This is a genomic window from Nonomuraea basaltis (assembly GCF_005893125.1).
GTDB classification, from domain to species: Bacteria; Actinomycetota; Actinomycetes; order Streptosporangiales; family Streptosporangiaceae; genus Nonomuraea; species Nonomuraea basaltis.
Genome location: NZ_VCJS01000089.1, coordinates 1 through 49318 on the forward strand (window position 1 = coordinate 1; position 49318 = coordinate 49318).

Below are 49318 nucleotides of genomic sequence, written 5' to 3' on the forward strand. Positions count from 1 at the left end.
AATGCTTGGAAAATCAATCACCTGGCCAACACCCACCAACCGATGGATGTCAACCAAAGGAATCCGTCAAATCAATGACGGGGTTGTGCATCATGCACTGGCTTTTAACACACTGTTGAGTTCTCAAGAAACGGACGCGTACATCCCCACTAGAATCTCTTCCGAGACCCTCGCACGGAGGCGTTCATTTCGTTTTGTTTTCGCTCTGTTGTGTCTTAATTCTTTCAGCCGTTCAAGTTCCTGTCAAATTGACCGGACTTGCTCGACCTGCGGGAATTAAGCCACGCCCCGCTTCCGGGACAACCCCTCTAACTTACCAGCCGATCCGGACAGATGCGAACCGTCCTGGATGGACCTGAAGGAAGTGGGATTTTGCTGGGCATCTCCGGGGTTCTGCGAACCCCTCGGCCGCCCTGCGTGAAGCAACTCTAGCAGTCCGCCGCACCCACTTCGCGCCACTCAGGTAATCATGTGGTCCTTCCCTCCCCACCTGACCCTCAAACCTCCGCCACGCTCCCCATCCTCGACACCCCTGAGGCAAGCCGACCGCAAGTCATCCGCAATCGCCACCAGGTACGAAGTAGTCACGAGCCGACTGCGCTCTCGGAGGTGCCCGCTATGACCCGCTCGGAGTTCGACGACATCCGCGCCTTCCTCGCCGATGAGGCGACCCATGCCGGAGACCTGCTGAGAGTCGCCAGGACTCTGATCGACGACCTCGAGTACGCCCGTATGCGCGAGGCGGTGCTCCGTACCCACTACCTGCGCCTGCTCACGGCGGCGCGGGCGACGGTGGCGGCCGAGGCCGTCGACGCGCCCGACCCCTTGGCGTTCCTCCGGCACGAGCTGGCCGAGCGCGGGCAGTTGCCCGCGGACGGCGAGGCCGTGCAGCGCATCCTGGCCGACGCCCGCACGGCGGCCGCGCTCCTCGCCGGCCTGGAGAACGGCGTGCCGCAGCGTCCTCGCGGCATGCGCCTGCGCCGTTGCGTCGGCACGCACCGGCGCCTGCCCAGGTAGGCGGCTGCGGACAGCTCGGGCGGGCTCCTTGCTCCCCGGTGACCGGCGGACGACTCCGGACATACCCGCTCTTGGACGCCAGGCTGTCAGACTTCGCATATGTGGCAGCAGCTGCTGAATTGGGTGGCAATCATCATGGTCGGGATATTCGGCCTGATGTGGGTCGGCGTGGTGATTTATGCGGACGACTCTGCGCCTTGGATGCGAATCGCGCAGGTCGTCTTCGGGCTCCTGCTGCTCGGCTGGGCCGTGCGCAAAGCCGTCGTGATGATCACCGGCAGGGCGTGAGGGTCACGGCTGGCGCCCCAGGCCCTCTGTCAGGAGCCGGCGCTGGCTGATCAGGGCTTCGTCACGTAGTCGTCGGCCCCCGCGTCGAGCGCATCCACCTGGCAGCGGCGTCCCGAGCAACACCAGCCCCCAGCCGCACGCCCGCCGGGTGCGAGTCAGCGCCGCCCTCGATCGCGCCCCGTCACGGCCCTTCCTGGTCGCGTCGTGCGTGACCATGTGCACGTCGGTCGATCCGGACAGCGCCGTCGCCGTCACCCCCACGCCACGTGCGAGGACCTGCGGGAGCCGTCCCCTCCTCGACGTGCAGAGGACGAGCTGGGTGGCGTTCACGCCACGGGCGAACCCGAGCAGCGTGCGGGACGTGCACGGCCAGCAGGTCCGCGCCCTTGGTCCGGGCCGTGAGCGCGGCGTCGACCCGTTCCGGCTGGTCGACGTTGCCGTGGGCCAAGCGGCGGCGCAGCGCCTCCGGCGACATGTCGGCCCGCCGCACCACCTCATCGGGTACGGTCTCCCGCTGCGGCACGCCGGTGATCTGCTCGACCACGCCGTTCAGCGATTCGAGGTGCTGGATGTTGACGGTGGAGACGACGTCGATCCCGGCGTCGAGGATCTCGTCGACGTCCTGCCGGCGTTTGGCGGTGCGGGCACGGCCGTGGGTCTCGACGAAGCCCACGACCACGTCCTTGTCGTGTTCGCGGGCGCGGCGCGCCTCGCTCAGCATGGCGAACGTCTTGCCCACGCCGGGCGCCGCGCCCAGGTAGACACGCAGCCGCCCGCGGGCCCTGCCTCCCATTCCCCCAGGTTATGGCCGGTACGGCGGAGCGACCCCCCAGCCCCAGTGCGGCACCGGCGCCTGCGGCGGAGGCGTCGACCCAGGCTGCGAGTTGTGCTTGGCAAGCCGGGTGCCCCATTCGATGTAGCCGGCGAACGCGGCCCTGAACTCGGGGTCGTCGGGCAGCCCCACCTCGTCGGCCGCGTCCATGAGCAGGCTCACCCATCTGCGGCGCTGCGGCTCGGTGATCGCCTTGCCCAGGTGGTGGCGGAGCATGTTGGAATAGCCGCCGCGTTCCGTGGTGTACCTGTCCGGGCCGCCCAACACCTCGCTGAGCCACATGGCCACATGCTTGGGATGGTCCGGATCCATGTGCGCGAACAGCGGCCCGATCAGATCGTCCTTGACCACGCTGCGGTAGAACGTCTCGGTCAGCCGCTCGAACGCCTCGGTGCCACCCGCCCACTCGTACAGAGTCGGCACTGCCTCATCAGTCATGTAACGATGTAATCATTCTCTTGATCGCGCGGCAAGGCCGGCCGTCGCGCGGTCCATGATCGCGAACCCGGACGGGGTCGCGCGCGCGGGGCACGCGCCGGCCGCGCGCCTTCTCCTGCCGCCGTGGTGCCGTGGTGCGGGCGCTGACCATCATGGGCACCAAACCCGCCGGAAACGACGAAGTCCCTGGCCGGTGGCCAGGGACTTCGTTTTTGGTAGCGGGGGCAGGATTTGAACCTACGACCTCTGGGTTATGAGCCCAGCGAGCTACCGAACTGCTCCACCCCGCGTCGGTGTGTCATTCATAACTATACAGCCCCGGGAGAGTGCTTATGACCGTCAAGCAAAACCAGCCTCCCGCCACAACGAACAGAGGCCCGGTTTCCGTTTCCGGATCCCGGGCCTCCGCATTGGTAGCGGGGGCAGGATTTGAACCTGCGACCTCTGGGTTATGAGCCCAGCGAGCTACCGAACTGCTCCACCCCGCGTCGCGTTGTGTCTTAAGACTAGAGGCAACGAGGGGTGTGCGCAAACTGAGTGGCTAGGACGTGCCTCCCGCTGGGGATTCGGTGGGCGATGGAGCCGGCGACGCGGGCGGTGAGGTGGTGGCCGTCGGCGACGCCGTGGGTGAGGCCGTGGGCGCGGGCTGCTGGACGTTGGCGCTCTCGAGCGTCTTCAGCGCGTCCTCCAGCCGCTTCTGGGCCTCGCCATAGGCGTCCCAGTCCGGCGGGCTGGCCTGCAGCGCCTTCTGCGCGTCCTCGTACGCCTTCTTGGCGTTGGCGATCGCCGCGTTGAGCGCCGTGTTGGCCTGGTTGGGCGTGGTCTGCTCTTGCTGCTGGTTCTGTTGCTGTTGCTGCTCGGTGCCGAAGACCTTCTGCAGGGCCTCGTCCAGCGTGCGCCCCACGCCGATCGTGCTGCCGTACGACACCAGGACCCGCTGCAGGATCGGGTAGGGCTCCTGCCCGCCGCCCGCGGCCACCTGGATGTACACCGGCTCGATGTAGACCAGGCCGCCCGCGTACGGAAGCGTCAGGAGGTTGCCGTAGCGGACCGAGGAGGCACCGACGCCGAGCAGGTTGAGCTCACCGGCGAAACGGCTCTGGAAGGCGTTCTGCGCCTGTCCTGGGCCCGGGATGGGCGTGCTCGACGGCATCCGGAGGATGCGTATCCGGCCGTAGTCCCCCGACGCGGAGGACGAGTCGACCGACATGAACGCCGCCAGGTTGGGACCCTGACGCGGCACGAACGTCGTCGTCAGCGAGAACGTCGGCGTGCTGCCCGGCATCGTCGTGGTCAGGTAGTAGGGCGGCTGCTTGATGTTCTGGGCGCCCTGGGTGGGGTCGTTGGGGACGTTCCAGAAGTCCTGGCCGCTGTAGAAGGCGGCCGGGTTGGTGATGTGGTAGCGCGACAGGGTGTAGCGCTGCACCTTGAACAGGTCCTCGGGGTAGCGCACGTGGCCGCGCAGGTCGGCGCTCATCTCCGAGGCCGGGCGGATGATGCCCGGGAAGGCCGCGCTCCAGGTCTTCAGCACCGGGTCGTTGGTGTCCCAGCCGTAGAGCTTGACTGTGCCGTCGTAGGCGTCGACGGTGGCCTTGACCGAGTTGCGGATGTAGTTGATCTTGTCGGTCGGCTGCTGGGCGATCACACGGCGGTCGCTCGACGTGTCGCGCGTCATGTCGCCGAGGCTCTCGCTCTGCGAGTACGGGTAGTCATTCGACGTCGTGTAGCCGTCCACGATCCAGGTGATGCGTCCGTCGATGATCGCCGGGTAGGGGTTGCCGTCGAGCGTGAGGAACGGGGCCACCTTCTGGACCCGGTCACGCGGGTTGCGCTCGTACAGGATCTTGGAGTTGTCGTTGATGTCGCCCGAGAGGACGATGTTCGCCTCGCCGTACTTGGCGGCGTAGAGGAGCCTGTTGAAGAACGACCCGACGGGGACGCCGCCACCGGTGTAGGTGGTGTTCGCCTGTCCTGTGCCGCCCGTCTGCGGGTAGTCGAGCTCTTGCGGGTTCTTCGGGTTGCCGCCGGCGATGACGTATCGGGTGGAGGCCGGGTCCTCGCCGTAGTAGATCCGCGATTCCTTGAGCTTCGCGCTGTTCACCAGCGGGCCGACGACCGGCATGTCCTTGGCGTCGTAGTCGGGCAGGCCACTGGAGTCGACCTTGTTGCCCGGCGCGGCGACGAAGCCGTAGCCGTGGGTGTAGACCAGGGCCCGGTTGATCCAGTTGTTCTGCTGCTCCGGCGGGCCGGTCAGCTCGCGGACGCCGACGATGTGGTCGATCAGCTTGCCGGTGCTGTCGGGGTAGCGGTCGACGTCGAGCGGCTCGGCGAAGTTGTAGAAGCCGCGGATGCGCTGGGTCTGCTCGTACGTCGACGACACCAGCGCCGGGTCGAGCAGGCGCACGCCGGAGACCGAGGTGTCGCCGCCGGCCTGGACCTTGGTCGGGTCGGCCTGGGCGTTGTAGTTTTCGACCTCGGCCTGGTCGACGTTGAACGCCTCCCGGGTCGCCTCGATGTTGCGCTGGATGTAGGTGGCTTCCTTGCCCTGCTGGTTGGGCTTGACCTGGAACTGCTCGACCAGCGCCGGGTAGACGCCGCCGATCAGGACGGCCGAGAGCACGAGCAGGCCGAAGGAGACGCCGGGCAGCATGCCGCCCGGCCGCACCACGCCGGCGAAGAACAGGGCGGCGCAGATCAGCGCGATGATCGCCAGGATGGTCTTGGCGGGCAGGACCGCGTTGACGTCGGTGTAGGAGGCGCCGTGCACGAAGCCGCGGTCGGAGAAGACTAGGCCGTAGCGGTCGACCCAGTAGGCGACGGACTTGAGCAGCACGAAGACGCCCAGCAGCGCCGACAGGTGCACCCGCGCCGCTCTGGAGGCGTGCACCCCCGGCGACTGCAGGCGGAACCCGCCGTACAGGTAGTGCGTGATCGCCGCCAGGATGATCGAGATGATCACCGCGGTGAACAGGAAGTTCAGCACCATCCGGATGAACGGGTAGTCGAACATGAAGAACGAGATGTCCATGCCGAACAGCTGGTCCGGCTTGCCGAACTGTGCGCCGTTGACGAACTGCAGCCACGTCTGCCACTGCCCCGAGAACGAGGAGCCGGAGAAGAGCGCGAGCAGCCCCATGCCAACGATGAAGATCAGCTTGCGGTGGGGGTCGAGCGCCATGCGGTAGCGGTCGGCGCCGCTGCCCCCGCCGAACATCGCGGGCCCGAACATCGGCCGCGTCCGGAAGGCCAGCAACATGTTGCCGCCGGCGATGGCGACCATCAGCACCGCTCCGATCAGGAACAGCACGATCTGAGTCAGCACCACACCGGTGAACACCGAGCTGTAGTCGACCGCGTCAAACCACAGGTAGTCGGTATAAATGCCAGAAAAAAGGAAAAACAACGCCACGATCGCCACAAGAGCGATCGCCACAGGCAGAAGCAGTCGCGGTCGGCGGGGCAAGCGCATTGCCCTGCCGGCTCCTGGGGTCCGGAAGCTCAAGGCCAACCCCTCGTCGTGATGAAGAAACGGTCCGTGTCTGGCAACCTACACCGCCAGGCCGCTCCCACGGCTAACGCACAGCGACTAGGTCACTCGTACGACTAACGCACGGCGATCGCCAGAAGTTTCACCCGGCGTCGCACGCGGGCACGTTTCCCTTACTCGTGCGCAACGCGTCGAGCGCCGTCACCGCGTCGTGCAACGTGTCGGCTCTGACCAGCCGAAGGCCGTCGGGCACCGCCTTCATGGCCTCGGCGCAGTTGTCGGCGGGGGTGAGGAAGACGGTCGCGCCGGAATCCCTCGCGCCGACCATCTTCTGCTGGATGCCGCCGATCGCGCCGACCTTGCCCGTCGGCTGGACGGTGCCGGTGCCGGCGATCTTCTTGCCGCCGGTGAGCTCGCCCGGTGTGAGCTTGTCGAGTATGCCGAGCGAGAACATCAGCCCGGCGCTGGGCCCGCCGACGTCGCCCACGTTGATGTCGACGTCGAACGGGAACTTGTATTGCGCCTGCATGGTCACGCCCACCTGGGGCTGCCCCGTGGGCCCTGCCACCGTCTGCAGGGTGACGTCGAGCTTCTCCTTGCCCCTGGTGACGTTGAAGACCACGCTCTCGCCCGGCTTGTGCGCCTTGACGGCGTTGCTCACGACCTCGACGTCCTTCGCCGCCTTGCCGTCGACGGAGTTGATCTCGTCGCCCTTCTGCAGCTTGCCGTCTGCCGGCTTGCCCTTCTCGGCGGACACGACCGCGACGACCATGCTGTAAGGGATCTTGAGCTCGTTGAGCGCGGCGGCGGTGGCGGAATCCTGGGAGTTGGTCATCTCGACCGTGTTCTCCTGCTCGACCTCTTTGGGGTCGCGGTCCGGAGCGAAGATGGTCTCCTGCGGGACCACCGCCACGGTCGGGTCGATCCAGCCGCGCAACGCCGTCAGCAGATCGATCTGGGCGGCCGGACCGCCCTGGTAGGCCACCGTCACCAGGCTCAGCGCGCCGCTGGTGGGATAGGTCTGCCGCCCCTCGATCGAGATCACGGGCTTCTTGCCGACCTCGCCGATGGTGTTCTCCGTCGGCCCGGGGCTGAGCACGACGTACGGGACCGGCCGGAACGCGCCAGCGACCCCGAGCGCGAGCACGAGGAATGCCGCCAGCAGCAGGGTAATGGCGCGTCGTGACATGGTCATGAGCTTATTCGCAGGCGCCGACCCACTCGGTCTCGCCGTCGGCGAACACCTGGTGTTTCCAGATCGGGACCTGCGCCTTGAGGTCGTCGATCAGCCTGCGCGAGGCCTGGAACGCCTCGTCCCTGTGCGGGGCGGCCACCGCGACGATGACGGCGGTGTCACCCAGCTCCAGGTCGCCCACCCGGTGCACGGCCGCCATGGCCGTCACGGGGAAGTCGGCCGCGATCTTCTCCGCCACCGCGCGCAGCTCGGCCTCCGCCGAGGGGTGCGCGGAGTAGGAGAGCCTGGTCACGGGCTTGCCGTGGTCCTGCTCTCGCACGGTGCCCACGAAGATCGTGGTGCCGCCCGCGGCGTGGTCGCCAACGGCGGCCAGCACCTCATCCACGGAGAGCGGGGTGTCTCGAATGCCGAGCAACCGGATGACGTCCACGCAAAGAGACTACTTAATGATTCCGGTTCAGCCTTACTGACGGCGCTTCTTTCGCACCTGCCGGACGATGGCGGCGGTGCCGATGACGGCGACGGTGGCGCCGGCCGCGGTGAGCGTGGCCTCCTTGACGGGCAGCCGCCTGCCGACCACGGTCGTCCTGTTCTCGCGCAGCTCCAGGAGCTGCTCGAACGCGGCCTCGTTGGTCCACGAGGGCTTCCACCCCGCCTCGCGCAGCCCCGCGCAGTCCACGACCCACGGGTAGACGACGTAGTGCAGGTCGGTCGCTGGCGCCGGGGTGATGCCGAGCCGGTGGAGCCGCTGCGCCGTGCCGAACGTCAGCCCCGCGGGCAGCTCGAACCCGCGGATGCCGGACAGCTCCTCGACCTGCTCCTGCTCCAGCCATCCGTCGGAGCCGACCGCCACCACGCCGGTGATGACGCCGCGCGCGGCCAGCTCCAGCGCCGAGACCAGGTCGTCGACGTGGCAGAACTGCCAGTGCGGGCGGCAGCCCTTGACGGTCAGGAGCCTGGGCGACTCGAAGTGGCGGGTGATCACCGTGTCGACGCCCGGGCCGACGACCGCGGCCGGGCGCAGCACGGTCAGCTCGAGGCCGGGGTGGCTGCGCAGCGACCGGCGTACGAGGGACTCGATCTCCAGGTAGTCGCCGACCACGCCGGTGTCGGGCTCGGCCGCGACCGGGGCGTCCTCGGGCAGGGGCACCTCGTTGTCGGGCGCGGCGCCGTAGACCATGGCGCTCGTGACCAGCACCACCCGCCGCACGCGCGCCGCGGCGCAGGCCGTCAGCACCGTCTGCGCGGCCCGCAGGTTGTACGCCCGCCGCTCCCCGGGATCGGAGTGGAGGGCATAGTCACCGGCCAGATGGACCAGCACGTCGATGTCCGCGATGCGGTTCGCCAAGAGCGGATCTCGTACGTCGATCACTCTCCACGTGGCTTCCTGGACGTCGCCGCGCTGCTCGTCAATGGCCACCACCCTGCGGAAATCCGCGGAGGATACGAGCCTTGCGAGCAGCTCGCGGCCTATGCCGGAGGCCGCGCCCGTGACGGCGACGACGGGTTGGCGCGGGCGTTTCGAGGTAGGCACCAGGTCCTCACTTTGCACTGATCCGCCGTAGGACGACTAACGTGGCGGATGTGGACTCCTCCATCCTGCACGAGGTAGAGCGGTGACTGACCTGCCAGGTCGCGAAAACGACCCTAACGAGAACCCGTTCGCCATGTTCGGCAACCCTGAGCAGATGGCTCAGGCGATGCGCCAGTTCGCCGACATGCTGTCGGCACCCCAGGGCTCAGGCCCTGTCAACTGGGACATGGCGAAGAACATCGCCCGGCACGCCGTGGTCGCCGAGGGTGACCCGAGCGTCATGGAAGGCGAGCGCCGTCAGATCGTAGAGGCGCTGAGCCTGGCCGACCTGTGGCTGAACGAGGCGACCGCGCTGCCGAGCGGCGTGGCGAGCCCGCAGGCCTGGAGCCGGTCCGAATGGATCGAGAACACCGTCCCGATCTGGCGCAAACTTTGCGAGCCGATCGCCGAGCGCATGGTCGAGACCATGGGCGGCGCTCTCGGCGGCTCGGGCCTGCCGCCCGAGGCCCAGCAGATGGCCGGCCCCCTCATGGGCATGCTCAAGCAGATGGGCGGCATGATGGTCGGCCAGCAGATCGGGCAGGCGATCGGCTCGCTCGCCCGCGAGGTGGTCGGCACGACCGACATCGGCCTGCCGCTGTCCGACACGGCCGCGCTGCTGCCCGGTGGCATCGCCTCCTTCAGCGAGGGCCTGGAGATGCCGGCTGAGGAGATCAGGATCTACCTGGCGCTGCGCGAGGCCGCGCACCACCGGCTGTTCCAGCACGTGCCGTGGCTGCGCTCGCACCTGCTCGGCGCGGTCGAGGAATACGCCAAGGGCATCACGGTCGACACCTCGGCGCTCGAAGAGCAGATCCGGGGCCTCGACATCAACAACCCCGAGGCGATCCAGGAGGCGCTGAGCGGGGGAAACCTGCTCAAGCCCGAGGAGACCGAGCGGCAGAAGGCCGCGCTGGCGCGGCTGGAGACGATGCTCGCTCTGGTCGAGGGCTGGGTCGCCACGGTGGTCGACCGGACCGCCGAGGGCAAGCTGCCCTCCGCCGTCTCCCTGGCCGAGACCGTACGCCGGCGCCGGGCCACGGGCGGTCCCGCCGAGCTGACGTTCGGCACACTGGTGGGGCTGGAGCTGCGGCCCCGGCGGCTGCGCGAGGCGGCGGCGCTGTGGCGGGCGCTGGAGACCGAGCGCGGTGTCGACGGCCGGGACGCGCTGTGGGGTCATCCCGACCTCATGCCGACGGCCGACGATCTCGACGACCCCGACGTGTTCGTCCGCGGCGAGGCCGCCTGGGACATCTCCGAGCTGGAGCGCAAGCCGGACGACGACGAGGGCGACAAGAGTTGAGCCTGCACCGCGACGCGGTGGCGGTGCTGTCCGCCTGGAGCGCGCCCACGCCCGGGGAAGAGGCACTGCGCACGGAGTTCCTCGATCACCTGCGCACGCACGACGACGCAATGCTGCGCGAGTGCGTGCCGGGGCACCTGACGGCGACGACGGCGGTGCTGTCGCACGACGGCTCGCAGGTGCTGCTCACGCTGCATCCGAAGGCCGGGATGTGGCTGCCGATGGGCGGGCACTGCGAGGTCTCCGACGCCTCGCTCGCCGACGCCGCGCTGCGAGAGGCCTGGGAGGAGTCGGGCATCTCCGGACTCGAGCTGCTGCCCGGGCCGCTGGCGCTCGACAAACACGTCGTGTGGTGCCATCCGCCGATCAGCTGGCACCTCGACATCGAGTACGCGGCCGTGGCCGCTCCCGGCGCCGAGGCGGTGATCAGCGAGGAGTCGCTGGACCTGCGCTGGTTCCCCGTCGACGAGATCCCCGAGCTGTCCGACGACGCGACGCGGCGACTGGCCGCACGTGGACGGGCCGCGCTTGGCTCCGGCTCACGCGCGGTTGGCTAGAGTCCCTTGCGTCGTTCCGGAAGGGGGATAGGTGGATGCTGCGGCTGAGTCGCCCGTCGGCGGCACGATCGTGACGCCCGTTCGCAGCCGCCGGAGGTTCACCGGCTCGGCGTTGACGTGGCTGGCCGTGACCCCGTTCGCGGCGTGGGCCGTCGCCAGGGTGGCCGGGCTGGAGCGGGGATCGCTGCCCACACAGCTCATGACCGCGACGCCGTACGCGGCGGCCGGCTCGCTGGTTCCGCTTCTGGTCGCCGCGCTCGGACGCAAGCGCGCCGCGACGGCCGTCGCGCTGCTCACCACGACCGCGCTGGGCTTCAGCGTGCTGCCCAGGGCGCTGGGCACGGCCGAGGCCACATCGGGCAGGCAGCTCAAGGTCATGACGATCAACATGCTGTTCGGCCGGGCCGACATTGAGACGATCATGACGCTCGTCCGCGAGTTCGACCCCGACGTGCTGAGCACTCAGGAGCTGACGCCAGGAGCGGTGTCCGACCTCGACGCGGCCGGGCTCAAAGAGCTGATGCCCCATCGCGTGCTGGAGGACGAGTGGAGCGCCGGCGGGAGTGGGCTCTACTCCAAGCACGAGATGCGGGAGCTTCCGAACCTGGTTCCGTCCGTCGGGCACAAGATGCCCGCCGCGGTGGTCTCGCTGCCGGGCGGGAGCCCGATCGAGATCGTCGACGTGCATCCCTTCCCGCCGCTTGGCCCGAACGTCGCCGACTGGAACGCGGCGCTGGCGGCCTTGCCGTCCGCCTCCCCCGGCCGGGTGCGGATCCTGGCGGGCGACTTCAACGCCTCCCTCGACCACGCCGCCCTCCGCAAGCTGCTGTCCCGGGGCTACAAGGACGCGGCCGGCCAAGTGGGGGCCGGACTGATCCCGACATGGCCGGCGAACAAACGGGTGCCGCCGATCATCACGATCGACCACGTGCTGGTGGACCAGCGGGTGGGCGTGCGGGAGGTCAGCGTGCGCGACGTGCCGGGGACCGACCATCGCGCCGTGCTGGCCGAGCTCACCGTGCCCTGATCAGTGCCCTGGTGTTGTCCCAGCCCTCGAGGCCGGGGTCCAGGCGGCCGACGTCGTCGCGCGTGCGCAGGCGGTGCCAGCCCGGGGTGGTGGCGACCCTTCTTGAGCCGGGGGCCTGGGCGCGTAGCGTGGTCACCACGTTCTCGTCGTCCAGGTCGGGGTCGGCCCAGGCGGGCGCGGGGAGCGCGCAGGCCATGGCCACGGCGCCGCCGTTCTCGGCCGGGCAGATGGCGATCTCGGCCCTGCCCAGCTCTCTGAACAGCTTGCCGACGAGCAGGGGCGGCATGTCGGGGGCGTCGCCGCTGATCACGGCGGCCTGATCGGCTTTGAGCCGCCCGAGCACGGCTTTCAGTGGTTCGTCGTCCTGGATGGTGATCACCTCGGTGCCGGGCCAGACGATCTCGTCCAGGCCGGGCACGCTGGTGATCAGGACCGGGGTGACGAGGTCGAGCCCCGCGACCATCTCGTAGGTGTCCTCGGCCACCGCCTCGAGGAACTCTCTCGGGTCGACGCCCGACGGCGCGGCCTGCGCCATGTGCCGGCGTACGAGAACCGCGGCGATGCGCGTCAACACTCCTCCGGTGCCGTGTGGGCCGCGGCGGAGAAGCCCTCCAGGAACCCGCGTGCCCGCTCCGACTTGGGATACTGTTCTACCAGCGCCCAGAACTTGGCGCCGTGGCTGGGCACGATCAGGTGCACGAGCTCGTGGATGATCACGTAGTTGATGACCCACTCGGGCAGGCCCTTGAGCCGGGTGGAGATCCTTATCGTGCTGTTCTCCGGAGTGCACGAGCCCCAGCGGTGCTGCTGGTTGTCGACCCATCGCACGCTCACGGGCTGGGGCTTGCCGCCGAGATATTTGGCCGACAGCTCCTTGGCCCGCTCGAGCAGGGCTTCGTCGGTGGGCCTTCGCCGGCTTTCCTTCGCGGCCAGCCGATCCAGCATCCGGCTCACCCATTCATCCGCGTCTTCGCCGCTCAGCCAGGCGGGCAGGAGCACGATCGTCTTGTCGCCGTCGCGGTAGGCGGAGACCGTACGCCGGCGACGAGAACTGCGACGAACCTCGACTGTCTCGGGGGGCACATATGCACGTTAGCCGAGACTGGCGAAATTCCACAGAGGGTGGACGTTGTTTCTGCTGGTCAGATGATTAAGAGCCGGTGAATTTGGGCATGCGCCTTTCCCGATGCGCGGCCAGACCCTCCAGCAGGTCGGACGAGGCCATGGTCACGGGTTGGGCCAAGGACTCCCACCTCAGCGCGGCCTCCAGGTCTTGATGATCTTGATTAAGGGCCACTTTGGTGAGCCTTGTGGCAATCGGGGCGTTTTGTGCGATCTTCCGGGCGATGGCTCGTACTTGCGAGAGTAGGTCATCGTTCGGGAAGGATTGATTTACCAGGCCTTTATCCGCAGCCTCCGTCCCCGACAGGGTGCGGCCGGTCAGGAGCATCTCCCTCGCCAGGCCAGTGCCCGCCCTCCTGGGGAGGAGGTACGTGGCCGCCATGCCCGGATGCAGGCCCAGCGACGTGAACGGGGCCAGGAGCCTGGCGTCGTCGGCGGCGTACACGAGGTCGCAGGCCAGCGCCACGCACAGGCCCGCCCCCACGGCCGGGCCGTTGACGGCGGCGATCGTGGGGATCTCGAGCTCAGTGATCATGAGCCAGGTGCGGTAGAAGGCGAGCATGCGGTCGCGCAGTTGCGGCACGGCGTCCGTGCCGCGCTCGCCGATCCACGACAGGTCGCCGCCCGACGAGAACGCCGTGCCCGCTCCGGTGACGACGACGCACCGGGCGTCACGGTCGGTGGCCAGGCCGGACATGATCTCGCGCCAGCCGGCCGTCATGGTGTCGGTCATGGCGTTGCGTCTGCCGGGGTGGTTGAGGGTGATGAGCACGACCCCGTCGTCTTCGCGATCAACCAAGAGCTCGTTCATGCGGGCAGCGTACTCGGGCGGTCGCCGCTGATCACCGGCTCTCTGTCCACGGGTCTCCTTGGGAGTCTGTCCACAGGGGCTTCCGGGAGGGTGGTTATCCACAGGCCGTACGGAACCGGCTCGGGATCTTGCTTCGGCGTGGAAACCTTTCCCGCCATGAGGCCACGTGTGAAGCCCGCCCTCAGGCGCATCATCCGCGACGAGCAGACCCTCCAATACGGGGTGCATCCCCTGCGCGCCGTCATGTTGTCCGGCCTGGCCCGATCGGTCCGGCAGTGGATCGAGGGCCTCGACGGCACCCGGGATCTGGAGCGTGTCCTGGCCGAGGCGAACGCGGCGGGGCTCGACGAGTTCCGCGCGCGGTCCCTGCTCGACCAGCTCGCCGCGCAGGGCGCCATCCACGACGCCGCCACCAGCCCGGCGCCGCTTCGCGACCTCACGCTGGCCGAGCGGGATCGGCTGAGACCCGACCTCGACGCCCTCGATCTGTCCTCGACCGCGCCGGAGGGCGGGATCGGGCTCCTTGGGCGGCGGCGTGCGGCCCGGGTGCGGGTCTATGGGGCGGGACGGGTCGGGGCCCAGATCGTCGCTCTGCTCGCGGCCGCCGGGGTGGGGCACATCCGGGTGATCGACTCGGGTTCCGTGCGGGCGGGCGACATCACGCCCGGTGGGCTGACGTGGTCGGAGCTGGAGCTGACGCGCGAGGAGGGCGCGGTGGCCGTCGCCCGCAGGCTCGTGTCGGGTGGTCGCGCAGGCTCCGTGACCATGGACGCCGGCGTTCGGCCGGCAACCGATCGTGAACAGCCAGAAACGCAGCCGGCCGGCGGGCGGAGCGGCCTTGGGGGACGCCCGGCTGCCGACCGGAAACGCTCCGGAGAGCGGCAGGCCACCGACCAGGGATATCCCGCAGCTCAGACCACCGGCAGGCGGGCGGATGCTGACGTGCGGCCGCACGCCAGGAGGAGGGGCCGGCGCATCGATGGGCGGGAGCCGGTCAGGCCGGCGGTCGAGGTGCTGGCCGGGGGGACGCACTTGGGGGACAGGTCGGATCGTCCCGATCTCGTCGTCCTCGCACCCGTCGGCCCGCTGAACGGTGTGCTGGTCAACGAGCTGACCAGCCTGGGCATCCCGCATCTGCTGGTGTCCGCCTTCGAGGGCCATGGGGCGGTCGGGCCGCTGGTCGTGCCGGGCGAGACGGCGTGCCTGCACTGCCTCGACCTGACCCGCCGCGACAACGACCCGGCGTGGCCTATCGTCACCGCCCGGCTGGGCGGCTATCCGCCGGGCGAGATCGCCTGCGACACGACGCTCGCCACACTGGTCGCAGCGGAGGCGACCGGACATGCGCTTGCTCATCTCGACGGCAAGGAGCCCACTGTGACCAACGGCACAATGGACGTTACGCCTGATTGGCGCTGGAAAAGGCGATCGTGGAGCGTGCACCCGCAATGTCGTTGTATGCGAAACAATCCTTATTCGCTAAGAATGGTCATGTCGCCTAACCGCGACTGACGTGCTCAGAGCCAACCACGAAGGGGGGAAGCGGGGTCTCTGCCGAGGTTCCGCGCATCAGTGTGAGCGATCTTCCGCGCCGTGCTGTCACGCGCTCCGCCAAGCTGGCCACCCTTCCTCTCGGCTTCGCCGGGCGCGCCGCCCTGGGGCTGGGCAAGCGCCTTGGCGGCAAGTCCGCCGAGATCGTGGCGCAGGAGGTCCAGCAGCGTACCGCCGAGCAGGTCTTCAAGGTGCTCGGTGAGCTCAAGGGCGGCGCGATGAAGCTCGGGCAGGCGCTGTCGATCTTCGAGGCGGCGCTTCCGCAGGAGATCGTCGGCCCCTACCGCGCCACGCTGACCAAGCTCCAGGACGCCGCTCCCCCGCTGCCCGTGTCCACCGTCCACAAGGTGCTCACGGAGCAGCTGGGCGACGACTGGCGGGACAACTTCCTCTCGTTCGACGACCAGCCGACCGCCGCCGCCTCGATCGGCCAGGTCCACAAGGCCGTGTGGCACGACGGCCGGGAGGTGGCCGTCAAGATCCAGTACCCGGGGGCGGGCAAGGCCCTGCTCGGCGACTTCGCCCAGCTGGCCCGTCTGGGCAAGCTCTTCGGCGTGCTGCTGCCGGGGCTCGAGATGAAGGCCGTGCTGTCGGAGCTGCGCGAGCGGGTCGCGGAGGAGCTCGACTACCTTCGCGAGGCGGAGGCGCAGCACGCCTTCGCCCTCGAGTTCGACGGCGATCCCGACTTCCACGTCCCCGATGTGGTGGCGGCCAACGAAATGGTGCTGGTCAGCGAGTGGATGGACGGCACCCCGCTGTCGCGCATCATCACCGAGGGCACTCAGGACGAACGCGACCGGGCGGGCCTGCTTTTCGTACGGCTCCTGTTCTGCTCGCCGGCGCGCGTCGGGTTACTGCACGCCGATCCCCATCCGGGCAACTTCCGCATGCTGGCCAACGGCAAGCTCGGCGTACTGGACTTCGGTGCGGTCAACCGCATGCCGGACGGCTACCCCAGGGTCTTCGGGCAGCTGATGCGCATCTTCAACCACGGCGACATGGAAACGGTCGTGATGGGCCTGCGCCAGGAGGGCTTCATCCGCCCGGACTTCGAGATCAATCCCGATGCGCTGCGCGCCTTCCTCGCGCCGTACGTGGAGCCGACGGCGGTGGAGGAGTTCTCGTTCAGCCGGGAGTGGCTCCAGGCCCAGGCGGCCAGTGTCACGGACCTCCGGCCTGGCAATGTGGTGCGGCAGCTCAACCTGCCGACGTCGTACGTGCTCATCCACCGGGTGCATGCGGCGGGCGTCGGCGTGCTCTGCCAGCTGGGCACCACGGCCCGCTTCCGCGACGAGGTGCTCCGCTGGGTCCCCGGCTTCGCCGACGACCCCGACGACGAGCCGTTGGCGATCGGGTAGCGCCGGCCCGGGCGTACCTGCCGAGCTTGCTGCCCTTCACTGCGCCACCGGTCCTTGAGCGGTCCCTTCGTTGAGCGCGCTATGCCACAGGAACCTCTCCGGCGGTCGTCGCAGGCAGTGGTCAGGCGAGGCCGGAGAGCAGGGCGTTGACGCCGTCGGTGAGCACGCGTTCGCCTTCCTCTCGTGAATCCAGGAACCAGCCGGGGAGCGGGCTGCGGAGTGAGCAGGTGAGCTCGATGCTGACGATGCCGTGGATCGTGGTCCACACCAGGTAGGCCGCGCGTACGGGGTCGATCGACCTGATGAGGTGCGCTTCGGCCGCTGCCGAGGTGGCCTGGGTGAGCACGGTGAAGGTCAGGCCGAGGGCGTCGTGCCGTTGCTCGGGTGAGGGGTCGAAGTCGGGGAGCGGGCGCTCGAACATCAGGGCGTAGAGGGCGGGATCCGACAGCGCGAACTGTCTGTAGCCATGCGCCACCGCCATGATCCGGGCCAGCGGGTCCGTCTGGCCGTTCAGCGAGGTGGTCATCGCCTCATGGAGGATGCTGAAGCCGTACCGGTAGATCGCTTCCAGCAGGCCGGTGCGGCCGCCGAAACAGGTGTAGATGCCCATCGTGGAGGTTCCGGCGGCGTCCGCCACTCGGCGGAGTGTCAGGTGGAGTGCTCCGTGTTCGCGAAGGACGTACATGGCCGCGTGGAGCAGGTCCTGGCGCAGCGCGCCGAGTTCTTTCGGGATGGTTACGTCTCTCGGCACCCTCTCACCATATCGGGCGATAACGAGCATCATAACGAGCGTTATCACCGAGAGAAGGGGCTTTTCGACATGCGGGTCTATCGGGTCACTGCGGCGGCGGGGTTCGCCTGCGCCCTGCTGCTCGTGGTCAATTCCGCCAGGCGTGCCGGGTTCCTGGCGGAGACGGCACTCACGCACGCCATCGCACCGTTCGCGGCACTGACGGGCTTACTCGCGATCACCGGCATCTACCTGCTCATTCGCGGTACGGCCGGCGGGCTCGGGCTCGTCGGATATGTACTCAACTCGGCGGGGCTGGCCGGGGCGTTCGCGATCGAGTACATCCTCCACTTCGTCTTCCCGTACCTCGGCGGGGGCACGGTGAGCGCGCTGCTGGCCGGGGGGACGGGTCGGGCGTTCCTGGTCACGTCGGTCGCTCTGGTGCTGGGGGTGCTGACGTTCAGTGCGGCGGCGATCCGGAGCAGGGCGATGCCTGTTGCGGCGGTGGTGCTGTACGCCGCGGGGATGATCCCCGGGTCGCTGCGGAACGTGATGCCGCTGCCGGTCTATCTGGGCGGGCTGGTGCTGGCGGGGGTCGGGGTCGCCTGGATGGCGGCGCGGCTCTGGTCGGCGGAGGAGGATCCCGTCGCCGTCGCCCGCCCAGTGAGGAGGGGTGTAACGCCCACGGCCTAGGACCCGGGGCTGCCAATGGCGGGGGCGCGAGGTGATCTGGCTCGTGCAGCGGCGCGCAAGGCGGGCCTTCCGTTGTGGTGCGGATATCGCTGTCGGTGGACGAGCTGTCGGTGGCGGGTGGTCTGGGCAAGGGAAGAGCCGGGCGCTGGTTGCGCCCGGCTCTTTACGGGGTCTCGTGGGAGATCCTGCGCCGGCGGCAGGACCTCCCCGATCAGAGCTGCTGGCTCAGGGCCTTGCGAAGGCGGTCGTTCGCCTTCTGGACCTCGCGCCGTGCCCGCTGCACGCGGCTGACGCGCAGTGCGAGGCGCTGCTCCTCCGCCTCGCGATGGAGGGTTTGTATTCGGTCATTTACCAGGTCATGGATGAGATCAGACACTGTAAGGCTCCTCGACGGGTTAGTTCTCATTGGTTTTCGCTTTCTTGCTCGTAGGTGCGGTGTTCAGGCAGCGACCGGGTGCTTGCGGGGACGCCCGCGCGGACGCTTGCGGGGAACGACCGTTCCCCGGAGGATCAGTTCGCCACCCCAGACCCCCCACGGCTCCTCGCGCTCGAGCGCGCGGTCGAGGCAGGCCTTCTGGATCGGGCAGCCGCCGCAGAGCGCCTTCGCGAACTCCACGTCCTCCGGCGACTCGGCGAACCACAGGTCGGGGTCGGTACGACAGGGGATCTTGGCTTCGTCGATCAGGTCCATGATCGTCTTGGCCCCCATCTGCTTCTCCTTTTGATCGATCTTTTTGATCTGGGTCGGGCACCTCGTAGGTGGGTCGGGGATCACGGACAAACAAGAAGGCCGCGGATCCTGTGTGCGGATCCGCGGCCTGGAGGCTGTTGCCGGTCAGGTTATGACCGGTGTATCCCTCCAGGGTTGCGGACCGCGCAGTCCACCCTTGTGGAGCTGGTTGGCCGGCAGTTCGATACGTGCGGTGTAGACAGGAGCGCCTTGCGCCACGGCGGTACCGAAGTGAGCGCGCGCATAGAAGGCGGGGGCCTGGCTACGGAAGGCAGACTTCTCCTGCCGCAGCTTGGCCGGCCCATCGACGAGCCTCACCGAGTCACGGCATGCGGAAGCGAGCCACTGCGTGGCCGACATCTTGATGCTGATCACCGGGGCTCACCTCCACTCTCTAGATCGTCGGAACAGGAGTGTCCGACTCGCATGACCATGACCCTAAACCGGGAACGCAGGAACCGGCAACATATTTTCTACCAGCGATTTCGTTACATAAGACAACTACTTCAGCGGGCGAATCATGGCCTCTTGGACGACAGAAACCACGAGATCACCCGACGCAGTGAACATCTCACCGCGCGCTAGTCCCCGCGCGCCCGCGGACCACGGGGACGCCTGAGCGTAGAGCAGCCAGTCGTCGGCCCTGAAGGGGCCGTGGAACCACATGGCGTGGTCCAGCGAAGCGCCCATGATGTTGGACACGCCCCAGGCCATGCCATGTGCCAGCAGTACCGTGTCGACCAGTGTGAAGTCCGAGGCGTACGCGGCCAGCACCACGTGCAGCAGCGGGTCGTCGGGCAGCTCGGCGTGGTAGCGGAACCACACGTTCGTCTCGGCGCTGCGCAGCTCGGGCTTCTGGTGCGCCTCCCAGGTCAGCGGCGAGGCGTACCTGGCGTCCACCGGCCGGGGACGCGACAGCCAGTCGCGGAATTCTGGGTGGTCGCCGACGAGCTCGTACATCCGGTCCTGGAACGTGGGCAGCGTCTCGGGATCCGGAACAGCGGGCATCACGGACGCCTGATGCGCCACGCCCTCCTCGGCGATGTGGAACGACGCCGACATCGTGAAGATCGCCTTGCCGTGCTGCACCGCGACGACCCTGCGGGTACTGAACGAGCGTCCGTCGCGCACCCGCTCCACGTTGTAGACGATCGGGATCGACGGGTCGCCCGGGCGGATGAAGTAGGCGTGGAGGGAGTGCACGTTGCGGTCCTTGGTGACCGTACGGCCGGCCGCGACCAGGGCCTGCGCCGCCACCTGACCGCCGAAGACACGTTGGATGCGCTCCTCCGGGCTCCTTCCCCGGAAGATGTCCAGCTCGATCTGCTCCAGGTCGAGCAGATCCAGCAGTTCCTTCAGCGCCTCGTTCACGTGTCCGTCCCCCTTGTGCTTTCCGATCCTTGGACAAGTCTGACGTGTGGCCGTTTCCTCCCCAAGTGGGGCCAGGCTTTGTTCGATGATTCCGGGTCGCGGTTTCGCGGCTGTTACGGGGTGCGGCAGTCGGCTACGTGTTAAGGGGTGCGGCAGAGGGCCAGGACGGCCGCGCCGTAGCGGTCGATCTTCACGCGGCCGATGCCGGCGATCGACAGCAGCTCCTGCTCCGTCGTCGGCGCCCGCTCCGCGATCGCCTGCAGCGTCACGTCCGTGAAGACGACGTACGGCGGGACCTTTGCCTCCTTGGCGGTGGCCGTGCGCCACGCCTTCAGCCGCTCCAGCAGCGCCTCGTCGTAGTCCGCCGGGCAGGTGGCGCACCGGCCCAGCTTCTGCTCGGCCGCCGCCACCAGCGTCTTCGCGCAGACGCGGCAGCTGACCGGGGCGGCCATCGTACGGCGCTCGCGGGTCGGCGCCGCCACGCGCGGCGGGTTGGAGACGCGGCCGGTGAGGCCGTCGAGGAAGCGGGACGGGCGGCGGCTCTTGCGCCCGCCCGGGGCGCGGGCGAGCGCCCAGGAGAGGGACAGGTGCTCGCGAGCCCGGGTGATGCCCACGTAGAGAAGGCGGCGTTCCTCCTCGATCTGCTCCGGGGTCTCCGCGTAGATGATCGGGAGCATGCCGTCGGTGAGGCCGACGAGGAACACGGCGTCCCATTCCAGGCCCTTGGCGGCGTGCAGGGAGGCCAGGGTGACGCCCTCCACGGGCGGGGCGTGCTGCTCGGAGGCCCGGCGTTCCAGCTCGGCCACGTACGCCGGCAGGCCGGCGCCGTCGGCGGCCATGTCCTCGGACAGGTCGGCCAGGGCCTTCAGTGACTCCCACTTCTCCCGGGCCTTGCCGCCGCCGGGCGGGGACGGGGTCAGGCCGACGCCCGCGAGGATGTGGTGCACCTCGGAGGCCAGCGGCTCGCCGGTCGCCGAGCGGGCGGCGCCGCGCAGCAGGACGACCGCCTGGCGTACCTCGGGGCGTTCGAAGAAGCGCTCGGCGCCGCGCAGGACGTACGGGATCTCGGCCTTGGCCAGGGCCTCCTCGTACGCCGCCGACTGGGAGTTGACGCGGAACAGGACCGCGATCTCGCGCGAGAGCACGCCCTTGTCGAGGAGCTTCCTGATGGCCCTGGCCACTCCGGCGGCCTCGGCCGGCTCGTCGTCGTAGTCGGCGAAAGCCGGCCTGGGGCCGTCCGGGCGCTGGGCGACCAGCTCCAGGCGGTGCGGCGACCTGCTCTTGGCGATCACCAGGTTGGCCAGGTCGACCACCTGCGGGGTCGAGCGGTAGTCGCGGACCAGCTTGATGACGGCGGCCTGCGGATGCTCCACCGCGAACCCGGTCAGGTAGCGCGGGCTGGCGCCGGTGAAGGAGTAGATCGTCTGGTTGGGGTCGCCGACCACGCAGATGTCGTCGCGGCCACCGAGCCAGGTGTCGAGCAGGAGCTTCTGCAGCGGGTTGACGTCTTGGTACTCGTCGACCACGAAATAGCGGTATTGCTGGCGGACCTGCGCCGCCACCTCCTGGTGCTCGGTCATCACGGCCGCGGTCAACTCGAGGATGGTCTCGAAGTCGACCAGGTGGCGATCGCGCCTGATCTGCTCGTAGGCCTCGTAGAGCCGGGCGATCTCCTCCGGCGGCGAGGGAGGCGTGCGGTGGTGCTTGGCCGCGGCGGCCACGTAGTCCTCGTGGCCGATCTGGGTGACCTTGGCCCACTCGATCTCGGAGGCGATGTCCCGCAGCTCGGACCGATCCGCATTTTTCCGGATCAGGCGGCAGGCCTCCGACAGCACCGGCAGCTTCGACTCGATGACCGAGGGCGCCGCGCCGCCGATCACCCGTGGCCAGAAGTAGGTGAGCTGACGCAGCGCGGCGGCGTGGAAGGTGCGGGCCTGCACGCCGGGCGCCCCGAGCGCGCGCAGCCGCTGACGCAGCTCCCCCGCCGCCCGGGTGGTGAACGTCACAGCGAGCACGCTCTGTGCGTCGACGACCCCGCTGCGCACCGCGTACGCGATCCGGTGGGTGATCGCCCTGGTCTTGCCCGTGCCCGCGCCGGCGAGCACGCACACGGGGCCGCGCACGGCCGCGGCCACTTCGCGCTGCTCAGGGTCCAGACCGATCAGGACGTCGTCCACATTTGTCACCTGTTCATCTTCTCAGTACTGGCGGCCAAGGACGTTATTCTGGCAACATGCGGGCTCTCGTATATTCGTAGTCAACGAGGTGCAAAGACCTGGTCTCTTCCCCCACAATGGGGCCGACCATCTGTATGGGGGAAAGGAAGGCCGTGCGAACTGCGGTATACGCGGGCGCTCTCGCGCTCGCTGCCGTTGTGCTCACACCCGTCGCCGCGACCGCGACGACGAAGGAGCCGACACCTGCCCCTACGGTGAGCAACCCGGTGAGCTCCGACGGAATCGGCGGCCTGAGCCTGGAGACCGTCGCGTACGGCACACACCGGCGCCAGCAGATGGACGTCTGGTGGACCCCCGACGGCATGCAGCGGCCCGGCGTCTTCCTGATCCACGGCGGCTGGTGGTCGAGCGGCGACAAGCGGTACATGAAGGAGATCACCCGTAGCTACGCCGAGCTCGGCTACACGGTCTTCAACCTCAACTACCGCCTGTCCGGCGACGCGCCCTGGCCCGCACAACGCACGGACGCGCTGGCCGCGATCGCGTCGGCGCGCAAGCACGCCGACCGGTGGGCGTTCGACCCGAGCAACTACGTGGTGGTCGGCTTCTCCGCCGGCGGCCACATCGCGGCGGCCGCCGGCACCTACGGCGACGGCGTCAGCGGTCTCAAGGGCGTGGTGGGCCTGTCGCCGATCATCTCCCCGCTGCGGGCTTACTCCGACGGCGAGAAGACCACGGACCCCGACAAGATCAGGCTGCGCACGGCCGCGATCCGGCTGGCCGGCGGCTGCGCCCCCAAGGGCAAGTGCTCGCGGGTCTGGGCCAGCATGGAGGTGGCCTGGCACGCCAGCCGCAACGACGCGCCGATGCTGGCCATCCACTCGCAGGACGAGTTCGTGCCGCCGGTGCAGAGCCAGTTGCTCAAGCAGATGCTCGGTCAGGTGGGCGTGCCGGTGACGGTGCTCACCCAGCCGGGGACCAACCACAGCGCGCCCCTCTACCGGGAGCCCGGCGTCGCCGAGCGCGTGCAGACGTGGATCTCCGAGCGCATCGGGTAAGACCTGTTGACCGCGGGATTACGCAGGCACTTCGGGTTGTTGCACGGAGCGCCTGATTTCCTGACTCTGGAGGATCACCAAACATGGCGCTCACGGTCTACAGCACCACGTGGTGCGGCCCATGCAAGCGGCTGAAGTCCCAGCTGGCCCGCGAGGGCATCATCTTCGACGAGATCGACATCGAGCGCGACGCGTCGGCGGCCGAGTTCGTGATGAGCGTCAACAACGGCAACCAGACGGTGCCGACCGTGGTGATCGAAACTCCGAAAGGCCGCGTCGTGCGGACGAACCCGTCCGCACGCGAGGTCAAGGCCCTGCTCGAAGCGGCCTAGCCACCGGGCAGCTCGCCGCCGTACCAGGTCTCGATCAGGCGGCGGGCTATCGACACGGGCGGCGGCAGGCGCAGCTCGCCGGACTCCAGCGCCGCCGCCAGCTCCTCTCGTGAATACCAGCGGGCCTCGGCGATCTCGTCCGCGTCCGGTGTGAGCGCGGTCGAGGTCGCCTCCGCGAAGAAGCCGAGCATGAGGCTGCGCGGGAACGGCCACGGCTGGCTGCCCAGGTAGCGGGGGCTGACGACGGTGACGCCGACCTCCTCCGCGACCTCGCGGACGACGGCGTGCTCCAGTGACTCCCCCGGCTCCACGAACCCCGCCAGGATCGACAGCCGTCCCTTCGGCCACTGGGGGCCGCGGGCGAGCAGGCAGCGATCGTTCTCGTCGCGGACCAGCATGATCACGGCGGGGTCGACGCGCGGGAAGTGCTGGCTGGCGTCCTGCGGGCAGACGCGGATGTGGCCGCCCGCCTGGACGGTGGTGCGGGTGCCGCAGCGCGGGCAGTATTCGTGGGTCGCGTGCCAGGCCTCCAGCGCCACGGCGTAGACCAGCAGGCCCGCGTCGCGGTCGCCGAGCAGGCCGCCGACCTGGCGCAGCCCGGCCGCCACCGGCTTGCCCTCGGGGGTGTCGCCCAGCTTCATCGCGAACGTCACACGGCCGTTGAGCTCGCCCTTGGTCACGCCGGGCAGCGGCGCGGCCACCGCGAAGTAGGCGACTCCGTCCTCCACGCCCAGCAGGAAGCGCGGTCCCGGTGGCGCGTCCGCGGGGGTGAACAGCACCGCCCGCACCTCATCGCCCGCCCGCCGCACGAGCGTGTGACCGTCGTCGATCACCAGCACTCTTGTCGTGGGGTCGGACCAGGCCTGCTCCAGCCACCCGTCGTCGGCGCGCAGCGCCGAGGACCTGTCGATGGTGCCGCGCGCCAGCAGCAGTGGTCCGATCAGTTGCTCTTCCGCGGTCGTCTCCACTGGCCGCCCCCTCCCAAATACCATGTCATCCTATGACCTCGCGGTTAGCCGCCGATTAGGGAATCCGGCCCCGGGGTGATCTCGGTACGGCTAAGATCGACGAGTTAGGTTAGCCTTACCTGATTCCCGGGGGTGCCCTCGCGTTGCGGCTCTACCTGACCGCGCTCAAGCCGACCGACTCCGTGACGGACGGCTTCCTGCCCGCGGCCCGCGCGCTGGGCTGCGAGGTGACGATCCTGACCGACCGGCCGGAGCGGCATCCGCACGCGGTGGCGTGCGACGTACGCGATCCGCGTGCCCTGATCGACGCGATCGAGCAGCTGGGCAGGCCGGACGCGATCTTCTCCAACTCCGACCATCTGCAGGCGGAGACCGCGCTGGCCGCGTCCTACTTCGGGTTGCCCGGGAAGGACTGGCGGGCGTGCGTGGCCGCCAAGAACAAGTTCCTGATGCGTCGCAAACTCCTCGAGGCCGGGATCGAGCAGGTCAGGTCGGTGCGGCTCGCGCCCGGCGACCCGGTGCCCGAGGGCTTGCCCTATCCGGTCGTGCTGAAACCTCGTGAGGGCGTGGCCAGCGAGGACGTCCTGCTCGTCGAGCGCGACCTGGCCGGGGCCGTGGCCGAGGTCAGGAAGCGGCGGCAGGGCGAGGCGCTGGTCGTGGAGGAGTACCTCGAAGGGCCGCTGCGGACGCTCGAAACGCTGGGCGACGGGAGCGAGGTGCGGGTGCTCGGCGGGTTCGAGACGACGTTGGGGGCGCTGCCGTACTTCGTCGAGGAGCGGCTCGACTGGGCGCCGCCGCAGGACGCGGGGCGGGAGCACGTGCTGGGGGCGTTGCGGGCTCTTGGGGCCGGGTTCGGGGCCTGTCACACCGAGTACGTCCTCACCGCCGGCGGGCCGCGCGTCATCGAGGTGAACTACCGGGTGGTCGGGGACCACTGCGACTTTCTGCTGGGGGACGTGCTGCGGGTGCCGCTGTTCGAGTGGATCCTGCGGGTGCATCTCGGCGAGCGGCTGCCTGCCATGCCATCGGCGGCCGGGCACGGGAGTGCGGTCAGTCTCGTCGCCGACCGGGCCGGGACGATCAAGGAAGCGCCCGGAAGCGAATTCGAGGTTCGGGGTGATGTGCGGGTGTGGCATCGGCCGTTGCGGGACGTGGGGGACGTCGTTTCGCTCACCCATACGAACCGGGATTATCTGGGAGTCATCCGGGCCGTCGGGCCGGATCGGGCGCGGGTGGACGCGGCCGTGGAGGAGTACCGGGCCGCGCGGCCGTGGGTGATCGAATGAGCGATCGGGAGGCTTATCTGGCCGCCCGGGTGCTGAACGCCCTGCTCCGTGAGGACTACGGCGGGCTGGCCGCCCGCGTCACCCGGACCAAGGACGGCGTGGGGGTGCTGCTGGCGGACGGGCGTTGGGTCCGGCTGGCGCCCGGGCTGCTGTTCCAGGACTTCGTGGTGGCGGAGAGCGAGCGGCTGGGGCTGGAGCAGGTGCTGGAGACGCTGGTGGAAGTCGCGGAACCGGCGGACTCGGAGGGGGTGGCGGCCTTCTTCGAGGAGTGCCTGGCGGCGCTGTCGGCTCTTGAGCTGCATGACGCGCATGTGGATGAGGTGCTGGGGCGCGGGCCCTCCTACGAGGCTCTGGCCGCCTTCGTGGATCATCCGGTGTATCCGACCTCTCGGGCGCGGCTGGGGCTGTCCGATGACGAGTTGCCGGCCTATGCGCCGGAGTTCGCGCCCTCGTTCGAGCTGCGGTGGGCAGTGGTGCCGCGTCGTCTGCTCGCGCCGGGCTCCGCCGCGCGACTTCCCGCCGACGCGGCCGTCCGCTACGACATCGCGCCTGATGAAGTGCTGTTCCCGGTGCATCCGCTGGCCGTCGGGGAGGTGCGGAAGATCGACGGGGTGCGGGTGCTGGACGAGGCGCGCCTGACCGTGCGGCCGACGTTGTCGATGCGGACCGTTGAGGTCGGCCCCCGTACCCATCTCAAGCTGCCCCTGCCGATCAGCACCCTGGGCGTGCGGAACCGGCGGTCGATCAAGCCGGGGACGCTGGCCGACGGGGCGAAGGCCGAGCTGCTCTTGCGGGAGCTGGCCGATCCGGACGTGCTGGTGGCCGATGAGCAGACCTATGCCCATGCCGGGCACGAGTTCCTCGCGTGGATGGTCAGGCGGCTGCCCGAAGGGAAGATCGTGCCGGTGGCCGCGCTGACCGCGCCCGGGGTGCTCGGCGAGGTCGGGGACGTCATCCCCGAATATCTGCGGCTGCTGCTGCGGTGGAACGTGCGGCTGTTCGTGCGGTACGGGGTCGCGCTGGAGGCGCACCAGCAGAACCTGGCCCTGGTTCTGCGGAGAGACCGCATGAAGCTGCTGGTCAAGGACAACGACGGACTGCTGGTGTCCCCGGCCAGACTGCGCGCGGCCGGGGTCGAGGTGCCGGCGTTCGCCGACGAGCGGATGCTGAACGACGACCCGCACGCGCTGGCCGACGTCTTCGTGACCATCACGCTGCACCTGGCCGCCGCGGCCGTGGCGTTCGGGGCGCTGCCGCACGCCCGGGCCGCGGCCCTGCTGCGCGACACGCTCGCCGCGGCCCTCGACGAGTACGGAGACGACCCCATGGCCAGGCTCCTGCGCGCCAGGACCCTCGACGCGGCCCGGCTGACCGGCAAGTCCATGGTCACGGCCGGGACCCTCGTGGCCAAGGAACGCTCCGGCGCGCGCGACATCAACAAGTTCTACGGCACCAGCGGCCCCAACTACCTGAGGAGAGCTTGAATGCACGGTCTGGCCATCGAGGCGCCCTCCGCGCTGGCCGAGGAGGCGACGCTGGCGGCCCTGCTGCGCTGCTGCGTGCGGGAGGTGGCCGGGCCGCGCGGCCTGGTGTGGCCGGCGCCGCCGTACCTGCTGCTGCGGGTGGCGGGCACGCTGCTGCGGGCCCGCACGTACGGCGGCGCCGCGCTGCGCTTCGACGGCCCGCCGGAGCGCCTCGAAGGCGGGACCTGGCGGCCGCTGACCACGGACGAGCTGGTCGGGCTCGTCGAGACCGAACTGCAGGGGCACAACGGCGAGTTCGCCGGGCAGGTGGCGGCGAGCAGGGACGCCGTGGCGGCGATCCTGGAAGCCAGGGCCGAGCCGCCCGCGGATCCGTGGCTGGCCTCGGAGCAGTCGCTCGTGTACGGGCACCCGTTCCACCCGAGCCCCAAGGCGCGCGGCGGGGACGGGTGGCTGCGGTACGCGCCCGAGGCGCACGCCGAGTTCCCCGTCAGGCTGCTGGGGGTTCGCGAGGACGTCCTCGCGGAGGAGGGCGATGTCTCGGCCCTGGAGGGGATGGGCCGGGCGCCCGATGGATATCGGCTGCTGCCCGCGCATCCCTGGCAGCTCGACCTGCTGCGGCCCGCGCTCGGCACCGACCTGGTCGACCTGGGGCCGGGGCCGGTCGTGATGCCGACCTCGTCGGTGCGGACGGTGTACGCCCCGGAGGCGGGGGTCTGCCTGAAGTTCTCCCTGGACGTGCGGATCACGAACTGCGTGCGCAAGAACGCCTGGTACGAGCTCGCCGGGGCCGTGGAGCTCACATCCCGCCTTAAGCCCATATTTGATGAAATATCGGTCAAGCACCCCGCCACCCGCTGGCTCCCCGAGCCCGGCTACCGCTCAGCTGCCCTCGGCACCCGGCTCCACGAGGGCCTGGGCGTGATCGTCCGGCAGAGCCCGTGGGCCGCCTGCTCCCCCGGCGTGACCCCGGTGCTGGCCGCCGCCCTCGCCCTGGACGCCCCGGCGCGGGATTCCGTGTGGTGGTCGGCGTACGTGTCGGCGGTGGCGCTGCCGGTGCTGGAGCTGTACTTCACGCACGGCGTCGTACTGGAGCCCCACCTGCAGAACGTCCTGGTCGGGCTGGACGCCTCCGGGATGCCGGCGGAGGCCGTCTTCCGCGACCTGGAGGGCACCAAGCTCGTCGCGGGCCGACACGATCTCGGCGGACTCCATCCTGAGGTCGCCCGGGCGCTCACCTACGACGCCGAGCGCGGCTGGGCCCGCGTCGTCTACTGCCTGCTCGTCAACCACCTCACCGAGATCGCCGCCGCGGTGGCCGGGCAGGACGACGGCCTGCTGCGCGAGCTGTGGCGGATCGCCCGCGGCCTGCTCGCCAAGCACGCCGCCGACCTCGGCTGGCCGCTGCCGCTCTCGGATCTGCTGGCCGGCGCCCCGCTGCCCGCCAAGGCGAACCTGGGCGTGCGGTGGGCCAGGGCGGCCGACCGTGCGGCCGGCTACGTCCCGATCGCGAACCCGCTCGCATGATCCCCGCCCGCGTCCAGGACGCCGCATCGGGCTTGACCGCTCCCGCCTACCTCTACGACCTGCCCGCGCTGGAGGCACACGTCGCGGCCGTGCGGCAGGCGCTCCCGGGGATCGAGCTGTACTACGCGGTCAAGGCCAACCCGGATGCCGAGCTGCTGCGCGTGCTGGCCGGGCACGTGGACGGGTTCGAGGTGTCGTCGGGGGGCGAGCACGCGCACGTCACGGGCCTGTTCCCGGGTGTTCCCGTGGCGCTCGGCGGGCCCGGGAAGACCGACGCCGAGCTGCGGCTGCCGCACCACCGCATCCACGTCGAGTCACCGAACGAACTGCGCCGCCTCCTCGCCACGGGGCTGGAGGCCGACGTACTGATCAGGGTCAACCCCGACCTGCCGGTCGAGGGAGCGGCGCTCACGATGAGCGGGCCGTTCGGGATGGACGAGGAAGGCGTGAAGGAGTGCCTGCCGCTGTTCGGTGAGCGGGTACGGCTGCGCGGCCTGCACACCCACCTGGCCAGCGGGCTGGACGCCGCCCAGTTGCTGCGGCTGGCGGGGACGCTGCTGGACAACGACCACGAGGAGGTCAATCTGGGCGGGGGCATGGCGGTGTCGTACGAGTCGCCGGAGTCCAGGTTCGACTGGGCCGCGTACGGGGCCGGGCTGGCGGAGCTACGGCGCGGGCGGCGGCTGCGGATCGAGCCGGGCCGGGCGCTGACCGCGTACTGCGGCTACTACGTGACCAGGGTCGTGGATGTGAAGCGGGTGCGCGGCGAGGCGTACGCGATCGTGCTGGGCGGCACCCACCACCTGCGAACGCCCGTGACCAAGGGCCACGACCAGCCGTTCGCGATCCTGCCCACGGGCACGGGGCCGGGCGTGACGGACGAGCCGATCACGTTCGTCGGCCAGCTGTGCACGCCGAAGGACGTTTTCGCCCGAAAAATCGAGACTTCTACTCGAGTTGGGGACATGGTGGTGTTCGAGATGGCCGGGGCCTACGCCTGGAACATCTCGCACCACGACTTCCTCATGCATCCGAAGCCGGCGTTCCACTATCTACGAGCTTGACGCTCTCGATGAGCGCGACCAGGCCGGCGTGGTCGAGCAGGTTCACGGGGCGCACGGTGCGGTTCGCACGGACATAGTGGAAGGCCGCGGCCACCTTCTCCAGCGGCACTCCGGCCAGGTGCGACCAGGCCAGCCGGTACGCCGCGAGCTGCACCGACGCCGCCTTGGCCGCCTTGCCCTTCGGCGGCTGCCCGGTCTTCCAGTCGACGACCTCGTAGCCGCCGTCCGGGAGCTCGAACACGGCGTCCATCCGCCCGCGCACCAGCCGGTCGCCGATCATGGACTCGAACGGCACCTCAAGATCGATCGGCCGCCGGTCGGCCCACTCGCTCTGCTCGAACCGCTCCTGCAGCTCGGCCAGGCGCACGTCGGCCTCTTCCAGCTCGTCGTACAGCTCGATGTCGTCGATCAGCCGCTGCTGCTCCCACCGCGTCTCCAGCCACTTGTGGAACGACGTGCCGCGGCGGGCCAGCGGCGCGGGCTTGACCGGGACGGGACGGCGGATCCTGCGGGCCAGCTCGCGCGGATCGGCGGCCAGCGTGACCAGCGACGACACGGTCAGCTTGGCCGGCAACTCGACGATCGTGGCCGGTCGGCGGCGATGCAGCTCACGCTCGCGCAGCAGCAGGTCCGTGTCCCGCTCCCAGGCGCGCATGCGCTCCTCCTCGTACGCCCGCACCGGCTCGTCCTCCTCGGCGGCGGCCAGCGTGCCGGCCAGGGCGTCCTCGACCAGGCGGGCGCCGTCGAGGACGGACTCGTAGCGCAGCCCCTCGGGCGTGACCGGCCAGACGGCCTCGGCGGGCTCGGCGAGCAGCGGGTTCGTGGCGCCCTCGGCCAGGTCCGCGGCCCAGAACGAGACGCGGTCGGCGGTGTCGCGGATCTCCAGCAGGAAGTCCGACGGCTCCAGCGGCTTGGTGGCGGTGCCCCAGCGGTAGCCGGAGGCGATCAGGTGGTAGTGGGCGCGGGTCACGGCCACGTACGCCAGCCTGCGCTCCTCCATCAGGTCGCGCTCACGGCACTGCTCGTCGAAGACGGCCAGCTCCTCCTTGCTGAGCCCGCTCAGCCTGGGCAGGTCGGCGGCGTCGCCGCGCAGCGTGTACGGGAGCTTGCGCGGGTTCTCCGACCACCGGCTGTTCATGACCGGCGTGGCGGGGAAGATGCTGCCCGTCGCGATCGTCCCCTTCGAGCTGACCAGTTGCGACAGCCCGGGCACGACCACGATCGGCCACTCCAGGCCCTTCGAGGCGTGCACGGTCATCAGCTTGACGCTGTTGCTCTCACCGACCCGGCCGGCCTCCAGGCCGAACTCCTCACTCTCGGCCGCCTGCAGGTAGGCCAGGAACGCCCCAAGCGTCGGATCCTCGGCGTCGCCCGCGAACCTGGACGCCGCGTCCAGGAACGCGTCCAGATCGGCCCGGGCCGCGAACGCGCTCACCGTGCCACTGCGCGCGGCCACCTCGATGTCCAGCCCGAGCCGGCGCTCCACCTCCATGATCAGGTCGGGGAGCGGCTGCGCCGTGTGCGCCCTGAGCTGGCGCAGCTCGTGGGCCAGCGCGACGAGCCTGGTGCGGGCCAGCGGCGAGAACGACTCCAGCCACTCCTCGCGGTCGGGCAGCTCGTCCAGCGCGTCCACCAGGCTGCCGCGCTCCTCCGCCAGGTCGGCCACCACCTGGTCGAGCGGGTCCTCCGCGCGGCCGCTCTCGCTCAGCTCGCGGGCCAGCTCCCTGGCGTGCTCGCCCAGCACCCGCAGGTCGGCGGGGCCGACCCGCCAGCGCGGCCCGGCCAGCAGCCTGGCCAGCGCGTCGCCCGCCGTCGCGTCGTAGAGGACGCGGAGGGTGGCGACGATGTCGTTCACCTCGGGCACGGTCAGCAGGCCGCCGAGCCCGACCACCTCGACCGGGATGTCGCGCTCCTCCAGCGCCCGGCGCAGCGCCGGGAACTGCGACCGCTTCCTGGCCAGGATCGCGACGTCCTGGGGCTGGATGGCGAGGGTCTTCTTGCGCTCCTTCTCGCCCCAGGGCAGGCCGTCAGGAGCGACCTCCTGGCCGAGGATCTTGGCGATGCCGTCGGCGATCCACCTCGCCTCGTCCTCGGCGGTCTCGTGGAAGGCGCAGGTGACGCGGCCCCGGTCGACGCGGTTGGGGCCGGGGACGAGGACGGGGACCTCGCGGGCCTCCATGCGGAGCTGGAGCTGTACGCGGGCGGCGACGTCGAGGACGCGGTCGCCGTTGCGGAAGCTGACGCTGAGCTGGCGTACCGGGGCCGGATCGCCAGCACTTGCCCGGAAATCTCGGGAAAAACGACGAAGGTTGCCTGCGGAGGCGCCGCGCCAGCCATAGATCGACTGGCAGGGGTCGCCGACGGCCGTGACCGGGTGGCCGCCGCCGAACAGGGAGCGGAGCAGGACGAGCTGGGCGTGGCTGGTGTCTTGGTACTCGTCGAGCAGCACCACCGCGTAGCGCGACCGCTCGATCTCGCCCACTTCCTTGTGGTTGGCGGCGATCCTGGCGGCCAGCGACATCTGGTCGCCGTAGTCGATGACCTCACGGCTGCGCTTGAGCCGCTCGTACGCCTCCACCAGCGGCAGCAGCTGCTCCCGCGCCGCCTGGACGGTGAGAGGCCTTCTCTGCGCGAGCGTCGTGCGGCCGCTGAGCAGCGCGAGCCTGTCCCGCAGCCACTCCCCCACCCGCCGCACGTCGGCCGGGCCGCGCAGGTGCTCGGACAGCTCGCCGGCCAGCTCCAGCACGGCGGCCGTGACCGACGGCGGGCCCAGCTCGATCTTGTCCATCGGCCCGTCGTACATCGCCACCACCCGCGAGGCGAGCTGCCACGACACCGCCGGGGTGACCAGCCGCATCGTGGGCTCCAGCCCCTCGCGCAGCGCGTGGTCGGTGACCAGGCGGGCGGCGTAGGCGTGGTACGTGGAGACGGTGGGCTCGTTGTCCAGCGTGCCCGGCTCGACCAGGCCCGCCTCGGCCAGGCCGGTCAGCCGCTCCCTGACCCTGGTGGCCAGCTCGGCGGCGGCCTTGCGGGTGAAGGTCAGGCCCAGGACGTTCTCCGGCTTGACGAGGCCGTTGGCGACCAGCCAGACCACGCGCCCGGCCATGGTCTCGCTCTTGCCGGAGCCCGCGCCGGCCATGACGACCATCGGCTCCAGCGGGGCCTCGATGACCGCGGCCTGCTCGCTCGTAGGGGGGAGGACGCCGAGCTTGCCGGCGAGCTCGACGGGGGTCAGCACACCTGGCCCCCGTTGTCGTTGACCGGGCAGCTCGACCTGGCCACGCACGTACGGCAGCCGTCGTTGACCTTGGCCTGGAAGAACGGGCCCGACATGCCGGTCGCCACCGTGTCGACCAGGTCGCCGGCCCAGCCGGGGTTCTGGTCGTCCGACAGCGCGCCCTGCGCCTGCTCCAGGGCGTCGTTCTTGCCCCCCGCCTTGCCGAGCTGGACCAGCGCGGCGCCGCCCGGCTCGGTCATGCCGTGCCGGGCGAACGCGCCCAGCAGCGCGGCGAGCTGGTAGACCCCGAGCTGCGGATGGCGGTCGAGGTCGCCCGCCTTGGGCTTGGAGCCGCCGGTCTTGAGGTCGATGATCACGGCGCGATTGCCGGAGTCGCGCTCGACCCGGTCCACGCGGCCCTTGATCTGCACACCCTCCGTGACCGTCGCGGTGAACGACTCCTCCAGCGCCACCAGCTCGCGCGGGTTCTCCTTGTGCCAGCGCAGGAACTTGCCGATCATCTGCTCGGCGACCTGGCGCTGCTTGCGGTTGTACCAGGCGCCGCCGAAGTCGAGCTCGTGCCAGATCCGGTCGAGGCGCTCGCCCAGGAGGTCCTCGCTGGGCAGGTCGGTGGCGGCCAGCACGGCGAGGGCATGGATGACGTTGCCCAGGCCCTGCGCGGTGCTGGTGCCCGCCGCTCCGACGGCGGTCTCCAGGAGCCAGCGCAGGCCGCACTTGGTGAAGCTCTCGACCGCCGACGGCGAGATGCTGACGACGCCGTCGGGCCAGCTCAGGGGGCGGTCGTCGGTGATGGGCGTGAGGGCGTACCAGTCGTTGGGGTGGGCGCCCTGGACGCCGGCGGCGGCGAGGCGGGCGAGCTGCTGTGCAGCCTGTTGCCGGATTTTTGCTGATTTAGTGGGATCGGTCACTGCGCTGCGGAGGTCCGCCACCAGCGCGGACATGTTCAGCCAGCGGGCCCGGTCGTCCACGGTGGCGGTCTCCACCGCGCCCGGCATCAGCTCCGACAGGAACCTGGACGGGCGCTCGTCGGTGTCCTCGCCGCCCACGGCCGTCACCACGAGCCGGCGCCTGGCCCTGGTGGCGGCCACGTAGAACAGCCTGCGCTCCTCGGCCAGCAGCTTGGAGGCCAGCGACGCGGCGTTCGGCTTGGCGCCTTCGACCACCTCGACCAGGTCCTCGATGCCCAGCATCGACCCGCGCAGCCGCAGGTCCGGCCAGACCCCCTCCTGTACGCCCGCGACCACCACGACGTCCCATTCGAGGCCCTTGGAGCGGTGGGCCGTCAGCACGCGCACGGCGTCGCCGTCGGGGGCGCGGTCGGCCAGCGTGTCGCCGGGGATCTCCTGGGCGGCCAGGTCGTCGATGAACACCTCGGGGCCCGCCTTCGGCATCCGGTCCACGAATTTGGCGGCCTGGTCGAACAGGGCCACGACGGCGTCCAGATCGCGGTCGGCCTGCGCCCCCCTGGGGCCGCCTCCAAGGCTCAGCTCGGTCCAGCGCCGGGCCAGGCCGCTGGCGTCCCACACGGCCCACAGGAGGTCCTCGGCGGTGCCCTCGTCGCGTACGGACTCCCTGGCGACCGCGAGCAGCTTGGCGACGCGCTCGGCGGGGAGGGCGACGTGGGGCTCGATCCGGGTGAGCTCGCGCGCGTCCCGCACGGCCCCGACGAGCAGCTCACCGGACGAGCGTGCGTCGCCGCCCTCCGACGCCTCGTTTTCGGCGATCTTGAGGGCGCGGCGGAGGCGGCGTACGCCGATCATGTCCGTGCCGCCGAGCGGGCCCGTCAGCAGCTCCTCGGCCACCCCCTCGTCGAGCTGTGCGGCGTCCATCGCGATCTTGAGCATGGTGAGCAGCGGGCGCACGCCCGGCTCCTGGGCGATCGGCACCTCGTCGCCCGCGATCATCGTCGGCACCCCGGCGTTGACCAGCGCGCGGCGCAGCAGCGGCACCTGCCGCTTGGCCGAGCGGACCAGCACCGCCATGCGGTGCCACGGCACGCCGTCGATCAGGTGGGCCCGCCGCAGCGTGTCGGCCACGATCGCGGCCTCCTGGCTGGTGCTGTCGGCCAGGAGCACGCGTACGTCGCCGTCCGGGGTGTCCGGCAGCGGGACCAGGTCCCGGTGATCGTGCCGGTGGTCGAATCCGGGGGCCACGGGGAGCCTGGCGGCGACCCGGCGGGAGGCCTCCAGCAGGCCGGCCCCGCTCCTGCGGCACACGTGCAGGGCCAGCAGCGGCGCGTCGCGGCCGTCGAGGGTCCGGAACCGCTGGGGGAACTTCATGATTCCCTGTACGTCCGCCCCCCTGAACCCGTAGATCGACTGGTCGGGGTCGCCCACCGCCACCAGGTCGCGCCCGTCGCCCGCGAGCTGGGCGAGCAGGGCCTCCTGGGCCGGGTCGGTGTCCTGGTACTCGTCCACGAACACCACGTCGTGCGCCGCCCGCTCCCGCTCGCGCACGTCCGGCCTGGCCAGCAGCGCGGAGGCGGCCCCGATCAGCTCCGCGTAGTCGTAGGTCTCCTCCGGGTCGAGGTCGAACCTGTCCTGGTAGCGCTCGGCGAACCGGCCGGCCGCCACCCAGTCGCTCCGCCCGTGCCGCCTGCCCAGCTCGACCAGCCGCTCGGCGTCGAGCCCGCGCTCGTTGGCCCGCGACAGGAAGTCCCGCAGCTCCTCGGCGAACCCGCGCGTCTTGAGCGGCTCGCGCAGCGACACCGGCCAGTCGAGTGCGCCGTTCTCCAGCTCGCCGTGCAGCAGCCGCCGGATCTCCAGGAGCTGCTCGGGGCCGGTGAGCAGGCGCGGCGGGGCCTTGCCGTCGAGGATCGACTCGCGGCGCAGCAGGGCGTACGCGTAGGAGTGGAAGGTCAGGGCGAGCGGGGTGCGGGTGGTGCGGCGCAGGCGGCCGGTGACGCGCTGGCGCAGCTCCTCGGCGGCCTTGCGGCTGAAGGTCAGGATGAGCACGCGCTCAGGGTCCACGCCGCGGCGCTCGATCCTGTCCACCACGCTCTCCACGATCGTGGTGGTCTTGCCGGTGCCCGGACCTGCGAGGACGAGGAGGGGTCCGCTCTGGTGTTCGACCACGGCACGCTGGTGCTCATCGAGCACAGGGGGCACAACAGGGACGCCGTTGCCACGCCGTACCAACCGCCAGGTCTGACCACTCACAGCACTAGATTCCACCAGACCACAGGGGTAGATCGTGCCGACTTGCCCGGTCTCCCCACGCGATCCGCCTACCGTACTGGGGCAAATCCCTGGTTTTCCGGCGACACGCCGCGCGCCCACTTCCAGACAAAGCGCGATATATCTTGACTTCGCATGAACGCGACATATCGTGTTGGTGGGGGCCACTGAACGGAAGGGAATGGCCATGACCAAGACCAACAAGGGATACAAGGGCATCGGCATGGAGGGCCCGATCGCCCGCTGGTACGCCGCCAACACCGGCAAGGGTTGCTGATGGGGTTAGCCAACCGTAGTTATCATGTGGCATAGTGTCACTGCACGCCCGGCGCCCAGGCGACGTCGGGCACCCTCCTCGGTCAGGCCGTGCGTGTCTGGCCGGTCAGCGTCCGGAGGGACGTGTTCAACGGGCCGGTGGCCTCGCTGCCGGTACCAGGGCACGAAGACGATTGGTGGATGCCGGGCACCTCGTTGTGTCCTGATCCTGTGCAACGCTCAGGATCGCTAAGCCAATCAGAGACGCTGTGGAAACGGACGTGGCGCGGATGGGCCTCGGCGCGCTCTCCCGGGCGTTCACCAGATTCGCGCTGCGGTCGTTCCTGCCGCGGCGGGCGTACACGAAGAGCGAGTTCGAGGCGTTCATCGCGCAGACCGAGTTCCGTACGTACGAGATCCAGCAGTCGCCACTGGCCCTGGACGTCGACCTCCGGAAGTGACCGTTGAGATTCCATGCATACGGAGCGTTTGACCTTGTAACGTAGGGTCAACATTTACGCCCTGTGCGGGGGGTCGATCGCATGCGCTGGCAGGTCCACTCGGAGAAGACGCTGTACGCCGACCCGTGGGTGGACGTCCGGGTGGCCGATGTGGAGCTGCCCGACGGGCGCCATCTCGATCACCGGCTCATCCGCACCGCACCCACGGCGGGGGCCGTCGTCACCGACGACCAGGACCGGGTCCTGCTGATCTGGCGGCACCGCTTCATCACCGACAGCTGGGGCTGGGAGATCCCCCTCGGCCAGATCGATGAAGGCGAGATGCCACAGGACGCCGCCGCCCGGAGGGTGGAGGCGGAGACGGGCTGGCGCCCCGGCCTCCTGCGCCCCCTGCTCGCCGTCCAGCCGGCCAACGGGATCTCCGACAACCTGCATCACGTGTACCGGGGTGAGTCGGCCACGTACATCGGGCCACCTTCGGACCCGAGGGAGGCGGACCGGGTGGAATGGGTGCCCGTGTCCCGGATCCGAAGGTTGATCGACAACGGTGAGATCGTGTGCGGGACCAGTCTGTCGTCCCTGCTGTACTTGCTGATCGACTGCCTGCCGCCCGGGGGCGCAACCGCGGGACCCGCCCTCGGCTTCGAGACCACTTTCGACCCCACCCGCCCGATCCTTCTGCGCGACTTTCCCGGGCTCCAAATCTGACCACCGCACGCGCCTTACCCCGTAGTCGGTCAAGAGGACGCTTCGTCACGGCGAGCAACCCGTGAGCCTTCACGACCGGCCATGACAGCCGGTCACCGACGTCGGCGCGTGCGGTGACCTTGGGCCACCGTAGAAAAGGAAGATCTTGGGTTTTCGAGACTTACGAGAAGAGGTGATCGACCACCCGAGCAGTGGATTTGCCATCGTCGCGGGGAGCGAAGGTGGCGCGGAAGGCGTCGTAGCGGTCGGCGTGGGCGGCGGCCACCGTGTCGATCGAGCGGAGGGCGTCGATCACGTCTGCCGAGGTCGACAGGACGGGCCCCGGCGCCTGCTCGGCCAGGTCGATGTACAGCCCCCGCTTCGACGAGTATTTCGCCAGGTCGTAGCCGTAGATCACGATGGGCCGGCCGGTGCAGGCGAAGTCGAACATGACCGACGAGTAGTCCGTCACCAGGACATCGGCCACCAACAGGAGGTCCGCCATGTCGGGGTAGGTGGTGACGTCGCGGGCGATGTCGGGAACGGCTGGGATGGCCTGCATGGGATGCGCGCGGACCAGAATCTCGTGGTCGGCGCCCAGAGCCTCCCGCGCCTTGGCCAGGTCCAGTTTGACCATGGCGTTCTTGCGGTCGTAGTCGCGCCACGTCGGCGCGTACAGGACCACCCGCTTGCCCTCCACCAGCCCGAGCCGCTCGCGCACCGCGGCCGCCAGCTCGTCGCGGTCCGGTGAGTTGAGCACGTCGTTGCGGGGCAGGCCGCTCTCGAGGATCTCGCCCTTGTAGCCGAACGCCTTGCGCAGCACCGGAGTGGCCCAAGGGGACTGCGACAGGAGCAGGTCCCAGCCGCGCACCTCCGCCGCCTGGCGGTGCCAGATCGGCGGCCTGGGGTCGCGGTTCATGTGGGGCTGATCGTTGCCGATGCGCTTGGCCGGGGTGCCGTGCCAGGTCTGCACGACCACCTGGTCCTCGCGGGCGCGGAACCAGACGGGCAGGAACGCGTTGGTCACGATGTGGCGGGACCTGGCCAGGGCGGCGTGGTGCTCGCGGCTGCCGGCGCGGACGACGGTCGCGCCGCCCGGCGGCACGAACGCGCCGTCCTTGACGATCCAGATGTGCTCGCGGTCGTCGCCCCGCCCCAGCCGCTCCTCGTAGATGGCGCGGACGCTGTCGGCGTAGAGCCGCCCGTCGTTGACGACGTAGACGGTCGCGTCCGTCAGCGGCTCCGTGCGCTGCGCCGGGTAGAAGACGCGGCGCAGGACGTGGGTGCCCGCGACACCGCGCTCGTCCGCCGGGCGGTCCTCCTCGACGGTCACGACGGGGACGTCGAAGCGCGTCGAGATCATGCGGAACGTGTGGCCGTCGAACGTACGCGGTTCCTCGTCGAGCCCCGGCAGGGCGGCGTGGTCCATGCGCAGCGGGACGATCTCGCCGGACGGGTGGCGGAGCGACATGTTCCAGGTGCCCGACGACAGCGGCACCGCCTCGCCGAAGCGGTCCATGGAGGCGGGCTCGACGCGTACGGAGAAGTCCTCGCCGGAGCGCTCCATCGGAAGCAGGTAGGAAAGCCCGGAGCGGTGCCGCAGCGTGAGCGAGCGGGGGCCGGGGGCGTCCGGGTAGTGGCCGCGCAGCAGGAGGGAGGAGCCCTCCCAGACCGCCGAGGTGATCACCGGGCGGATGCGGTGCGCGGAGACCACGACGCGGTCGCGGCGGTCGCCGAGCACGGTGATCTCGCGGTCGCCCACGGCCGTGCGGGTCTCCACGAGGTCGGCGAGCATGACCGACGCCGCCGGGTCGCCCTTGGGCTCGACCCAGAGCCGCCGGCCGTCCTTCTCCTGCAGCAGGGTGGGCACGGCCAGGCCGACCAGCACCTGCGTGCCGTCGCCCGAGGGCGTGAAGTCGGCGGCGATGCGGTGACCGCCCAGCCTGGCGTGGCCCTTGGTCACGGTGCGGCCGGGCAGGAAGATCTTGAGCTCGAGGCGCTCGCCGTCGAGGGACACCCCCGTCAGCTCGGCCCGGTTGGGCTGGAGCACGACCTGCAGCGCGCGGTCGGACGTCCAGACCGGCCTGACCCACAAGCCGGGCTTGAGCTTGAGCCCGGTCGGCCGCTCGGGACGGCCGAGCGAGGAGCCGCGCAGCAGACCGGTGGCCCGCGCGCCCCGGCTCCAGAACACGATCTCGGCCCGCCACGTCGTGGTGTCGGGCACCGACGGCCGGTGCCGCATCCGGCGGCGCACGGCGGAGACCATCCAGCGTACGGAGCCGCGCCAGCGCAGCGACCACGGGCTCAGCTCCGCGCTGAAGCCGGACCAGTCGTAGTTGCAGCCGGGCTCGCGCGCGCCGTGTGTGGCCTCGGGCGCGAGCACGCGGCGCGTGCGCATGCGGATCGGCGGCAGCCAGCGCGGCCCGCGTAGCACCACGGTCGCCCAGTTGAACCTGCGGCTGCGGACAGACAGGCCCGCGAGGTAGGCGAAGCCGGTGACGCGCAGCCTGCCGTTGACCCAGGTGATGTCGTCGATGTGGGTCACCGGCACCATGTCGGCGCGCCGCAGCCGGTAGAGGTCGGGCGGCAGCTCGTCGCGGAAGGGCAGGTCGGCGTACCAGCGCAGGCCCTTGCGGATGCGCTTGGACGGCTCGGCCGCCGCGGTCACGACTTTGGTGAGCGTGTCGCCGTCGACGAGCTCCTCGTCCGGGCGGTGCTCGATCAGGTGGCAGATGACGCGGCGGGCGACCGGCAGGTCGCGCTTGACTCCCGGGTCCACGCCCGCGAGGTATGGGCGGACGAGCGCGAGCATCTCGCGCCGTCGCGCGGCGCCGCGCTTGACCGCGAGGTCGATGCGGCCCCCGAGGGCACCGCTGAGCACCTCGGTGTCGAACGCCGCGTCGCGTCCGCCGGGGCCGACCGTTCTCATGACCGCTTCGAGAGGCTCGCCACGATCGCAGAGATCCTGGACAGCCTTCAGGCGGTCAGCGCGCGAATCGCCGCCCTGGCTTCGGGCTGTGACGCCGGTGGCCATAGGGGAGGCACCGCCTTTCGGGCCGCCATCAAGTGTTCTGCCCATGGTAATGGGAGTCACATGGCACAGAATCGCCGGTTCGGCGAAACCGCAGTTCAAGAGGGTTACTGAAAATCCGCTGAAGGCTCCTCACGTTCCGCGGAGCGTCCGTCCCAGCGGGCCAGGCGCATATCCGCGCGCTGGCCACGCAGGGGGGTGCCCTCCTCGCGCCAGTGCGCCAGGCAGCGTTGCAGGTGGTCAGGGGCGGCGCCGCCGCCGTCGGCGTGGACGACGCGCCACCAGGGCACGCCGCCGCCCCACGTGGACATCACCTTGCCGACCTGGCGCGGGCCGCCCTCGCCCAGGTATTCGGCGATGTCCCCGTAGGTCATCACCTTGCCGGGCGGGATGCGCTCGACGAGGTCGAGCACCCGCTCGGCGAAGGGGTTCAGGGGCTCCATGCCGCCGGGCCGGCGTCGATGATCTCGTCGAACTTGCCGATCTCGACCACGCTGCCACCCGCCTCGACCTCGATGACGCCGTCGCGCACCGCGTACACCTCACCGTCCTCGCCCACGAGCCGGCCGCCGAGAGCGGCGCTCAGCCGCAGGAGCTGTGCCACCTGCCAGTCGGAGCCCGGCTCGCCCACCAGATGGCCCGCCCAGCGCGCCACCGCGTGCGTGCCGCCTGCGTGGCGGGCCACGATCTCGTCAGATCCGCGCAGCCCGAAACCGGCCGGCGCTATGGCCTTCGCGAGCTCCGCGAAGGCGAGTGGCGACTCGCGCACCACCCGCAGCTCGTATCCCATGACGGGGGACCATAGCGGATCTTCACTCTTTACGCTGATTGAGCACGACGATCGCGCCGCAGAACGTGATGAGCGCCACCAGCGCCCCACCCCCGAACAGCCACAGCCGCCACGGATCGGGTCCTGGCCGCGACGGCACGGGCGAGTCCTCGCCCTGGCCGAAGTGCTCCTTGCCGGGCCCGGCCGCGCTGCGCTGGACGCCGGTCAGCCGCTCGGCGGCGTTGAGCGCGGCGGCGGCGTCGACCACGCCGAAACCGGACTTGTCGTCGTACCCGGCGGCGGGACGGCCCCTTGCGCTCGAGGCCAGCGCCTGGGCGACCTGCTCGGGCGGCAGGTTCGGGTAGCGCGATTTGATGAGCGCGGCCACGCCGGACACGAGCGCTGCGGCCGAGCTGGTGCCCTCCGACAGCTCGTAGCCGCTCTTGCGCTTGACCACGGGCACGTCCACGCCGGGCGCGGCCACCAGCACCGACAGGTTGTCGCTGCTGAACGAGGCCCTCCTGCCCTGCTTGTCGGTGGCCGCCACGCCGATGACCCCGGGGTAGCCGGCGGGGAAGCTCCAGAAGGAGGTGCCCTTGTCCTTGGCGTATTGGGTCAGGCCGTCGTTGCCGACGGCGGCGACCAGGACGACGCCCCTGCCGAGCGCGTACGAGACCGCCTCCCGCTCGGACTTGAGCGGGCCGTAGGAGCCGATCGACATGCTGATGACCTGGGCGCCGTGGTTGGTGGCGTACCGGAGGGCGCGGGCGAGCGGGCTCTCCGAGGTCCGCGTCTCCTCGTCCTCCAGCGGCGGGACGCCGAGCCCCGGCTCGTCGTCGATGACCAGGGGCAGCGACAGGATGCGGGACTCCGGCGCGATGCCGATCAGCCCGTCGTCCTCGCCCGAGCCGGCGATCAGGCCGGCCATGGCGGTGCCGTGCCTGCCGGGCTGCGCCTCGCGGGTCACCGCGCCCGAGGCCATGTCGGGCCCCTTGTTCACGCGCCCCCGCAGCTCCTTGACCTCGGCGTCCACGCCGCTGTCGACGACGGCGACGGTGACGCCCGCGCCCTTGGTGACGGTCCACGCCTGCTCGACGTTGAGCGCGTCGAGCACCCACTGCTGCTGATCCCTGACGGGTTCGGCGGCGGGGCCCGCGAGAAGGAGCAGCGCGGCCGCGAACGTGCGCACGACGGTCAGCACACGTTCCCCTGGGTGCAGGGCGGCACCTTGGGCGGGTCCGCCAGGAAGTAGGCGATCTGGTTGCCGATCGACTTGGCCGCCGGCCACAGCTCGGGGTGCAGGATCTCCTCGGGCGGGATCGCGGCCCTGGTCCGCCCGTCGGCGTAGCCGCCGGTCGAGAACACGATGTACGGTCCCGCGCCCACCCAGCCGGTACGCTGCCGCTGGTCACTACCGAAGCGCTCGCTCACCGTGCCGGGGAAGGCCACGGGCAGCACGCCCACGCGGTCGTCCTGGGTGAGCTCCTCGGTCGCCGAGACCCTGGACGCCTCGTCCTTGAGCACGGCGACCCCGACGGTGAAGACGAACGAGGCCGTCTGGTCGATGTAGGTGGCCCGCAGCATGGTCACGCAGCCGTGGCTGTCGAGCACACCGGCCACGGAGGAGTCCACACCCTTGCCGCACTCGGTCTCGGGGGCGATGCCGACGCGCCTGGCGTACTGCTGGGCGCGGTCGAGCCCGAGGTACTTGACCTCTTCGGGGAAGACGCCCGTCGCCGGCCACGCCTGCCAGCGCCTGGCGATCTCCTCCTGCTTGTACTTGTTCTGCTCGGCGGGGGTCAGCGGGCGTGCCCGGGTCTCGCTGAGCAGCCCGATCGTGCCGAGCAGCACCACGGCGGCCGACACGGCGACGATGACGCCGAGCAGCGCCACGAACATCCGCCGGTAGCGGATGCCCTGCTGGAGCGCGTCCAGTTCGGCGCGCTGTTTGGCCGCCGTGCGCCTGTGGGAGTCCGCCGCCGGCCAGGCACGCACGCGTGACCGGCGGCCGGTGGTGGCGCCGAGCGGATTTCTCCGTCCCGGCGTGGTTTCTCCCCCGGCGCGTGGCAGCCCTGAGGTTGGCCTACGTGCCTCCACCACCGCCTCGTTCCCGCGTTCGTTTTGTGTCTATTTCGTCCCCCCAGGAGGGCAGATCATGCGTCTTGAGAGCTGGGCGCCCGGCGTACGCGCCTGACCAGGATGAATATGACGGCCAGGGACGCGAGCGCGCCGACGGCCGCGGCCGCGGCGATGGCCGCGGAGACCGTGACACGCTTTTCGTCCCTGACGATGACCTTGATCGGGCCGGCCTGCCCACCGGCCAGCGGCTTGGCGGGGTCGTGGGCCTCGGCGCCCGAGGCGGTCTCGGTGTGCCCGGCGAGCCTGGCGGCCTCGGTCAGGGCTCTGGCGGCGTTCACGACGCCGAAGCCGGTGGCGATGTCGTAGCCGCCCGGCGGGCGGTCGGTGGCGCTGGCGGTCATGGCCTGCGCGACGAGCGGAGTCGACATTTTCGGATATTTCGCCTTAATAAGGGCAGCAACGCCTGACACCAGTGCCGTCGCCTGCGAGGTGCCCCGGCCGATCCAGTACTCGTCGCCCGGACCCGCGCCCATGATGTCGACGCCGGGCGCGGCCACCTGCACGGAGGAGTTCCAGTTGGAGAACGTGGCCCGCCGCAGCCGCCGGTCCGTCGCCCCCACGGAGACGACCCCGGGGAACGCGGCCGGGTAGGAGTAGGGCGCGAAGTCGCCGTCGATCTTCCGGTCGCCGTCGTTGCCCGCGGCGGCGACGAGCACGACGCCCTTGGAGATCGCGTAGCGGATGGCCGCCCGCTCCTCCCTGGTCGCCAGCTCCTTGGAGATCGACATGTTGATCACGTCCGCCCCCTCGTCGACCGCGTACCGGATGCCCCGGGCCACCACGTTCTCGAAGCGCTCCGCCGAGTTGAACTCCCGGAAACCCGGCTCCTCGTCCTCAAGGATGACCCTTACTGACAGTACGTCCGCTTCGGGCGCGACGCCGATGATCCCCAATTTTCCCTTCTGGCCGTGCCCGTGCCCGGCGATCAACGAGGCCATGTACGTGCCGTGCAACCTGCTCGGAGTCACGCCGGGCGGGTTCGCGCCCGCGGTGAAATCCTTGCCCTCCCGTACCGAGCCGGCCAGGTCGCGATGGCTCGGATCGACGCCGGAGTCCAGCACCGCCACCGTGACGCCGGCGCCCTTGCTGACGGCCCAGGCCTGGGTCAGCGCAAGCGTCTTGATCACCTGCCGCTGCCCGCCGCGCACGTCGTCGGCCTGCGCGGGCAGGGCCGTGAGCAACAGCGCCCCGGCCGCCGCGCCCGCCACCACCTGTCTCAGCACCCTTCCCGGAGTGCCCTCGGTCAGCACTGCCATTCCTTGGCGGTGCAATCGGGCATCTTGAGCGTGCTCAGGCCGGTCAGGATGTGCTCGGAGATCTCGGCGGCGAAGGAGAAGGCCGCCGGCCGCTGCTCACCGACCGCGACCCCGGGCCTGCCGTCTACCTCGCCGGCCGTGGTCAGCACCAGATACGGCCCCGTCTGCCGGACCGAGCCGGCTTGGCGTCCGCCAGGGGTGAAGCGGTGGGCGACCGTGCCGCGGAAGGCCAGCGGACGCAGCCCCGGCACGGGTTTGCCACCGGCCGCGAAGGCGGATTTGGCGCGGGCGGCGCCCAGCTCGTCGGCCAGGGCCACCACGCCGATGGTGACGAGCACGCCGCGGAGCGCGTCGATGTAGGTGGCGCGCAGGAGACCGCGGCAGCCCGCGTCGCGCAGGGCCGTGGCCGCCTTGGCGTCCACGGAGTCGCAGGAGGTCGACGGCGAGATGCCGATCCTGCTGGCACGTTCCTGCCCGCCCTGCTCGGCGGAGTACGGCACCGTGGCGGGGAAGATGCGTCCCGCGGGCCAGGTGCGCCAGCGCTCGGCGACCTCCCGCTTGGCCGCCGCGCGCAGCTCGGCGGTGCTCGGGCCGCGCGTGAGCTCCGTGCCCGCCGCGCTGCCCGCAACGCCGGCGGCCACCGCGCAGATCAGCGTCAGCGCGGAGGCCACCACGAGGGTCGGCCATGGGCGTGCAGAGTTCACGCCAACGACCTTAACCGGGACGTCCCGGTGGAAACCCCTTAATAGCTGGGCAGGCTCGGATCGACGGTCTTGACCCAGCTCAGCACGCCGCCGCCGACGTGGACGGCGTCGGAGAATCCGGCGTTCTTGACGACCGCCAGCGCCTCCGCCGAACGCGCGCCCGACTTGCAGTGCAGCACGATGCGCTTGTCCTGCGGCAGCTTCTCCAGGGCCGAGCCGTTGAGGAACTCGCCCTTGGGGATCAGCGTGGCGCCGGGGATGGAGACGATCTCGTACTCGTTGGGCTCGCGGACGTCGACGAGGAAGATGTTCTCGCCCTTGTCCTGCATGGTCTTGAGCTCCAGCGCGGTGATCGTGGAGCCGCTGGCGGCCTCGGCGGCCTCGTCGGAGATCGCGCCGCAGAACGCCTCGTAGTCCTCGAGCAGCTCGGTGACCGTCGGGTTCTTGCCGCACAGCACGCACTCAGGGTCCTTGCGGACCTTGACGTCGCGGTACTTCATCTCCAGGGCGTCATAGATCATCAGCCGCCCGACCAGCGGGTCGCCGATGCCGGTCAGCAGCTTGATGGCCTCGTTGACCTGGATGGAGCCGATCGACGCGCACAGCACGCCGAGCACGCCGCCCTCGGCGCACGACGGCACCATGCCGGGAGGCGGGGGCTCCGGGTAGAGGCAGCGGTAGCACGGTCCATGCTCGGCCCAGAACACGCTCGCCTGGCCGTCGAACCGGTAGATCGAGCCCCAGACGTACGGCTTGCCGAGCAGCACCGCGGCGTCGTTCACCATGTAACGCGTGGCGAAGTTGTCGGTGCCGTCGACGATGAGGTCGTAGCCGGAGAAGATCTCCATGACGTTCTCGGTGGTCAGCGCCGTGTTGTGGATCACGACGTCCACCAGCGGGTTGATCTCGCGGACCGACGCCGCGGCGCTCTCGGCCTTGAGCCTGCCCACGTCCGACTGGCCGTGGATGATCTGGCGCTGCAGGTTGGACTCATCGACCACGTCGAAGTCGATGACGCCGAGGGTGCCGACGCCCGCCGCCGCGAGGTACATCAGCGCGGGCGAGCCCAGGCCCCCGGCGCCCACACACAGCACCTTGGCGTTCTTCAGCCGCTTCTGCCCCGCCATGCCCACATCGGGGATGATCAGATGGCGCGAGTAGCGGCGCACTTCGTCGACGGTCAGCTCTGTGGCCGGCTCGACCAGCGGTGGCAACGACACTTTCTACGCTCCCGGAGCTCCGTTTTCAGGGGGTCATATCCTCACCTTGAAACCTAGCTGGCGAGTGGGGCATTCCCCAATCGAGTCTCACCGATCAGGCCGCGTGCTTCGGCCGCCACGACCTGCGGGATCTCCATCATCGCCACGTGACCCGCCGTCGGCAGCAGCACGAGCCTGACCCGAGGGAAGCTACGCCACGCCTTCGCGGCCATGGCGGGACGGACCAGGCGGTCGTGCCTGCCGTGCACGATCAGGGTCGGCGCCTGGACCTTGGCCGCCTGGCGCCACAAGTTGTCCTCACCGCGGCGGAAGTATTCGGCCACGATGCCCCGGGCCGAGGCGATCATGGCCTCGCCTGCGTAGGGGAGGTCGTCTCTCCTGCGGAGCTCCTCTATGGCATCGCGCAGGCGCACCGGGTGGACGGCGTTCGCGTTGGCCCAGACCATGGACAGGGAGGCGTTGATGCGCTGCTCGGCGGGGACCAGCTGGAGCTTGCTCGCCACCCACTCGCCCAGCTTGGGCACCGCGGCGGCGGCCACGCGGACGGGGCCATACCTGGGGAGCAGGTCGGGCAGGGCGGGTGAGATGAGCATGAGCGAGCGGACCAGATCGGGTCGGGCGGCGGCGACCCTGACGGATACCGCGCCACCCAGCGAGTTGCCGAACAGATGGGCCGGGCCCGTGCGCTCCAGCAGGCCGATCACGGCCCTGGCGTGCCCGGCGACGCTGTAGTCGCCGTCTTCGGGAGCGGGCGAGAACCCCGCGCCCGGCAGGTCAATGGCGTGACCGGTGACCGTGTCCTTGAGCTCGTCCATGAGGTCGGTCCAGTTCGTGGCCGAACCTGCCAGACCGTGCACGAACACCGCCTGCTCGGCCGGCCCCTCGGGGGTGGACCGGACGTGCACCGAGCCGATCATGCGTCCCGGCCAGTGCGGGATCGGCGCCGCCACCATGTGTCCTCCTCGTCGTCGCTCGAACGCTTCTTCCCGTTCCCTTAACGATAACCACCGCGCCTAGGTGGGACCTGGATTCCGTACAGACCAGCAGCCCGGCGAGCGCCGCCGCCGTCCACGATCGGCCGGGCCACAGGCATCGAGTGAAGCAGGTCAAGATCAGGCTCAACGTCCGGGCCGTGCCTCGCGGGCGGATCGCCGACAAGAGCCGGCCCGCCTCGCTTCACGACAAAACGGACAAATCGCCTCAATTCATTTCATAAATACTTAATAAGAGCAATGTAAGCGTTAGTGTATTGCAAAACACTTCGATGCCCGTTTGCGACACTCTCGCGCCGGAAATGAAAACGGCGGATGACACATTTAGTCGTCATCCGCGACATTCTCTGATCCTTCAGAAAATGTCAGGAACCAGGGCAACCGCACCTTTGGGGGGTAACTCAATGCCCACGTTCAAGACTGTGGTCGCAGGGCTGGCGATGAGCACGGCAATGACCGGTGGAGCCATCGGCCTGGGCGCAATGACCACCGCCTCGACCGCCAACGCGACGACCGCCTCCGCAGCCACCACGATGTCGTCCGGCTTCTTCACGAACTGCCGCCGGCACTGCGGCGGGTGGGGCCGCAACCACCACAAGCTGAAGATCCGCATCCGCATCCACAACAACAACCAGCAGAGCCAGGCACAGGCCACGCGCCAGGACCAGGATCAGGATCAGGACCAGAGCCAGTTCCCGTGGAACTTCCTCAACGACGACTGACAGCTCCAGGTTGTGACCTGGAGCGATCGGGAGGAAGGTCCTGAGCGATCGGAAGGCGGTCGCGCGAACGCATCCCGGTTGACGTGAGCCCTGGCCGATGCTCGCAGAGTGGTCATGCAGCGGCTGAGCGATGACCCGACGCAGCGGACGCGCAGCACCGGCACTCGACTCACGGGCCAGACCAGGAAGACGCCCACCGAACGCTCAAGATAGACGCCACCGCACGATATGCGCCCTCGGCAATTCGCCGCCGAGGGCGCATTCACGCGTTCTCAGGCTCCAGAGAGTCGGCGGCCGGCCACCACACAAAAGAGACAAATCACCATAATTCATTTCATAGTACTTAATAAGAGCAATGAGAGTGTTGATGTATAGCAAAACACCGCGAAGCCTGTTTATGTGACATTAGCGTCGGGAAGCAACAATGTGAGCGGATGACGCATCAGTAAGTCCACCCATTGCGTTTCCGATCAATCGAGAAATTACAGAACAGGGCAATCGAACCTTTGGGGGGATTCCAATGCCCAAGTTCAAGAGTGTCGTCACGGGCCTCGCTCTCAGTGCCATGACCGGCGCCGTCGGCATCCTGGGCGCAGTGAGCACCGCCTCGACCGCCAACGCCACATCCAGCGGCGGCTACACCGCCGGAAGCTGCGGTTGGGGCTGCGGCCTGTCTCTTAAACACCTCCTAC

Annotated in this window: 43 protein-coding genes, 2 tRNA genes and 1 pseudogene; 17 read left to right on the forward strand and 29 right to left on the reverse strand. The window is 69.9% G+C overall.

Features of this window, described 5'->3' with window-relative positions; translation table 11 throughout:
* Positions 1-618 precede the first annotated feature (618 nt).
* A complete protein-coding gene (locus tag EJK15_RS34450; protein ID WP_138714666.1) occupies positions 619-1017 on the forward strand; it encodes a hypothetical protein in 399 nt (132 codons plus the stop codon).
* A 99-nt stretch (positions 1018-1116) separates the two neighbouring features.
* On the forward strand, positions 1117-1305 hold the full coding sequence (locus tag EJK15_RS34455; RefSeq protein WP_138714667.1) for a hypothetical protein: 189 nt from the start codon (positions 1117-1119) through the stop codon (positions 1303-1305).
* Between the two features lie 105 nt (positions 1306-1410).
* On the opposite strand, the pseudogene EJK15_RS34460 reads toward EJK15_RS34455, so the two are convergent.
* From EJK15_RS34460 to EJK15_RS34495, 8 genes and pseudogenes are all read right to left on the reverse strand, one after another.
* Positions 1411-2098: pseudogene (locus EJK15_RS34460) on the reverse strand (histidine kinase); the annotation flags it as partial.
* A gap of 9 nt (positions 2099-2107) precedes the next feature.
* Positions 2108-2575: a group II truncated hemoglobin gene (locus EJK15_RS34465; protein WP_138714668.1), complete on the reverse strand. Its 468-nt coding sequence runs from the start codon at positions 2573-2575 to the stop codon at positions 2108-2110.
* Between the two features lie 213 nt (positions 2576-2788).
* Positions 2789-2865: transfer RNA gene (locus tag EJK15_RS34470), tRNA-Met, on the reverse strand.
* Positions 2866-2986: 121 nt separating this feature from the next.
* A tRNA-Met gene (locus EJK15_RS34475) sits at positions 2987-3063 on the reverse strand.
* Positions 3064-3116: 53 nt separating this feature from the next.
* Positions 3117-6008, reverse strand: a complete 2892-nt coding sequence (locus EJK15_RS34480; RefSeq protein WP_476739199.1) for a UPF0182 family membrane protein — start codon at positions 6006-6008, stop codon at positions 3117-3119.
* A gap of 196 nt (positions 6009-6204) precedes the next feature.
* Positions 6205-7251: a YlbL family protein gene (locus tag EJK15_RS34485; RefSeq protein ID WP_138714670.1), complete on the reverse strand. Its 1047-nt coding sequence runs from the start codon at positions 7249-7251 to the stop codon at positions 6205-6207.
* Between the two features lie 10 nt (positions 7252-7261).
* A complete protein-coding gene (locus EJK15_RS34490; RefSeq protein WP_138714671.1) occupies positions 7262-7687 on the reverse strand; it encodes a molybdenum cofactor biosynthesis protein MoaE in 426 nt (141 codons plus the stop codon).
* Between the two features lie 33 nt (positions 7688-7720).
* Complete coding sequence (locus tag EJK15_RS34495; protein ID WP_138714701.1) at positions 7721-8794, reverse strand: NAD-dependent epimerase/dehydratase family protein; 1074 nt, start codon at positions 8792-8794, stop codon at positions 7721-7723.
* Positions 8795-8873: 79 nt separating this feature from the next.
* On the opposite strand from EJK15_RS34495, the gene EJK15_RS34500 reads away from it, so the two are divergent.
* From EJK15_RS34500 to EJK15_RS34510, 3 genes are read left to right on the forward strand one after another with little or no spacing between them, the layout of a single operon-like run.
* A complete protein-coding gene (locus EJK15_RS34500; protein ID WP_240777396.1) occupies positions 8874-10133 on the forward strand; it encodes a zinc-dependent metalloprotease in 1260 nt (419 codons plus the stop codon).
* A complete protein-coding gene (locus EJK15_RS34505; protein ID WP_138714672.1) occupies positions 10130-10690 on the forward strand; it encodes an NUDIX hydrolase in 561 nt (186 codons plus the stop codon). Before EJK15_RS34500 ends, EJK15_RS34505 begins: the two co-directional genes overlap by 4 nt.
* A gap of 31 nt (positions 10691-10721) precedes the next feature.
* Positions 10722-11717 carry an endonuclease/exonuclease/phosphatase family protein gene (locus EJK15_RS34510; protein ID WP_138714673.1) on the forward strand — a complete coding sequence of 332 codons (996 nt, stop codon included), beginning with the start codon at positions 10722-10724 and terminating at the stop codon, positions 11715-11717.
* Here EJK15_RS34510 and EJK15_RS34515 read toward each other — a convergent pair.
* The 3 genes from EJK15_RS34515 to EJK15_RS34525 form a co-directional block, all read right to left on the reverse strand.
* On the reverse strand, positions 11704-12288 hold the full coding sequence (locus EJK15_RS34515; RefSeq protein WP_138714674.1) for a hypothetical protein: 585 nt from the start codon (positions 12286-12288) through the stop codon (positions 11704-11706). The genes EJK15_RS34510 and EJK15_RS34515 overlap by 14 nt on opposite strands.
* Positions 12285-12800 carry a M48 metallopeptidase family protein gene (locus EJK15_RS34520; RefSeq protein ID WP_171074694.1) on the reverse strand — a complete coding sequence of 172 codons (516 nt, stop codon included), beginning with the start codon at positions 12798-12800 and terminating at the stop codon, positions 12285-12287. The genes EJK15_RS34515 and EJK15_RS34520 overlap by 4 nt, the downstream gene beginning before the upstream one ends.
* Before the next feature lie 67 nt (positions 12801-12867).
* Positions 12868-13650 carry an enoyl-CoA hydratase/isomerase family protein gene (locus EJK15_RS34525; protein WP_138714675.1) on the reverse strand — a complete coding sequence of 261 codons (783 nt, stop codon included), beginning with the start codon at positions 13648-13650 and terminating at the stop codon, positions 12868-12870.
* Between the two features lie 156 nt (positions 13651-13806).
* Here EJK15_RS34525 and EJK15_RS71080 point away from each other — a divergent pair, with 156 nt between their 5' ends.
* Together EJK15_RS71080 and EJK15_RS34535 are read left to right on the forward strand one after the other, a co-directional pair.
* Positions 13807-15162 (forward strand): ThiF family adenylyltransferase, encoded by a 1356-nt coding sequence (locus tag EJK15_RS71080; RefSeq protein WP_171074695.1) that lies wholly within the window; start codon positions 13807-13809, stop codon positions 15160-15162.
* Positions 15163-15224: 62 nt separating this feature from the next.
* On the forward strand, positions 15225-16559 hold the full coding sequence (locus EJK15_RS34535; RefSeq protein WP_138714676.1) for an ABC1 kinase family protein: 1335 nt from the start codon (positions 15225-15227) through the stop codon (positions 16557-16559).
* A 121-nt stretch (positions 16560-16680) separates the two neighbouring features.
* On the opposite strand, the gene EJK15_RS34540 is transcribed toward EJK15_RS34535, so the two are convergent.
* Positions 16681-17310 (reverse strand): TetR/AcrR family transcriptional regulator, encoded by a 630-nt coding sequence (locus EJK15_RS34540; protein ID WP_171074696.1) that lies wholly within the window; start codon positions 17308-17310, stop codon positions 16681-16683.
* A 69-nt stretch (positions 17311-17379) separates the two neighbouring features.
* Between EJK15_RS34540 and EJK15_RS34545 the strand changes: the two genes are divergently transcribed.
* Positions 17380-17982: a hypothetical protein gene (locus EJK15_RS34545; protein ID WP_138714678.1), complete on the forward strand. Its 603-nt coding sequence runs from the start codon at positions 17380-17382 to the stop codon at positions 17980-17982.
* Between the two features lie 211 nt (positions 17983-18193).
* Here EJK15_RS34545 and EJK15_RS71085 read toward each other — a convergent pair whose 3' ends face one another.
* From EJK15_RS71085 to EJK15_RS34565, 5 genes are all read right to left on the reverse strand, one after another.
* Positions 18194-18358, reverse strand: coding sequence for a hypothetical protein (locus tag EJK15_RS71085; RefSeq protein WP_171074697.1), 165 nt, complete (start codon positions 18356-18358; stop codon positions 18194-18196).
* 63 nt (positions 18359-18421) lie between these two features.
* On the reverse strand, positions 18422-18691 hold the full coding sequence (locus EJK15_RS34550; protein WP_043630546.1) for a WhiB family transcriptional regulator: 270 nt from the start codon (positions 18689-18691) through the stop codon (positions 18422-18424).
* Positions 18692-18817: 126 nt separating this feature from the next.
* On the reverse strand, positions 18818-19087 hold the full coding sequence (locus EJK15_RS34555) for a hypothetical protein (protein WP_138714679.1): 270 nt from the start codon (positions 19085-19087) through the stop codon (positions 18818-18820).
* A gap of 126 nt (positions 19088-19213) precedes the next feature.
* Positions 19214-20083 (reverse strand): acyl-CoA thioesterase II, encoded by an 870-nt coding sequence (gene tesB / locus EJK15_RS34560; RefSeq protein WP_138714680.1) that lies wholly within the window; start codon positions 20081-20083, stop codon positions 19214-19216.
* Positions 20084-20223: 140 nt separating this feature from the next.
* The gene (locus EJK15_RS34565; protein ID WP_138714681.1) at positions 20224-22260 is read right to left on the reverse strand and encodes an ATP-dependent DNA helicase UvrD2; all 2037 of its coding nucleotides are present in this window, start codon (positions 22258-22260) and stop codon (positions 20224-20226) included.
* Positions 22261-22412: 152 nt separating this feature from the next.
* Here EJK15_RS34565 and EJK15_RS34570 point away from each other — a divergent pair, with 152 nt between their 5' ends.
* Positions 22413-23318 (forward strand): alpha/beta hydrolase, encoded by a 906-nt coding sequence (locus EJK15_RS34570; protein WP_240777397.1) that lies wholly within the window; start codon positions 22413-22415, stop codon positions 23316-23318.
* An 83-nt stretch (positions 23319-23401) separates the two neighbouring features.
* On the forward strand, positions 23402-23650 hold the full coding sequence (locus EJK15_RS34575; protein ID WP_138714683.1) for a glutaredoxin domain-containing protein: 249 nt from the start codon (positions 23402-23404) through the stop codon (positions 23648-23650).
* Here the strand turns inward: EJK15_RS34575 and nudC are convergent.
* Positions 23647-24618: an NAD(+) diphosphatase gene (gene nudC, locus EJK15_RS34580; protein WP_138714684.1), complete on the reverse strand. Its 972-nt coding sequence runs from the start codon at positions 24616-24618 to the stop codon at positions 23647-23649. The two genes, EJK15_RS34575 and nudC, sit on opposite strands and share 4 nt — an antisense overlap.
* A gap of 143 nt (positions 24619-24761) precedes the next feature.
* Here nudC and EJK15_RS34585 point away from each other — a divergent pair, with 143 nt between their 5' ends.
* From EJK15_RS34585 to EJK15_RS34600, 4 genes are read left to right on the forward strand one after another with little or no spacing between them, the layout of a single operon-like run.
* Entirely contained in the window at positions 24762-25904 is a 1143-nt protein-coding gene (locus tag EJK15_RS34585) for an ATP-grasp domain-containing protein (protein ID WP_138714685.1), read from the forward strand.
* Positions 25901-27388 (forward strand): IucA/IucC family protein, encoded by a 1488-nt coding sequence (locus EJK15_RS34590; protein ID WP_138714686.1) that lies wholly within the window; start codon positions 25901-25903, stop codon positions 27386-27388. Before EJK15_RS34585 ends, EJK15_RS34590 begins: the two co-directional genes overlap by 4 nt.
* Positions 27389-28912 (forward strand): IucA/IucC family protein, encoded by a 1524-nt coding sequence (locus tag EJK15_RS34595; protein ID WP_138714687.1) that lies wholly within the window; start codon positions 27389-27391, stop codon positions 28910-28912. It begins immediately after the preceding gene.
* Complete coding sequence (locus EJK15_RS34600) at positions 28909-29976, forward strand: type III PLP-dependent enzyme domain-containing protein (protein WP_138714688.1); 1068 nt, start codon at positions 28909-28911, stop codon at positions 29974-29976. The genes EJK15_RS34595 and EJK15_RS34600 overlap by 4 nt, the downstream gene beginning before the upstream one ends.
* Here the strand turns inward: EJK15_RS34600 and EJK15_RS34605 are convergent.
* Positions 29936-33214 carry an ATP-dependent helicase gene (locus EJK15_RS34605; RefSeq protein ID WP_138714689.1) on the reverse strand — a complete coding sequence of 1093 codons (3279 nt, stop codon included), beginning with the start codon at positions 33212-33214 and terminating at the stop codon, positions 29936-29938. The genes EJK15_RS34600 and EJK15_RS34605 overlap by 41 nt on opposite strands.
* Entirely contained in the window at positions 33208-36312 is a 3105-nt protein-coding gene (locus EJK15_RS34610) for an ATP-dependent helicase (RefSeq protein ID WP_171074699.1), read from the reverse strand. The genes EJK15_RS34605 and EJK15_RS34610 overlap by 7 nt, the downstream gene beginning before the upstream one ends.
* A 602-nt stretch (positions 36313-36914) precedes the next feature.
* Between EJK15_RS34610 and EJK15_RS34615 the strand changes: the two genes are divergently transcribed.
* Positions 36915-37106: a hypothetical protein gene (locus EJK15_RS34615; RefSeq protein WP_171074700.1), complete on the forward strand. Its 192-nt coding sequence runs from the start codon at positions 36915-36917 to the stop codon at positions 37104-37106.
* Between the two features lie 81 nt (positions 37107-37187).
* A complete protein-coding gene (locus EJK15_RS34620; protein WP_138714692.1) occupies positions 37188-37814 on the forward strand; it encodes an NUDIX hydrolase in 627 nt (208 codons plus the stop codon).
* Between the two features lie 160 nt (positions 37815-37974).
* On the opposite strand, the gene EJK15_RS34625 is transcribed toward EJK15_RS34620, so the two are convergent.
* From EJK15_RS34625 to EJK15_RS34665, 9 genes are all read right to left on the reverse strand, one after another.
* Entirely contained in the window at positions 37975-40722 is a 2748-nt protein-coding gene (locus EJK15_RS34625) for a CDP-glycerol glycerophosphotransferase family protein (RefSeq protein ID WP_138714693.1), read from the reverse strand.
* Positions 40723-40931: 209 nt separating this feature from the next.
* The gene (locus tag EJK15_RS34630; protein ID WP_138714694.1) at positions 40932-41267 is read right to left on the reverse strand and encodes an MGMT family protein; all 336 of its coding nucleotides are present in this window, start codon (positions 41265-41267) and stop codon (positions 40932-40934) included.
* A complete protein-coding gene (locus tag EJK15_RS34635) occupies positions 41255-41614 on the reverse strand; it encodes a hypothetical protein (protein WP_138714695.1) in 360 nt (119 codons plus the stop codon). Before EJK15_RS34635 ends, EJK15_RS34630 begins: the two co-directional genes overlap by 13 nt.
* A 22-nt stretch (positions 41615-41636) precedes the next feature.
* On the reverse strand, positions 41637-42794 hold the full coding sequence (locus EJK15_RS34640) for a S8 family peptidase (protein ID WP_138714696.1): 1158 nt from the start codon (positions 42792-42794) through the stop codon (positions 41637-41639).
* Complete coding sequence (locus tag EJK15_RS34645; protein ID WP_240777398.1) at positions 42788-43588, reverse strand: hypothetical protein; 801 nt, start codon at positions 43586-43588, stop codon at positions 42788-42790. The genes EJK15_RS34640 and EJK15_RS34645 overlap by 7 nt, the downstream gene beginning before the upstream one ends.
* 158 nt (positions 43589-43746) lie before the next feature.
* Entirely contained in the window at positions 43747-44988 is a 1242-nt protein-coding gene (locus EJK15_RS34650) for a S8 family serine peptidase (protein WP_138714697.1), read from the reverse strand.
* Complete coding sequence (locus EJK15_RS34655; RefSeq protein WP_240777399.1) at positions 44976-45692, reverse strand: hypothetical protein; 717 nt, start codon at positions 45690-45692, stop codon at positions 44976-44978. The genes EJK15_RS34650 and EJK15_RS34655 overlap by 13 nt, the downstream gene beginning before the upstream one ends.
* Before the next feature lie 38 nt (positions 45693-45730).
* Positions 45731-46912: an adenylyltransferase/sulfurtransferase MoeZ gene (gene moeZ / locus EJK15_RS34660; RefSeq protein ID WP_138714698.1), complete on the reverse strand. Its 1182-nt coding sequence runs from the start codon at positions 46910-46912 to the stop codon at positions 45731-45733.
* A 53-nt stretch (positions 46913-46965) separates the two neighbouring features.
* Positions 46966-47865, reverse strand: coding sequence for an alpha/beta fold hydrolase (locus EJK15_RS34665; RefSeq protein WP_138714699.1), 900 nt, complete (start codon positions 47863-47865; stop codon positions 46966-46968).
* A gap of 443 nt (positions 47866-48308) precedes the next feature.
* On the opposite strand from EJK15_RS34665, the gene EJK15_RS34670 reads away from it, so the two are divergent.
* The gene (locus tag EJK15_RS34670; protein ID WP_138714700.1) at positions 48309-48626 is read left to right on the forward strand and encodes a hypothetical protein; all 318 of its coding nucleotides are present in this window, start codon (positions 48309-48311) and stop codon (positions 48624-48626) included.
* The last annotated feature ends 692 nt before the right edge of the window (positions 48627-49318 follow it).

What these genes read in the sequence shown, in the direction of transcription:
- EJK15_RS34600 (WP_138714688.1), top strand. Translation starts at nt 28,909, where the DNA reads ATGATCCCCGCCCGCGTCCAGGACGCCGCATCGGGCTTGACCGCTCCC.
- EJK15_RS34635 (WP_138714695.1), bottom strand. Translation starts at nt 41,614, where the DNA reads ATGGGATACGAGCTGCGGGTGGTGCGCGAGTCGCCACTCGCCTTCGCG.
- EJK15_RS34625 (WP_138714693.1), bottom strand. Translation starts at nt 40,722, where the DNA reads ATGAGAACGGTCGGCCCCGGCGGACGCGACGCGGCGTTCGACACCGAG.
- EJK15_RS34575 (WP_138714683.1), top strand. Translation starts at nt 23,402, where the DNA reads ATGGCGCTCACGGTCTACAGCACCACGTGGTGCGGCCCATGCAAGCGG.
- EJK15_RS34450 (WP_138714666.1), top strand. Translation starts at nt 619, where the DNA reads ATGACCCGCTCGGAGTTCGACGACATCCGCGCCTTCCTCGCCGATGAG.
- EJK15_RS34620 (WP_138714692.1), top strand. Translation starts at nt 37,188, where the DNA reads ATGCGCTGGCAGGTCCACTCGGAGAAGACGCTGTACGCCGACCCGTGG.
- EJK15_RS34630 (WP_138714694.1), bottom strand. Translation starts at nt 41,267, where the DNA reads ATGGAGCCCCTGAACCCCTTCGCCGAGCGGGTGCTCGACCTCGTCGAG.
- EJK15_RS34595 (WP_138714687.1), top strand. Translation starts at nt 27,389, where the DNA reads ATGCACGGTCTGGCCATCGAGGCGCCCTCCGCGCTGGCCGAGGAGGCG.
- EJK15_RS34485 (WP_138714670.1), bottom strand. Translation starts at nt 7,251, where the DNA reads ATGTCACGACGCGCCATTACCCTGCTGCTGGCGGCATTCCTCGTGCTC.
- EJK15_RS34550 (WP_043630546.1), bottom strand. Translation starts at nt 18,691, where the DNA reads ATGGGGGCCAAGACGATCATGGACCTGATCGACGAAGCCAAGATCCCC.
- EJK15_RS34455 (WP_138714667.1), top strand. Translation starts at nt 1,117, where the DNA reads ATGTGGCAGCAGCTGCTGAATTGGGTGGCAATCATCATGGTCGGGATA.
- EJK15_RS34590 (WP_138714686.1), top strand. Translation starts at nt 25,901, where the DNA reads ATGAGCGATCGGGAGGCTTATCTGGCCGCCCGGGTGCTGAACGCCCTG.
- EJK15_RS34465 (WP_138714668.1), bottom strand. Translation starts at nt 2,575, where the DNA reads ATGACTGATGAGGCAGTGCCGACTCTGTACGAGTGGGCGGGTGGCACC.
- EJK15_RS34545 (WP_138714678.1), top strand. Translation starts at nt 17,380, where the DNA reads ATGCGGGTCTATCGGGTCACTGCGGCGGCGGGGTTCGCCTGCGCCCTG.
- EJK15_RS34525 (WP_138714675.1), bottom strand. Translation starts at nt 13,650, where the DNA reads ATGAACGAGCTCTTGGTTGATCGCGAAGACGACGGGGTCGTGCTCATC.
- EJK15_RS34650 (WP_138714697.1), bottom strand. Translation starts at nt 44,988, where the DNA reads ATGGCAGTGCTGACCGAGGGCACTCCGGGAAGGGTGCTGAGACAGGTG.
- EJK15_RS34670 (WP_138714700.1), top strand. Translation starts at nt 48,309, where the DNA reads ATGCCCACGTTCAAGACTGTGGTCGCAGGGCTGGCGATGAGCACGGCA.
- EJK15_RS71080 (WP_171074695.1), top strand. Translation starts at nt 13,807, where the DNA reads ATGAGGCCACGTGTGAAGCCCGCCCTCAGGCGCATCATCCGCGACGAG.
- EJK15_RS34665 (WP_138714699.1), bottom strand. Translation starts at nt 47,865, where the DNA reads ATGGTGGCGGCGCCGATCCCGCACTGGCCGGGACGCATGATCGGCTCG.